51 protein-coding genes, 1 pseudogene and 1 CRISPR repeat array (2 of these 53 cut by a window edge) are annotated in these 57,671 nt (G+C 33.5%); of the genes and pseudogenes, 20 read left to right on the plus strand and 32 right to left on the minus strand.

Going from position 1 to position 57,671, the window contains the following annotated elements; all coding sequences use genetic code 11:
* From FNE73_RS10240 to FNE73_RS10250, 3 genes are all read right to left on the minus strand, one after another.
* Positions 1-492, minus strand: partial view of a hypothetical protein gene (locus FNE73_RS10240; protein WP_143884512.1) — the beginning only. The gene continues 828 nt to the left of window position 1, outside the view; only the first 492 of its 1,320 coding nucleotides appear in the window; its start codon is at positions 490-492; its stop codon lies off the left edge, out of view.
* A 459-nt stretch (positions 493-951) separates the two neighbouring features.
* On the minus strand, positions 952-1,266 hold the full coding sequence (locus FNE73_RS10245; RefSeq protein ID WP_143884513.1) for a nuclear transport factor 2 family protein: 315 nt from the start codon (positions 1,264-1,266) through the stop codon (positions 952-954).
* A gap of 126 nt (positions 1,267-1,392) precedes the next feature.
* Positions 1,393-2,187, minus strand: a complete 795-nt coding sequence (locus tag FNE73_RS10250; RefSeq protein WP_143884514.1) for an SDR family oxidoreductase — start codon at positions 2,185-2,187, stop codon at positions 1,393-1,395.
* Between the two features lie 124 nt (positions 2,188-2,311).
* On the opposite strand from FNE73_RS10250, the gene FNE73_RS10255 reads away from it, so the two are divergent.
* Positions 2,312-2,677: a winged helix-turn-helix transcriptional regulator gene (locus FNE73_RS10255; RefSeq protein ID WP_143884633.1), complete on the plus strand. Its 366-nt coding sequence runs from the start codon at positions 2,312-2,314 to the stop codon at positions 2,675-2,677.
* Positions 2,678-2,694: 17 nt separating this feature from the next.
* On the opposite strand, the gene FNE73_RS10260 is transcribed toward FNE73_RS10255, so the two are convergent.
* The 3 genes from FNE73_RS10260 to FNE73_RS10270 form a co-directional block, all read right to left on the minus strand.
* Positions 2,695-3,150, minus strand: coding sequence for a DUF5063 domain-containing protein (locus FNE73_RS10260; protein ID WP_143884515.1), 456 nt, complete (start codon positions 3,148-3,150; stop codon positions 2,695-2,697).
* Between the two features lie 236 nt (positions 3,151-3,386).
* Entirely contained in the window at positions 3,387-4,571 is a 1,185-nt protein-coding gene (locus FNE73_RS10265; protein WP_228430021.1) for a T9SS type A sorting domain-containing protein, read from the minus strand.
* 197 nt (positions 4,572-4,768) lie between these two features.
* The gene (locus FNE73_RS10270; protein WP_143884517.1) at positions 4,769-5,647 is read right to left on the minus strand and encodes an aldo/keto reductase; all 879 of its coding nucleotides are present in this window, start codon (positions 5,645-5,647) and stop codon (positions 4,769-4,771) included.
* A gap of 218 nt (positions 5,648-5,865) precedes the next feature.
* Between FNE73_RS10270 and FNE73_RS10275 the strand changes: the two genes are divergently transcribed.
* The 5 genes from FNE73_RS10275 (at position 5,866) to FNE73_RS10295 (ending at position 10,598) form a co-directional block, all read left to right on the plus strand.
* Positions 5,866-7,269 (plus strand): MFS transporter, encoded by a 1,404-nt coding sequence (locus tag FNE73_RS10275; protein WP_143884518.1) that lies wholly within the window; start codon positions 5,866-5,868, stop codon positions 7,267-7,269.
* Between the two features lie 71 nt (positions 7,270-7,340).
* Positions 7,341-7,658 carry a GNAT family N-acetyltransferase gene (locus FNE73_RS10280; protein ID WP_143884519.1) on the plus strand — a complete coding sequence of 106 codons (318 nt, stop codon included), beginning with the start codon at positions 7,341-7,343 and terminating at the stop codon, positions 7,656-7,658.
* Positions 7,659-7,883: 225 nt separating this feature from the next.
* Positions 7,884-8,783 (plus strand): pirin family protein, encoded by a 900-nt coding sequence (locus tag FNE73_RS10285; RefSeq protein WP_143884634.1) that lies wholly within the window; start codon positions 7,884-7,886, stop codon positions 8,781-8,783.
* Positions 8,784-8,816: 33 nt separating this feature from the next.
* Positions 8,817-9,353 carry an NADPH-dependent FMN reductase gene (locus FNE73_RS10290; protein ID WP_143884520.1) on the plus strand — a complete coding sequence of 179 codons (537 nt, stop codon included), beginning with the start codon at positions 8,817-8,819 and terminating at the stop codon, positions 9,351-9,353.
* 84 nt (positions 9,354-9,437) lie between these two features.
* Positions 9,438-10,598 (plus strand): hypothetical protein, encoded by a 1,161-nt coding sequence (locus FNE73_RS10295; protein ID WP_143884521.1) that lies wholly within the window; start codon positions 9,438-9,440, stop codon positions 10,596-10,598.
* 269 nt (positions 10,599-10,867) lie between these two features.
* Here the strand turns inward: FNE73_RS10295 and FNE73_RS10305 are convergent, their stop codons facing one another.
* From FNE73_RS10305 to FNE73_RS10350, 10 genes are all read right to left on the minus strand, one after another.
* A complete protein-coding gene (locus tag FNE73_RS10305) occupies positions 10,868-11,470 on the minus strand; it encodes a MarC family protein (RefSeq protein ID WP_089742939.1) in 603 nt (200 codons plus the stop codon).
* A 43-nt stretch (positions 11,471-11,513) separates the two neighbouring features.
* Positions 11,514-13,247, minus strand: coding sequence for a BatD family protein (locus tag FNE73_RS10310; RefSeq protein WP_143884523.1), 1,734 nt, complete (start codon positions 13,245-13,247; stop codon positions 11,514-11,516).
* The gene (locus tag FNE73_RS10315; RefSeq protein ID WP_143884524.1) at positions 13,247-13,981 is read right to left on the minus strand and encodes a tetratricopeptide repeat protein; all 735 of its coding nucleotides are present in this window, start codon (positions 13,979-13,981) and stop codon (positions 13,247-13,249) included. Before FNE73_RS10315 ends, FNE73_RS10310 begins: the two co-directional genes overlap by 1 nt.
* Positions 13,982-14,064: 83 nt before the next feature.
* Positions 14,065-15,072, minus strand: coding sequence for a vWA domain-containing protein (locus tag FNE73_RS10320; protein ID WP_143884525.1), 1,008 nt, complete (start codon positions 15,070-15,072; stop codon positions 14,065-14,067).
* Entirely contained in the window at positions 15,072-16,070 is a 999-nt protein-coding gene (locus tag FNE73_RS10325) for a vWA domain-containing protein (protein ID WP_143884526.1), read from the minus strand. Before FNE73_RS10325 ends, FNE73_RS10320 begins: the two co-directional genes overlap by 1 nt.
* On the minus strand, positions 16,063-16,959 hold the full coding sequence (locus FNE73_RS10330; RefSeq protein WP_143884527.1) for a BatD family protein: 897 nt from the start codon (positions 16,957-16,959) through the stop codon (positions 16,063-16,065). Before FNE73_RS10330 ends, FNE73_RS10325 begins: the two co-directional genes overlap by 8 nt.
* 57 nt (positions 16,960-17,016) lie before the next feature.
* The gene (locus tag FNE73_RS10335) at positions 17,017-17,880 is read right to left on the minus strand and encodes a DUF58 domain-containing protein (protein WP_143884528.1); all 864 of its coding nucleotides are present in this window, start codon (positions 17,878-17,880) and stop codon (positions 17,017-17,019) included.
* Between the two features lie 94 nt (positions 17,881-17,974).
* Complete coding sequence (locus FNE73_RS10340; RefSeq protein ID WP_143884529.1) at positions 17,975-18,979, minus strand: AAA family ATPase; 1,005 nt, start codon at positions 18,977-18,979, stop codon at positions 17,975-17,977.
* 313 nt (positions 18,980-19,292) lie between these two features.
* Positions 19,293-19,731: direct repeats of the CRISPR family, unit length 37 nt; unit sequence GTTGTGTTTACCCTCCAAAATTGAGAGCAGTCGCAAC.
* Positions 19,732-19,881: 150 nt separating this feature from the next.
* The gene (locus FNE73_RS10345; protein ID WP_143884530.1) at positions 19,882-23,757 is read right to left on the minus strand and encodes a hypothetical protein; all 3,876 of its coding nucleotides are present in this window, start codon (positions 23,755-23,757) and stop codon (positions 19,882-19,884) included.
* A gap of 13 nt (positions 23,758-23,770) precedes the next feature.
* Positions 23,771-24,430, minus strand: a complete 660-nt coding sequence (locus tag FNE73_RS10350; RefSeq protein WP_143884531.1) for a Cap15 family cyclic dinucleotide receptor domain-containing protein — start codon at positions 24,428-24,430, stop codon at positions 23,771-23,773.
* Positions 24,431-24,589: 159 nt separating this feature from the next.
* On the opposite strand from FNE73_RS10350, the gene FNE73_RS10355 reads away from it, so the two are divergent.
* The 8 genes from FNE73_RS10355 to FNE73_RS10390 all read left to right on the plus strand — a co-directional run bounded on the left by FNE73_RS10355 (position 24,590) and on the right by FNE73_RS10390 (position 32,490).
* A complete protein-coding gene (locus FNE73_RS10355) occupies positions 24,590-25,060 on the plus strand; it encodes a DinB family protein (protein WP_143884532.1) in 471 nt (156 codons plus the stop codon).
* A gap of 34 nt (positions 25,061-25,094) precedes the next feature.
* Complete coding sequence (locus FNE73_RS10360) at positions 25,095-25,496, plus strand: four helix bundle protein (protein WP_089742961.1); 402 nt, start codon at positions 25,095-25,097, stop codon at positions 25,494-25,496.
* A gap of 30 nt (positions 25,497-25,526) precedes the next feature.
* A complete protein-coding gene (rlmB, locus tag FNE73_RS10365; RefSeq protein ID WP_143884533.1) occupies positions 25,527-26,267 on the plus strand; it encodes a 23S rRNA (guanosine(2251)-2'-O)-methyltransferase RlmB in 741 nt (246 codons plus the stop codon).
* A gap of 72 nt (positions 26,268-26,339) precedes the next feature.
* Positions 26,340-27,386 (plus strand): DUF6263 family protein, encoded by a 1,047-nt coding sequence (locus FNE73_RS10370; protein WP_143884534.1) that lies wholly within the window; start codon positions 26,340-26,342, stop codon positions 27,384-27,386.
* A gap of 160 nt (positions 27,387-27,546) precedes the next feature.
* The gene (locus tag FNE73_RS10375) at positions 27,547-27,765 is read left to right on the plus strand and encodes a hypothetical protein (protein ID WP_143884535.1); all 219 of its coding nucleotides are present in this window, start codon (positions 27,547-27,549) and stop codon (positions 27,763-27,765) included.
* A gap of 38 nt (positions 27,766-27,803) precedes the next feature.
* A complete protein-coding gene (locus FNE73_RS10380; protein ID WP_143884536.1) occupies positions 27,804-30,344 on the plus strand; it encodes a YfhO family protein in 2,541 nt (846 codons plus the stop codon).
* Positions 30,345-30,419: 75 nt separating this feature from the next.
* The gene (locus FNE73_RS10385; protein ID WP_143884537.1) at positions 30,420-31,712 is read left to right on the plus strand and encodes a glycosyltransferase; all 1,293 of its coding nucleotides are present in this window, start codon (positions 30,420-30,422) and stop codon (positions 31,710-31,712) included.
* An 82-nt stretch (positions 31,713-31,794) separates the two neighbouring features.
* Positions 31,795-32,490 carry a hypothetical protein gene (locus tag FNE73_RS10390; protein ID WP_143884538.1) on the plus strand — a complete coding sequence of 232 codons (696 nt, stop codon included), beginning with the start codon at positions 31,795-31,797 and terminating at the stop codon, positions 32,488-32,490.
* On the opposite strand, the gene FNE73_RS10395 is transcribed toward FNE73_RS10390, so the two are convergent.
* The gene (locus FNE73_RS10395) at positions 32,491-33,126 is read right to left on the minus strand and encodes a hypothetical protein (RefSeq protein WP_143884539.1); all 636 of its coding nucleotides are present in this window, start codon (positions 33,124-33,126) and stop codon (positions 32,491-32,493) included.
* 100 nt (positions 33,127-33,226) lie between these two features.
* On the opposite strand from FNE73_RS10395, the gene FNE73_RS10400 reads away from it, so the two are divergent.
* Entirely contained in the window at positions 33,227-34,198 is a 972-nt protein-coding gene (locus tag FNE73_RS10400) for a YpdA family putative bacillithiol disulfide reductase (protein WP_143884540.1), read from the plus strand.
* Here the strand turns inward: FNE73_RS10400 and FNE73_RS10405 are convergent.
* Positions 34,195-36,225 carry a TonB-dependent receptor gene (locus tag FNE73_RS10405; protein WP_143884541.1) on the minus strand — a complete coding sequence of 677 codons (2,031 nt, stop codon included), beginning with the start codon at positions 36,223-36,225 and terminating at the stop codon, positions 34,195-34,197. The genes FNE73_RS10400 and FNE73_RS10405 overlap by 4 nt on opposite strands.
* 255 nt (positions 36,226-36,480) lie before the next feature.
* Here FNE73_RS10405 and rplS point away from each other — a divergent pair, with 255 nt between their 5' ends.
* Positions 36,481-36,834 (plus strand): 50S ribosomal protein L19, encoded by a 354-nt coding sequence (rplS, locus tag FNE73_RS10410; protein WP_089742977.1) that lies wholly within the window; start codon positions 36,481-36,483, stop codon positions 36,832-36,834.
* A 94-nt stretch (positions 36,835-36,928) separates the two neighbouring features.
* On the opposite strand, the gene FNE73_RS10415 is transcribed toward rplS, so the two are convergent.
* The gene (locus FNE73_RS10415; protein WP_143884542.1) at positions 36,929-38,128 is read right to left on the minus strand and encodes a dicarboxylate/amino acid:cation symporter; all 1,200 of its coding nucleotides are present in this window, start codon (positions 38,126-38,128) and stop codon (positions 36,929-36,931) included.
* A 144-nt stretch (positions 38,129-38,272) separates the two neighbouring features.
* Here FNE73_RS10415 and FNE73_RS10420 point away from each other — a divergent pair, with 144 nt between their 5' ends.
* Positions 38,273-38,800, plus strand: a complete 528-nt coding sequence (locus FNE73_RS10420) for a YcxB family protein (RefSeq protein WP_143884543.1) — start codon at positions 38,273-38,275, stop codon at positions 38,798-38,800.
* Here FNE73_RS10420 and FNE73_RS10425 read toward each other — a convergent pair.
* The 8 genes from FNE73_RS10425 to priA form a co-directional block, all read right to left on the minus strand.
* Positions 38,787-39,953, minus strand: a complete 1,167-nt coding sequence (locus tag FNE73_RS10425; RefSeq protein ID WP_143884544.1) for a hypothetical protein — start codon at positions 39,951-39,953, stop codon at positions 38,787-38,789. The genes FNE73_RS10420 and FNE73_RS10425 overlap by 14 nt on opposite strands.
* Positions 39,954-39,973: 20 nt before the next feature.
* Positions 39,974-40,735 (minus strand): TatD family hydrolase, encoded by a 762-nt coding sequence (locus FNE73_RS10430; RefSeq protein WP_143884545.1) that lies wholly within the window; start codon positions 40,733-40,735, stop codon positions 39,974-39,976.
* Positions 40,736-40,737: 2 nt separating this feature from the next.
* Positions 40,738-41,265 (minus strand): DUF4269 domain-containing protein, encoded by a 528-nt coding sequence (locus FNE73_RS10435; RefSeq protein WP_143884546.1) that lies wholly within the window; start codon positions 41,263-41,265, stop codon positions 40,738-40,740.
* The gene (locus tag FNE73_RS10440) at positions 41,258-42,217 is read right to left on the minus strand and encodes a GSCFA domain-containing protein (protein ID WP_143884547.1); all 960 of its coding nucleotides are present in this window, start codon (positions 42,215-42,217) and stop codon (positions 41,258-41,260) included. The genes FNE73_RS10435 and FNE73_RS10440 overlap by 8 nt, the downstream gene beginning before the upstream one ends.
* A 23-nt stretch (positions 42,218-42,240) precedes the next feature.
* A complete protein-coding gene (locus tag FNE73_RS10445) occupies positions 42,241-43,212 on the minus strand; it encodes a polyprenyl synthetase family protein (protein ID WP_143884635.1) in 972 nt (323 codons plus the stop codon).
* Positions 43,213-43,312: 100 nt separating this feature from the next.
* Positions 43,313-45,229 (minus strand): M1 family aminopeptidase, encoded by a 1,917-nt coding sequence (locus FNE73_RS10450; RefSeq protein WP_143884548.1) that lies wholly within the window; start codon positions 45,227-45,229, stop codon positions 43,313-43,315.
* Positions 45,230-45,307: 78 nt separating this feature from the next.
* Positions 45,308-46,774 carry a D-alanyl-D-alanine carboxypeptidase/D-alanyl-D-alanine endopeptidase gene (gene dacB / locus FNE73_RS10455; RefSeq protein WP_143884549.1) on the minus strand — a complete coding sequence of 489 codons (1,467 nt, stop codon included), beginning with the start codon at positions 46,772-46,774 and terminating at the stop codon, positions 45,308-45,310.
* 159 nt (positions 46,775-46,933) lie between these two features.
* Positions 46,934-49,381 (minus strand): replication restart helicase PriA, encoded by a 2,448-nt coding sequence (gene priA / locus FNE73_RS10460; RefSeq protein WP_143884550.1) that lies wholly within the window; start codon positions 49,379-49,381, stop codon positions 46,934-46,936.
* 171 nt (positions 49,382-49,552) lie between these two features.
* On the opposite strand from priA, the pseudogene lptB reads away from it, so the two are divergent.
* From lptB to FNE73_RS10475, 3 genes and pseudogenes are all read left to right on the plus strand, one after another.
* Positions 49,553-50,278 (plus strand): annotated as a pseudogene (gene lptB / locus FNE73_RS10465) (LPS export ABC transporter ATP-binding protein); the annotation flags it as partial.
* Between the two features lie 574 nt (positions 50,279-50,852).
* Positions 50,853-51,251 (plus strand): hypothetical protein, encoded by a 399-nt coding sequence (locus FNE73_RS10470; RefSeq protein WP_143884552.1) that lies wholly within the window; start codon positions 50,853-50,855, stop codon positions 51,249-51,251.
* 139 nt (positions 51,252-51,390) lie between these two features.
* Positions 51,391-52,344, plus strand: coding sequence for a helix-turn-helix transcriptional regulator (locus FNE73_RS10475; protein ID WP_143884553.1), 954 nt, complete (start codon positions 51,391-51,393; stop codon positions 52,342-52,344).
* Between the two features lie 83 nt (positions 52,345-52,427).
* Here FNE73_RS10475 and FNE73_RS10480 read toward each other — a convergent pair whose 3' ends face one another.
* The 5 genes from FNE73_RS10480 to FNE73_RS10500 form a co-directional block, all read right to left on the minus strand.
* Positions 52,428-52,916, minus strand: coding sequence for a DinB family protein (locus tag FNE73_RS10480; protein WP_143884554.1), 489 nt, complete (start codon positions 52,914-52,916; stop codon positions 52,428-52,430).
* Positions 52,917-53,133: 217 nt separating this feature from the next.
* On the minus strand, positions 53,134-55,617 hold the full coding sequence (locus FNE73_RS10485) for a beta-mannosidase (protein ID WP_143884555.1): 2,484 nt from the start codon (positions 55,615-55,617) through the stop codon (positions 53,134-53,136).
* Positions 55,617-55,994: a GxxExxY protein gene (locus FNE73_RS10490; protein WP_143884556.1), complete on the minus strand. Its 378-nt coding sequence runs from the start codon at positions 55,992-55,994 to the stop codon at positions 55,617-55,619. Before FNE73_RS10490 ends, FNE73_RS10485 begins: the two co-directional genes overlap by 1 nt.
* 721 nt (positions 55,995-56,715) lie before the next feature.
* A complete protein-coding gene (locus FNE73_RS10495) occupies positions 56,716-57,378 on the minus strand; it encodes a copper homeostasis protein CutC (RefSeq protein ID WP_143884557.1) in 663 nt (220 codons plus the stop codon).
* 176 nt (positions 57,379-57,554) lie between these two features.
* On the minus strand, positions 57,555-57,671 hold the 3' portion of the coding sequence (locus tag FNE73_RS10500) for an isoaspartyl peptidase/L-asparaginase family protein (protein WP_143884558.1). 876 nt of this gene lie beyond the right edge of the window; 117 of the gene's 993 nt are visible here — the last part of the coding sequence; the start codon falls outside the window, past its right edge; it ends in the stop codon at positions 57,555-57,557.

Consider the following 57,671-nt stretch of genomic DNA (forward strand, 5'->3'; position numbering starts at 1 on the left):
GTTGGTAACATCACCTGTATATGCAGTAGAAGAATTAACCCCTGACTGTAAATTTGTAAGTCCGACAGAACTCTCTGATCCCACTCTTAGTCTGTTGACATTGTTTGTCTTTATTAAAACAGGCTGATTATCTGTTGTTCCTAAAAAATTGGATGCCGGATTTGTCCCTGAATTTCCTAGTGTACTCCAATCATTGATTCCTTCAACAGACAGCAGTTCCCATTTTGTTCCTGACCAATAATAGTAACCCTTTTTTAATTCTGTATTTACGGTCGTATTGTAAACAAGCAGACTTTCTACATTTCCGGTAGTAATGGTGGTATTATCAGTAAGGCTTTGCAAAGCAACTCTAGTAATGAGCAAACCTTTATTAGCAGAAGAAAGTTCCAGAATAGAGGATGGATCCGGTGTTGTAGTTCCTATCCCGACCTGTCCAAAATAGAAATTTGAAATTAAAAATAAAGAGTAACCAAGAAATAATTTTTTTTTCATTTGTTAATAGATTTGATTTAACGTTGTGTCATACAATAATAAGTGTGGTTTCACATGCCACACTTCAAATATATAAAAAAAGTGTAAAAAATATTAACATCATTTTTTTTTAACAAAATTTTATTTTTTTGGTTAAAGGTTGGAAGATTATTAAATAACCTGAGTTCGGGATAAGTTTTCTTAAACGCAACGTTAAACAAAAAGATTCAATTATCAAGAATTCAGCTTTTAAGATATACAAAGGCGTAAAACTTATCAAAATAATACCATTTTTGTCTTTTTCAATAAACGAAGTGCCTTTGTTTAGCTTAAAAACTTTCAAAAAGTAAAAAATCTTTTGTTTTTCGATAAATTAAATATAATGCGATAAATCAATTATTTAAATTTATTTCTTATCCCAAACTGAGGTTAAATACTAATATTAAATTTTCTTCCAACCTTTGTCTGTTAAGTTGATTTTTATACAATTTCCAGTAATTTAATTAAGCCTTCCTGAAATTCGTAGTGATAATTCAGAACTAGCGGACTTCCAGGAAATGTACCCGAAACTTCAGCCTTCAGAGTATGATCTTTTTCAGAATATTCCAGCGGTTTCATTGTTGCCTGATACTCTTTGTTGGCTTTATCAATCCAGTTCTGTATTTCTTTTTTCCCTTTGTATGTTTTTCCTTCATCGAAAACTACTGCTGTTTCGGTAAAACAATCGGCATAAGCGGTACTGCTAAAACTGTTTTGTGCCATTACGAGATCTGTGATTACTTTTGGTAAATTCATTGTTTTTATATTTTGATGTTTAATATTATTTTTTAATGCGTGAGGGATAGAAGCGGCATCCTTTTGCGAAATAAAATGGAGCAAAAGATATAGCGGATAGCCCGACCCGAAGGGACACGCCAAATGTTAAATAGTAGGAATGGTGCCGCCGTCAATTACAAATTCAGTTCCTGTAAGATAAGCGGCTCTCGGCGAAACCAAAAAACCGACCAACTCTGCAATTTCTTCAGGCTGCGCAGGTCTGCCAATGGGAATTCCGCCTAATGCATCCATCACACTTTTTGTGGCTTCCTCTTTTGTTATGTCTGAACTTTCTGCAATACGATCCATCATTCTTTCGGACGATGCGGTCATAATCCAGCCGGGTGAAACCGTTAAAACTCTCACACCTTTTCCCGAAACTTCTTTAGACAAGCCTTTACTGTAATTGATTAAGCCTGCTTTTGCGGCTGCATAAGGCAAGGTGGAATCGTAAAGCGGCAGTTTCCCCTGAATAGAAGCAATATGAATGATAACTCCCGATTTCTGATTAAGCATTTTTGGTAAAAATCCTCTGTCTAAGCGGACTGGGGCAAGTAGATTGGTTTGAATGGAATGTTCCCAATCCTGATCGGTAAGAACCGAAAAACCACCGCTTTTTGTTTCAGAGCCGCCCAAATTATTGATTAAAATATCTAATTTGCCGTATTTTGCCAAAACCTCATCTACTACTTTTTCAGTTCCGTTTGTTGTATTCAGATCTGCCGAAATGAAATGTAATTGTTCACTACTGACTTCGGGCGCATTTCTTGCAATAATAATTACCGTAGCTCCCGCCTGAGAAAGCCGCTGTGCAATAGCTCTTCCTGTACCTTTTGTACCACCGGTAACCAAAGCAATTTTTCCTGAAAGCTCATTGTTGAAATTAAAATCTTGTTTCATTGTTGAATTATTTAGGGCAAAGTTGAGACTTATGTACCCTTCTCACAAGTACGGAAATACGATTCACATAGGGATAAATTTATCCCCTATTGCACATTTTGGAACATAGGTTTAAATTTACATGATGTATGAGAGAAAAATTTTACCCAATCTGAACTGCGGTCTTGATTTGATAGGCGAAGTATTGTATGGCAAGTGGAAAATCCGTTTGCTTTGGTTCATCAATGAAGGTCACCAACGACCAAGCGAATTGCAACGAAAAATACCCGATGCTACAAGACGGGTTTTGAATATCCAACTGAAAGAACTGGAAGAACACGAGCTAATTACCAAGAAAATTTATCCCGTTGTTCCTCCAAAAGTAGAATACAGCCTCACCGAGTTTGGTGAAACGCTGATTCCTGTCATTTCCACCTTAGGAAACTGGGGCGACAAAAATGAAGAGCGTTTGCGGTCGGTTATTTTAAAAAGGCTGAATTATGAGGAATAATAAAAAGTTATGATTAATTACTCATTTTGCTGTTTCATGTAATTTAAAAGATCAAGAATATGCTGTTGAGTATGATTATAAAAAATGAATTGAAAATACCAAAGACCATCAGCCAGACTATTGTTTTCAATTCTCCATTTGATTTGTAAGAGATCTTTTATTATATCTGTAAGATCGTCAATGGCGTCACCTATTCTCTCATCTAATGTTTCGTTTAGCTTATTGATATTTTTTTTATAAAGCCCGAAATCTGTAAAATTACTTTCGACATTCTGCCTTATTTGCAGAAGCTCTTCTTTGTTAAAGACAACAAATTCTGTATTGTCAAAAACATATTCAATATTAAAATATAAGCTGTAAATATTTATTAAAGATTTTTCTAATAATGTATTTCTGGTATCTTTACTTAATTTTAAGTTTGGTTGAAGTCCAAACTTGATTATCTCATTTATTGTCGGTATAAGCTGCTGCAATGTATATTTCGTAAATTTAATTATAGAAAATTTTGAATAACTATTTATTGATATCTCTACTGATATCCTCTCTGCACTTTACTTTTAATAATTTATATAAAAAAGTGACTCAAACTATTTAAATACTGTAAATCCGCTTCTTTAATAAATATTTTGTAGGTAAATATTTTTGATTATAGAAAGTATATACAGAGTAGTGTTTATTCAGTCTTACTTAAAAAAAACATCTCGTTTTTTCAATTTTTAATAATTCTTTTTTGATAGACCTTTCCATTATTCGTATAGACAGATAAATAATACAACCCTTTACTAAGGTCACTTATATCAAATTCCATAATGTTATCGAGCTTTGTCATCGTTACTTCTATTTTCTGTCCAAGAGTATTGTATAGACAAAAAGTATTTTCTGTTCCATTAACAATATTAAGTGTAACTTTTACTTTACCGGATGTTGGATTTGGATATATTTCAATATCTGATTTTGTAGAAGATTCAGCAACAGATAACGGCGAACAATTTAAAGCGACACCAGTTTGTTCCGAAAAAATTCCGTTGGTTACACTCCAATCATACCATTCCCCGCCTATTCCTGATTGCCAAGTGTTTAAATTAAAAGTGCCATTTCCAAGACTATTACCTTTGATTTTATAGGCTTTAATTGCTAAACCGTTTAAGTTCCAAGTTAATGGATTTCCTGTAGTACAATTTTCAGGCTCCCGTACAGAAAGACCACAGTTTGACTGTATAAAATAGGCATTATCATCATACGTCGGATAACCTCCGAAAACGCGAGCAATCCCATTATTGTCTATGCAGACAGCTGTGTATTCATCACATGCTATAGCTTTAGCATAAACACCATAATCAGTTTTTATTCTTGCTAAAAACGTCATCAGCCTTCCTTTTCTGTCCGGATTATCAAAATGAGTATCTGTTATTGTACCATTTAGTATGCTATTGTTTAAAAATGCAGCAGAATCAACCGTTACAGCATTATTGAAAGGATTGGAAAGAGCTGTTGCAGAAGATACGGTTCCGTTCTGTGCTGAAAAGTAATACTTTCCTAATATTGCCATTCCGGCACTAGTCCCACCAATTGCAATATTACGATGTTGAATTGCATGATTAATAGCATCAGAAACAGGCGTATTTCTCCAATAACTTATGTATGTCCATTGGTCACCACCCGCAAACCATATTGCTTCTGCTTGTTGAATTTTCTGTACAATATAAGGATCATAACCTGCAGATGAATTATTACAAACAATAGTCTCAACAGAATTTACTGGTATACCAAGTCCTGAGTAAAAATAGGAATTATACCCGTTTGAACCTGTTGTTCTTAATATTAAGATATCTCCGCCGTTTGCTCGCTGAAGAAACCATTTCATAGCATTATCATCTTCAGTAGCTCCGCCCATCAGGCATATTCCGCCAGATGGACTGGTGACTATATCTGTTGTGTTTCCAGTAAAAAAAGAAGTATAGCTTTGTCCAGAAATCAGATGGGGAACTATTATTATAATTACAAGTAATAAATTTTTCATTTTATTGTTATTATATAGTCGTAATGTTTTAAGTCAAACTCGAAATTAACAGCTGACTATTTCTTTAAAAATCAAATATCCGCCACAGAATTCAGCATTTTCTTTTCCCATTCAGGATCTTTTGGATCAAAAAACAAGCGTTTTCCGGTGTCTAAAGAACGAACTATTTTCATATCTTCTTCTGAAAGCTTAAAATCAAAAACATCAAAATTCTGTTCAATTCTTGACGGAGTTACAGATTTTGGGATCACACAAAAACCTTCCTGTAAATGCCATCTTAAAATCACCTGAGCTACTGATTTTTTATGATTAAAACCAATTTTTTTCAGCACAGGGTTATCCAGAAGTTCTGCATTTCCATTACCAAGCGGACTCCACGGCTGTGTAATGATATTGTTTTTTTCGTTGTAAACCTGAAGTTCTTTCTGCTGAAAAACAGGATGCAGTTCAATCTGATTCACCACCGGAAGAATATTAGAACGTGATTTAAGCTCTTCCATTTTTTCAACCGTAAAATTACAGACACCAATGGCTTTAATTTGTCCTTCTTCATATAACTCCTCCATTGCTTTCCATGCTCCTAAAAAATCTCCGAAAGGCCAGTGAATAAGATACATATCAAGATAATCAAGCTGCAGCCTTTCCAGTGTTCTGCGAAAAGCAGACTTTGCTTTTTCATAGCTAAAATCCTGTACCCAGAGTTTAGAAGTTACAAATAAATCTTCCCGGTTTGCTCCGCTTTTTTTAATAGCATTTCCTACTGCCGTTTCGTTGAGGTAAATAGAAGCAGTATCTATCATTCTGTAGCCGGTTTCTATTGCTTTTACTACTGCATTTTCACATTCCTGCTGATTTTCCATTTGCCAGACACCGAAGCCTAAAGCCGGAATATCTACTCCGTTGTTCATTTTTATGACAGGCTGGTTGGGATATGTTTTGCTTTTAATCATGATATTTTGAGATTACTTTTATCAAACAAATTTCGTAAAATAATTGATTTGGAATGATGTTTTCTGTTTTTATTTAAAATAGATAGCTGCTCAATCCAAAAAATATTTTTTATTCTGAATCTTCTGAATTTATTTTCATTATAAGATTCTTAAATTTATTGAGCCGAAACAGCTGAATATTCAATTATAAATCTAAACTGATTTTAATCTTTGTGCTAATGCCTTCAACATCTACACCGCGACAAACCGTAAAAAAAGTACTGCCATTGATTTTAGCAACCGCTATATTTATGCAGATGCTGGATTCTACGATCCTTAACACCTCTCTCCCTTCTATTGCAAAAGATCTCAATGAGTCGCCTCTTAATATGCAGAACGCGATTATCAGCTACGTACTTACTCTGGCGGTTTTCATGCCGGTAAGCGGTTTTATGGCAGACAGATTCGGCACCAGAAAAGTTTTTGTTTTTTCTCTGATTCTTTTCAGTTTGGGTTCTTTATTTTGCGCTGTTTCGCAAGACCTTACACAGCTCGTTATATCAAGGGTAATTCAGGGAGTTGGAGGGAGTCTGATGACTCCCGTAGGAAAATTAGCCCTTATCAAAACATTTGACAGAAATGAATTGCTTAAAGCGATGAATTTTGCAATCATCCCTGCATTGATTGGTCCTGTTCTCGGCCCTTTGGTCGGCGGCTATATGGTAGATTATCTTTCCTGGCACTGGATTTTTCTTATCAATATTCCTTTTGGCATTCTGGGAATTATTTTAGGCTTAAAATTTACGCCCAACTACAATTCCAAAAAAACTGACTTCGACCTGAAAGGATTTCTCATATTTGCTGCTGCATCACTTTTGCTTTCAATTTCGCTGGAACTTTTTAGTGAATCACAAAACACAACTCCGGTCTTGATTGTTTTTATATTAGGTTTTTTATTTCTTTATTATTATTACCGTCATGCTAAAAAAGGTGAAAATCCTATATTTCCTTTAAATCTGTTTCAGGTAAGAACATTCCGGGTTGGGATAGTAGGAAATCTTGCCACAAGATTAGGAATCAGTGCTGTACCGCTCCTTCTCCCTTTGATGATTCAGATTGCCTATCAGCAGTCAGCGGTAATTTCGGGCTGGATTGTTGCTCCGATGGCACTTACAGCTATGTTTGGAAAATCTTCTGTAATCAGAATTCTCAATAAATTTGGCTACAAACGTACTTTGATGGTCAATACTTCTGTAATCGGAATATTGATTTGTTGTCTAGCCATTCCGGATATTCAAACTTCCATCTATTGGTTTGTTCCCATAATTGCTATCATGGGCTTTTTCAATTCCATACAATTTACTTCTATGAATACCATTTCCATTGCAGACCTCAGAAATTTTCAGACAAGCAGCGGAAATTCACTTTTATCAGTTAATCAACAGCTTGCGGTCGGTTTCGGAATTGCGTTTGGCTTGATTGTTCTGAAAATTTATGAAAACAATACAGAACTTATCAATAATGAAGTACATCAGGCTTTCCGTTATACTTTTCTTACGGTTGGTGTGCTTACGATTTTATCTTCACTGGTTTTCAGACGACTCCATGTCTATGACGGAAAAAATATGAAATCTCAGGAATAATTTTTCAAACTTATCACACATCAATGTACAGAACTGCATTAAATGATAATTTTGATTCAAATATTTAACTCATGAAACCAGAATTTGATAACATCCCGTTGGTAAAAAACGAAGACAAAAAAAGATTTGAAATAGAAGTAAATGGTTATTTTGCTTTTATAGACTATAAAGAAAACAGCAGACAGATTGCCCTTATTCATACAGAGTCGCCAAAAGAATTAGCAGGAACCGGAGCTGCCGCTGCAGTAGTCGAAAAAACTTTAATGTATATTGAAGAAAGTGGTAAAAAGCTTCTGCCCTATTGTCCTTATGTATTTGCATTTATCAAAAAAAATCCTGAATGGAAACGTTTGGTAGACGAAAGATTTGAAGGTTATGAAAAACTATAATTCTTTTTGATTATTTTTACTCCTAGAACTTTGCTTATTTTAATAAAATTATCTGCTTTGTGATGCTTGTTTATTTAACTTAAAACAGTATATAAAAATTACAGATTCCTTGTTGATCATTTAGATATTAACAGATAATTAAGATAAAATAAACAAACTCTTGGTTTAATAGTATTCTATTCATTAAAACTTACTTATATTTAACTGCTAAATTCAATAAATATGATGTCAAATATTGGTCTTGTAGTAGAAGAAAGAGCTGCAGACATAGGCAATTTTCTTGTAGGAAGACTTTTACCTTTTCGTGAAAAACGATGCGTAGGTCCTTTTATTTTTATAGACCACATGGGACCTACATGTCTTCAGGAATACCAGAATTTTGATGTTCCGCCGCATCCTCATATTGGTCTTTCTACACTTACTTATCTTTTTGAAGGCTCAATTTTTCATCGTGACAGTCTTGGTTCAGCCACAGAAATAAAGCCGGGAGCCGTTAATTGGATGACCGCCGGAAAAGGTGTCGTACATTCTGAAAGAACTCCTGAATACCTTAGGAATTCTCCCCAGTTTATGCATGGTTTTCAAATCTGGGTGGCGCTTCCAAAAGAATTGGAACAAAGTGAACCATCATTTTTCCATATTGAAGCAGAAGAAATTCCTTCTTGGAATGAAGGTAATAATCAATACAAACTCATTGCCGGTGAAGCTTTTGGGCAAAAATCTACAGTTCCTGTGCACAGCCCGCTGTATTTTGTAGAAATAAAAAGCACATCTCGAGAGAAACTGAATATTGGTCATCATCTTTTTGGTGAAGTCGGAATGTATGTTCTGGAAGGTTCTGTAAATATTGAAGGAAATGAATACGGTACAAAACAGCTTCTGATCGCAAAAAATGCTTCACTATGTGAGTTTGAGATCAATGAAAATACCACGCTCTACCTGTTTGGAGGAGAGCCATTTCCCGAAGAAAGACATATCTTCTGGAATTTCGTACATTCGGATAAAGAAAAAATTGATGAAGCAAAAATCAATTGGCATGACCAGAATCATGAAGCATTTCCTTTGATTCCCGGTGATGATCAGGAATATGTTCCTCTTCCGAAGGCTGTTTTAAATCGAAAATAGCTCCTATTTAATTTAAAAATAATAAATATACTTATGAAAATATTTGCTTTTGCAGGAAGTGTTTCTTCCACATCCATCAACAGAGAACTTGTAAAATTTGTATTGAAAAGCTTTAAGGACGATGATGATATCAACCTCATTGACCTGAATGACTATTCTATGCCTGTATTTTCAGTTGATTTGGAAAAGAAAGGATTTCCTGAAGAAGCACATTTGTTTTTAAAACAAATTGAAGATTGCGATGCCATTATTTGTTCTTTAGCAGAACACAATCGTTCGTATACTGCTGCTTTCAAAAATATTTTCGACTGGGCATCAAGAATTAATGTAAAAGTTTTTCAAAATAAACCGATGCTTCTGATGAGTACTTCACCTGGCGGATATGGTGGAGGAAATGTGATGAATGCTGCAAAAACTTTCTTTCCGAACTTCGGAGCAGAAATTAAAGAAACATTTTCTCTTCCAAAGTTCTACGAAAATTTTGATCTGGAAAGCGGAATCATCAATCTCGATATGCTGACTGAATTGCAAAATAAGATTGAAAGCTTTAAAAAATTAGCAGAAAACTGATAACATTATTCATTTAATTTAATATATTTAATAACAATTCAACGTTTTAGATCATTAAAATATCTGAAACATAATATTTTTTGAATGAAAAAAAACCTGCTGAAAATAATTTTACTAAGTTTCGCAATAAGTGCATCCATACATTCGTGCAGTAAAGATGAAGAAACTTTACCCTCTATCGTTCCGATGGGAATTGCACTGAATCCTGATAACTTTAAAGGAGAAGTGAAAAACGGAGAAACGGTAACACTGGATGCCATGATAAACTACAAACTCACAGGTTCTGTCGTTATCAAAAACGGTGGCATTCTTGTAATTCCCGCAGGAACCAGAATTACTGCAACTGAAGGTGCATCCTCATATATTTTGGTAGAACAAGGCGGAAAAATTTATCTTAACGGTACCTCTGGTTCACCGGTGCTCTTCACTTCAGAAAATACTGACTCTGAAAATTGGGGCGGTATTGTTATCTGTGGCAAGGCTCCTGTGAATAATGGGTTTTCTGGTGTTTCAGAAATAGGAAATGCAGCATACGGCGGAACAGATTCTGATGATAATTCGGGATCTTTAAATTATGTTCGAATTGAATACGCAGGTGCAGAAATCACCAGTGGAAAGAAATTCAACGGTTTGTCATTGTTTGGTGTAGGCAACGAAACCCGAATTGAGAATATTGCAACTGTGAATAACGCAGAAGACGGCATAGAAATTTATGGCGGAACAGTGAATGTTTCCAATATTGTTTCGATAGGAAATACAAATCATTCTATCAGCTACAGAGATGGCTGGATTGGTACAGCAACCAATATTTACACCAAAAGAAAAACAGACGGTACCGGAAATCTCGGCTTAAAAGGAATTAACAACGACCTTAACGATAATGCACTTCCAAAATCTAATCCAACCATTAGAAATGCCACTTTCATAGGAGGTAATGTGGGAGATTCTATTGCTGTAAAATTATACAAAGGAGCTGGAGCAAGTTTCGACAACATCGTTTTATCTAACTGGAAAACAGGAATTATGATTGAAGGTGATGCATCAGTAACTTATTTCAACGGAAAGAAAAAAATCAGCAATATTTTATTTGATAATGTTTCTACTGAAGTTTCATTAAAATCTTCCGGAGGTACTGCAGTCGCAATTGCAGATTCTACTTACTTCAAAAAGCCAGATGCAACTGGGGCAGGCAACGGAATTTCAACTCCGACCTGGGCAATTGGCTGGTCAGGATTACAACAATAAGATGAATTTTTAAAATAAAAAAACCTCTTTCAGCAATTTGAAAGAGGTTTTTTATAGTTGTAAGTCTTATTATTTTTTCACACCTATTTTACTCCATGTGTTAAGAACAAAAAGTAATATTAAACCTAAAAAGGCAGCAAGAATTGAAAAAACAAACTTAAGGTTATCTTCAGACAATAAATCTGTTCTCCAATCAATTGCATATAGATTGATAGCAATAAAGACAATAAAAACTACCAGAAATACTTTATAAAACTTTTGCATGATCATTAAAAATTAATATAATTCTGCACGAGCTGTGCAAAATTGGCGGTGAATAATTTAATTGAAATTGCAAGAAGAATAATTCCGAAAACTTTCTGAAGAATTGCCAGTGACGCCTCTCCCATTTTCTTCTCAATCCACTTTGCTGATTTCAGCACCAAATATACGAAAATTGTATTGAGAATGATCCCAAAGATAATGTTAATATCATGAAATTCTGCCCGAAGAGATAAGGTAGTTGTTAATGTTCCTGCTCCTGCAACCAGAGGAAATGCAATCGGAACAATAGATGCCGATTTGGCTTCCGTTGTTTTATTAATTTCAATCCCTAAGATCATTTCCAGAGCAATAATAAATATTACAAAAGCACCTGCAATTGCAAATGAGTTGACATCTACTCCGATAAATTTCAGAATTTTATTCCCAACAAAAAGAAATACAATCATAATAAGCCCCGCAGTAATGGAGGCTCTTCCTGCTTCTATCTGACCAAATTTTTGCTGTAGACTTACAACAATAGGTACAGAACCTATAATATCTATCACGGCAAAAAGAACCATAAAACAGGTAAATACTTCTTTAATAGCAAAACTTTCAAAGATTTCCATCACTCAAAATTATTAATTTCGCAAAATTATGAATAAAAAATGATTATTTGCTAATTACAGAGTATAATTTAACAATATCAACAAGAAGATCATTAAGAGATTCTTCAGAAGTAAGAGGAGAAAACTTCTCCATCTGAATTTTATGAATCAGCTGTTGGTAATTTTCAGCTACATCCTGACCTTTGTGTCTTTCGAGAAAAGCAATAAAATCCTCTTTAGAGCTTTGAAAATACTGGCTTCTGACTTCTGCATCCATTTCTTCAAATGTTTCAAAAAACTTTTGTTTTTCTGCTGAAAGTTTAAGATTCTCAAGATATGCAAAATAGTCGGTAATGTCTGTTTTTAAGCTCTGTCTCATTTCGGCTTCTGTTTCAGCTACAGAACCCAATGGTTTAGGAGTTGACTTTTCTTTAACAATATTTCGCTTTTTTTGCCAATTTTTAAACAGAAAATAGGCAATGATTAATCCTAAAAGAATAACAATATTGGTAACTAAGATACTCCAGTTAAATTTGCTTTTTTCTTTTACTTTGAAAGAAGTTGTTTTCAGTACAGGGCTGTCTACCGTTTCCAGAAATGTATTCGTATATTCATTTACTTTTTCTACAGTAGATCTTGCTTCCAAAACCTCATCGTGCGAAAATGCTGTGACCGCAATTTTTTTCTCCCCTAGATCCACATATTCTTTTTCCTGAGGATTAAAGAACGAGAAAGCCTCCGTTGTAATGACAAGATCTCCGGATTTTTTTGGAATAATTACATATTTTGCAAGAATCTCACCCTTCATCCCTGCTGTACCGGGACGTATATATGATGAGATTTTTGGTGTAAACACATCATAAAAAGGAGATTCTTCTATTTTGGGAAGAGTCATATCAGCAAGATTTCCTTCACCAGATACTTTTACCGTAACATTTACAGGCTTTTTAACTTCAATTTTTTCTTTTGAATTGCAGAAAACATCTACTTTAAAGTTTCCTACAGCATTTTTGAATGAATCAGGAGAACCTTCAGGAAGTTTTTTTACATTTAATTTTACCTTATTGGAAATAATTGAATTTTTGCTAGAAAAAGTATTGACCGATGCAGATACCGGAGGAACTTCCACAAATCCGGATTCATTAGGAAACACCATGAAAACTGCCAGAATCTGTGATGCCATATTTCCAAAGCCATTCGGATCTATATCAGATCTTTTTAAACTTACGGGATGTACATTGATATTATCCTGCTGCGGAAGACGGATGTTTTTTACTTTCCTAAGGTGATCAATATTTTTTGAATACACTCTCAAAACAGCAATTGTCGGCTGATCCTGATAAACTTCCCTGTCTTCAATTTCCATATTGAGATAAACATCATTGCTGACGTTAACAACAGGTTTTTTATCTATATCCCTGATGAAAATATCAAAAGGTTCGGTTTTGTAAATCTTATTATTTACATTGACCAATACAGATCCGATTCTGATCTTACCTTTTTGCTTAGGTTCCAGTGCTATTCTGGTTATATACTGTTCTACAGAAGTATTGGTAGAGCCATCCATAAAAGCCTGGCTGTATGAACCGTTCCCGATCATATTAAATTTAGACAGATCAGGAAGCATTATTTTACTTTGCTGTACAAGATTATCTCCATTAAGCTCCAGAACGATGGTGAGGTTTACGATATCTTTGCCGTTATAATCGGTTTTATCAGCTTTCATAGAAAGCTCAACCTGTCCGTAAGATATTACAGATATGAGGGTAAAAAATGCGTAAATAATTTTTTGCTTCATCACCAATCTTTCTCGTTGCTCGCAGGCTTAGAATAAGATTTATTATTTAATATTCTTCTGGCAGTACGTTTTTCCCTGCCGTCAATACTGTCTAAAATCGCTTTTTGCAGATCTTTCGGGAGTTTTCCTTCTTGTCCGCTTCCATTCGGTTTATTATCTTTTCCCTTACTCTGTTGAGGACCATTTCCCTGATCTTTTTTCTGATCTTTAGAATCTCCTTTTTCGCCTTTATTCTGATCTTCTCCGCCTCCGCTTTTGCCTTGGCCGTTATCTTTATCGCCGTTATTTCTTTGCTGTTCCTTTATTTTAAGTTTGGCAATTTCGTAATTCTTTCTTGTTGCTTCATTGTAAGGATCCTGCTTTAATGACTGCTTATAATATTCTGCGGCTTTTGCCGGCTCGCTCATCTGCATCATCGTATTCCCAAGATTATGTAATGCTGCAGCTTTATCCGGTAAAGTCTGCGAGAGTTTTTCAGCTTTTGAATATTCTTCCTGCGCTTCCTGATATTTCTGCTTTTTATAAAGTGCATTTCCTAAATTGTAGTGCGCTGTAAAATCATTTTCGTTGGATTTTATAGCTTCCATATATTTTGAAGATGCCCCATCAAAGTCATTCCCCTTAAACTTCTGATTTCCTTCAAATACTAAAGTTCTGTAATTTTCCTGCCCAGATACAAAACCTGAGAACACAAAAACGAGTATTAACGCTGAAAATAGAATTTTAGTATTCATCTATTGCAAAATTATCTCTTTATATGTTAATAAACAGCGGTTTAATTGTTAAAATTGGGTTAAAGTAATTATTCTGCAATTTATCAAAGATTAAAATCTCTTTTGGGATTAAAAAGATAAATGAGTATAAAAAAGAATATGGAAACTCCTAAAAAATACTGATAATAATGATTCGCATTCTGGGAATTGACTACCGTATCAGTTTCAGAAGATTTTTTGCTGATTTCCTGAGCTATTCTTCGAGGTGCATCATTCATATTGTTTCCGTCAATATAGATTCCGCCTGTAGATTCCGCCATTTTTTTTAGCGCTTGTGTCTGTCTTTTAGATATAACTGTTTCACCATTTCTGTCAAATTTATATCCTTCAAGCTGACCAAGTTCATAAACAGGAACGGGTGCACCTTCATCGGTTCCTACTCCTACAGAGGTAATAGTAATCCCTTCTTTGTTTGCCAATCTTATCGCAGCATTATCATTCCCTTCGTTATCTTCTCCGTCACTGATTAAAACTACCTTTCTCGAACCTTTACTGATATTTTTAAATTTTCCGGAAGTAATTTCCATTGCCTGAAGAAAATCGGTTCCCTGAATTGTAATATTATCCGTTTTTAAATCTGAAATATAAGTTTCAACCGTACCGTAATCTGTCGTAAGCGGCATGACAGAAACAGCTTCTCCTGCAAAAATCACAATGCCTATTTTATCATTTTTCAGCTCTTTAATTGTGTTGATAATGATATTTTTGGCCTGAGTCAGACGATCTGGACTGATGTCTTCCGCATTCATTGAGTTAGAAACATCCATTACAAACATCACATTGTTCATTTTCTGAACAGATTTTATTTTCTCGGATCCGCTCAGCAAATCAACAATAGAAAAAATAAGAAAAAGAACCGCCAAAAAATAAAGCACAGGAAAAAATCTGAGAAAAGAAGTGTTTTTCTCAAATAAACCGTCATGAAATTTCGATTCTGCAAAAAGTTCCTTTTTCCTGCTTTTCCAGCGAAGATAGCGCACAAAAAGCACAGACAGAAACGGCAAAATCAACAACAGCAGTAAGTACCAGTAATTTCCTAAATACCAATTCATCAGCTTATAAATTTATAAAGCACCCAACGCAAAACGGCATCAAAGACCAGCATTCCCAAAGCAATCCAGAGAAAAACTTTGAAATACTCTTCATAATTATAATTTTTGGTCACTTTAATATCAGTTTTTTCGAGTGTATTAATATCAGAATAAATCTCCTGAAGCTTATTTTCAGAATCTGCACGATAGTATTTCCCTCCCGTTGTAGAAGCAATTTCTTTCAAGGTATCTTCATCAATAGAAACCGGCATTTCCTGATAAAAAAATCCAAATTCATCTACGTCTACGGGCATAAGAGCATATCCGTTGCTTCCGATCCCAATACAGTAAACTTTTATATCATTTTCTTTCGCAAGAACGGCGGCAAGTTGTGGCGGAAACAATCCGTTGATCTGATTATTCACTCCATCGGTCATCAAGATTACTATTTTGCTTTTTGCCTTGCTTTTCACAAGGTGATTCACAGCAACAGCCAAACCGTCTCCCACAGATGTTCCGTCAACCATTTCTCTCTGATTCAGGTTTTGAATTTCGTTGATGACTGCGTCGTGATCAAAAGTGAGCGGAACTTTCAGAAAAGCTTCCAGTTTATAATTTACAAGACCAAACCTGTCGTTCGGGCGGTTTCTGATAAAGTCAACGGCAATTTTTTTTAAGACCGAATACCGGTCCGGATCAAAATCTTTGGAAAACATGCTCAGAGAAACATCCACAGCGAGCATAATATCAATCCCTTTCGTCTCGTCCCTGTCCTGAGACACAGAAAAGGTTCTGGGTCTTGCCATGGCAATAATCAAGGCAGAAAGGATGATGTATTTTGAAATTTTTAAAAGGAAAAGAACCGGCAGAATACCATTGTTCTGCTCCATACTTTGGGTAGTCGGAACTTTGATTCCCTTTTTCTCTTTCTGGCTTAAATCTCTGAATAAAAGAGGTATAAAAACCACAAAAAAAAGCAAAAACCACGGGCTGTACAATTCCAAATCTACATTAAACATCTTTTCTTAGGTTTTCAAATTCTATATCTTTGGATGAGCGTTTTACGAAATCTCTTATTTCGGCAAAATCTTTCTCCATCATCTGCTGATCGGGAAATGTTTTGGCAAACTTCACCAAATCACCTCTTAAAAATACATCTTCCACTATTTTTTCATTTTCCTGGGAAATTGTATTATTCTGTTTCATTAAAGAAATAAGATCATCTGTAAGTAAGACATCGGCAGGAATGCTGTATTGTCTGGTAATAAACTTCCTTGAAATATCAATTAATTCCACATAAAACGAACGGTAATTTCCTTCTTCGATATACTTTTTCTTTTTTAATGAATCCAGTTCCTTTAATGTCTGATTGGTGGTTACAACAGGAGAATCTTTACTTTTTCTGCCGTACTTTACAAACATTACGATCGCAATAATCAGGGCAATTAATGCTAAAGCTGCCAAAAAGTACCATTTGTACAGCTCCCAATAATCGGTAACTTCTAGCTGAACCTCTTTGTTGCTCATAATATCATTGATCTGATCTTCTTTGTGAGCGGTATTGATGACTTCAATTTCGTAGGGAATGGTTTTCAGGACTTTTTCTCCAACTTTAAACTCAAGTTCGGGGATTTTGAAAGTTCCTTCTTCGTAAACAGCAAATTCAATTTTTCTTTCATAGGAATTAAAATTGCTCCCGATACTGTCTTTTATTTCTTCAAAATGAAAAGGCAGAAGCTCATTTTTCTGTGCAGCAGTAACAGGTCTGCTTCCCAGATTATCAATTTTTATTACCAAATGATTAACCTCACCCAAAGCCAGAGTTTTTTTCTCCAGATTAGAAGACAGAAGCTGTGCAAAAGAATTTGCGCAGATTAAAAAAGAGAGTAATAAAAGTACTTTTTTCAATTTAATTTATCATTCAAGGTTAAAGTCAGAATAAGATTAGCAAACATAGCTGCTGATCTATTTTCTCTGAAAATAATTATACAACAATTTAGAATAATCTGTTCCTGTGTTTATATTAAGAAGCTCGGCAGAAGAATTGGCAAAATCTTCTTCAAGCATTTTTATTTTTTGTTTTTGCGCTTCCGCAAAAGTATACCTCCATCTTGCACTGGATGTATTTACCCAAATCTTTTTTCCGGTTTCTGCATCGTTCAGCAGCGCATATCCTACATCGGGAATCTCGTTATCTTTTTCATCATAAATTCTCATTCCTAAAAGCTGATGTTTTTTGGATGCCACACGCAGCGTTTTAGGATCATATTCATCTTCAAAATCGGAAAGCAGAAATACCAGAGATTTTCTTTTGAAAATTCCCATCATATATTCTAAAGCTTTATCAATCTTTGAAACAGCAGGTATATAATCTGCCGTCAAAATATGGCTGATGATTGATAAAATATGTTTTCTTCCTTTTTGTGGCGGAATCACTTTATAGACTTTGTCAGCAAAAAGAATTAAACCAACCTTATCATTGTTTCCTGCCGCAGAAAAGCCGAGACTTGCTGCAATTTCTGCGGCATATTCTCTTTTTAGCTGAGTTTTTGTGCCATAATCCATGGATGCAGAAATATCTACCAGAATCATCATCGTAAGCTCCCGCTCTTCTTCCATCACTTTTACAAACGGCTCGCGGAAACGTGCTGTTTTATTCCAGTCGATTCTGCGGATTTCATCACCAAACTGATAAGGGCGAACCTCTGAAAACGTCATTCCCTGTCCTTTAAAAGCACTGTGATACTGTCCCATCAGCGAAGCTTCCGTTTTCCTTCTGGTCCGGATCTCTATCTGCTTTACTTTTTTAATGATGTCTTTTATCTGCATACTCAATTTGAAAATGTGCTAATTTGAGAATTTGAAAATAAAAAGTGAAAAGATAATTTTCAAATTTCCGGATTTTCAAATTTTCAAATTCTGATTACGGTGCTTCTATTTTTGCTAAAATTCTGCTAACAATTTCTTCGGCTGAAATTTCTTCAGCTTCCGCTTCAAAAGTCAGTCCGATTCTGTGTCTTAAAACATCCTGCGCCAAAGCTTTTACATCTTCAGGAATGACAAATGCTCTTCCCTTAAGGAATGCATACGCTCTGGAAGCAATTGCCAGATTGATTGATGCTCTTGGAGAAGCTCCGAAACTGATGTAATTTTTCAAATCAGAAAGTCCGTATTTTTCAGGGAAACGGGTAGCAAAAACCATATCCAGAATGTATTTTTCAATTTTTTCGTCCAGATAAATCTGATTAACCAAAGATTTTGCTTCCACAATATTCTCAAGAGAAATTACAGGTCTTATTTCCGGCTGATGCGAGGTAGACACCATTCTCATAACCTTTCTTTCGTCCTCAAATTCCGGATAATCTATTTTACATTTCAGCATAAAGCGGTCACTTTGTGCCTCAGGCAAAAGATAAGTTCCTTCCTGATCAATTGGGTTTTGGGTAGCTAAAACCAAAAACGGTTTCGGCAATGGCATTGTTTCGTCCCCGATGGTTACCTGCTTTTCCTGCATTACTTCCAAAAGAGCCGACTGCACTTTCGCAGGAGCACGGTTGATCTCATCTGCTAAAACAAAGTTGGCAAAAACAGGACCTTTTTTTATGGAAAAATCGTTGTCCTTGATATTGAAGATCATCGTTCCCACAACATCGGCAGGAAGCAGATCCGGTGTAAACTGTATTCTTGAAAAATCCCCATGAACGGCCTCTGCCAAAGTCTTTATCGCTAAAGTTTTTGCCAGACCCGGAACACCCTCCAAAAGAACGTGACCATTTCCCAAAAGACCGATCAGAAGACGGTCTATCATATATTGCTGCCCTACGATTGCTTTATTGATTTCCTGTCTCAGAAGATTAAAAAAGTAATTTTGCTCTTTCACTTTTTCCGTAAGCTGGCGGATGTCTTCTGCTTGATATGAATCTGACATAGTTTAATTTAAAATAATGGGTAAATTTCTGATAAATACTTGCATTAATCAACATAATGAATGCCATTTTTGAGTTAAAGTTTGTTAAAAGTCTCGAATATACAGGAATTACAAAGCAACTGTTTAATTTTCACATTCCTACATCTTCTTTTATGTACCAAAGAATAACCCTGTCAAGGTTTTGAACCTTGACAGGGTTTGTTGTGTTTACCCTCCAAATAACATTCATCAATTCTTTTTAAAAATATAAAAACTCATTGATAAAATTGAGAACAGTCGCAACCAGAAATGATCTTCACCTAGATTCTTTTTTGTTGTGTTTACCCTCCAAAATTGAGAGCAGTCGCAACTATTGGGGAACAGGTAACAATGGAAATAAGGTTGTGTTTACCCTCCAAAATTGAGAGCAGTCGCAACTTTATTATCTTGTTCATGCTTTTCTCTAAGGTTGTGTTTACCCTCCAAAATTGAGAGCAGTCGCAACCCTATAACTTTTTTCAATAGTTATTTTATAGTTGTGTTTACCCTCCAAAATTGAGAGCAGTCGCAACTCACACGGTCAATATTTCAAGGCAAGATCCGTTGTGTTTACCCTCCAAAATTGAGAGCAGTCGCAACGATGGCAAAGCTGAAGACGGTAAGCCGCTTGTTGTGTTTACCCTCCAAAATTGAGAGCAGTCGCAACAAACAACTACTACGGTTTCCAATCTCAATAGTTGTGTTTACCCTCCAAAATTGAGAGCAGTCGCAACCTCAATATTTTTGGGTTGCAAAATACTCGGTTTTATTAGAGTGTAAAGCCTGTTTTTAGGATTCTAAAAACACGGCAAATTTCTTTATCTTGTTTGTAAAATTAGCTTTTTTTGTTTTTACCGGTGATGTCAAAGAGCGTTATTATTTTATTATAAAATCTTGTTTACAATATTAATGTATTCTTCAATTGATTTTTGTTTTCTTACTTTGCTTTCTTCTTTAGCCCAATATTTATCTACAATAAAACTGTTTAATTGTTTTTCTTTATCCTTTTCCAAATCTTGTGTATTGTAAAAAGTTTTATTTGATTTATAAACAAACTCTTCTTTATGCTTCTCTGTCAATTTTTCTATACGTGTAGCTTTGGCTTCGTGAAAGTTTTTTTTCATAAAAGTATCTTTGTCGTGTATTCCCAACATAAAACTTTCTAATACTTTTTCGGGCATTTTGCCTTTCTCGTCTAAAGATTCGTTGAGTTTAGATTTCACTTCATTTTTCACAAAAACTTTTTCAAAATCTATTAATGACTGATAATAACTTTTATCTAAAGATGGCAGGTTGAAATGTAACGCGATGTTCCTCACTTGTTTTTTTACATCTATACTTTTATTGAAATACTTTCCTTGGTTGTTATGGTCGTAAAGTTCTACAATTTCGGTAAGGTCTATTCTGTTATTTTTGGTGATTACTGTTTTATGTTTCCAAATAAAGTATTCTTCTAGTGCCATTATGCATTTTGTAAACCGAACAGAGGAATTGATAATGTGATTATTCACTTTGTTTATATCTTCCAATTTTAGGATATTTGAATTTTTAAAATCATGAGATAGGTTGATGATTTCTTTATCAAATATTTTATTGAATTTATCATCATATCTGGTTTTACCAGCAATATTTTCTAGATATTTTTTTAGATTGCTTAAAATATTATTATTGTCATTTCCGTTGGCTTTTAGTTCAAAGAAACGATCTACCTTATTAAAAGGAATAATAAGATTATATGCAGAATTATTTTCATTTTGTTTGCTAACTGTAAACAATATATCTCTATTCAATACTTTATCTACTCTTTCTTTTAGTTCGTTGTTTTCTTTATTAAGGTATTTAAAAGCGATTTCATATAACAGACAGTCTTCTAATCTATTCGCATTTAGTTTTGCAAAGAGATGTTTGTGCGCTTTTGGTTCTTTGTAGTTTATTTTGTTTTTATAATAATATTCTTCTACCAAAAACTGTTTATTTCCGTTTACATATTGGTATTGTATTTTATTATTCTCTATAACGATATTGGTTGTATTCTTTGAGATAAACTCTCTAAAAATACTGTGATTAAGATAGATATTACCCGATTCTAAATGATTTTCAATGTAGTTTTTTAATACTTCATTTTGATTGTTGCTTTTTACTTTTGGCACTAAAGAAAATTGTTTAAACAATTCTTTTGTTATTTTATAGAAATCATTCAAATCTTTACTTTCATTGAATAATTCTTGAAATTCTGCGTTTTGAAAAAATTTTTTACTTTCAAAAAGGGTTCGCAATTTCTGTTTATAAATATCATCGTCTTTACCATTAAATAAAAACATCCACTTAGAAAAATTATTTACTTCATCTTTACTTATGTTGTTTGCTTTGTGATGTCCTTCTTTTTCAGTAGTTTCAAAATAGGCATCTTTAAAATACATAATGTTACAGGCTTTGCGAATAAATTGCAGTTTGAACTGTCTGCCTTTATTTTTCTTCTCAAAAAAATCGAGCGTTCCGTTTTCATCGGCTTGGTCTTTCAGCTTATTGTATCTTTCTTCCATAAACTCTGCTTTTTTAAGAATTAGCTCAAATGCAGAAAATTCAGGCAGATTGTTTTGTTTTGCTTCATTGTATAGATGCAGAAGTCTTTTGGGGAAAACTTTTAAAAGTTCAGTTTTTTGGCCATCGGTTATTGTTTCATTATTTAGTAAAATTTCCTTGTATTCATTATATTTAGTATGTTTAAATGCAATGAAATCATTTAAAAATTTAGCTCCTTCAGTATTTCCTTTTAAAGCATCTTCTAGAAAATAAACAATAATGTTTTTTTGCAAGGCAATAACTCTTTCTTGTCCTGCTATTTTTATAAAAACGGCATTGTTTTCTACCAAAAACGGCATTTCCCAGTCTGGATATTGGTTTAGATGTTCTTTATAGGTTTTAAAGTAAACAATTTTACCTCCGTCGTATTTTAGTTTATCTTTTTCTTTTTTGGATAATGTGTTAATATGTGAGTTCTGTTCCAACATATCATAAAACTGATACATTTTAAACTGGGCATCTTCTCCAAAATAATTGGTTTCTGCCAAATATCGAATGGCAAAAAGTAAAAAGCGGTCTTGGTTTCTGCAATTAGAAGTGTAAATAGATTTTTCTTTTATCCTTTTTTTGAGTTTATCGGTTTTTTCATTAAGATTAAAATCTTTGAAAAAATATTTATTCGTTCTGTTTCTTCCATTCCAACTATCAAAAGCAGTAGTTTTGATAAAGTTATATGTTGTATAATTTAAAATTTGGTTTTTAAATTTTCCTGTATTTCCACCAAAAGTATCTTTATTTATTTGATATTGTTTGTTATTTGGCTCTGCTTGATTCAATAAAACTCTAAAATAAATATGCTGAAACTCTATATTTTTTTCTATAAAATGGTCAAAGAGTTTATTTTCTTTTTGTTCAGATTTTCTAAATAATTTGTTGAGAGCATATTGTAAAAAAGCAGTTTTAAGGTTTTGATAATTTGTTCTGTTTTGTACATCCTTTTCACTTAATACATCATAGTAGCTAAAAACATAAGGAAAGTATTTTTGAATTTCTTGTATCTCAATTTTTAGCTTTAGAGGGTTTACCATTTCAGAAGGATAATCTCTTTCAATGAGATTTTTATCTGTTATTTTGTCTTTGTTTTCATCAAATTCTAAAAAAGGTTTCCACGCTACAGGATATTTATTTAAATACTGAATAATATCTCTAAAGTTTACTAAATTTTGATCTTCGTGTTGTATATCTTGGCTACTGAATTTTTTTGAAAAAACAGTAAAAACATTAATTTTTGCTTGATCTTCGGCAGTACCATTTTTTTTGAAACCACTGATTTTTGGGATTAATTTGTTGGCTTCATTTTTATAAAGAAATAATGATAATAAAAACAAGCATCCGTTAAAAGAAAGATAGTTGCCTTTTTCAATTTGCAAAATTTGATGCGAATTTTGTTCACTTGGGTTTAGCTCCCAATCTATATCTTCTTCTACATTGTTAAAAAGTAAAAAATCAATAAAGCCATCTAATTTTTCAAAATTCAAATCAATATAGCCTTTAATGTTTTTCTGTTTTTCGTTCAACGTTCTTTCTACTAATTTTCCATTGACCTTAGTTTTAGTATATAAAGTTTGATAAAAAACTTCTTTTGAAAACGGAAGTATAATAGAATTTAGATTATCTATTAGAAACTCGATAGTTGGTATTTCATTTTTTTGTTCGTTATTCTTTTGTATTTCCTTTTTTTGATAAGCTAATACTAAAGCCAGTGTAAAACTTTCTTTTAAAAACGGAACTATTGCCGCTTTTATTGGATTATCATTTTTATTAAATCGGATGACATCAAACTGATGGATAAAATGACAATTTATGTTTCTAACAGCATCTATTAAATAGAAAAGAAAATCATTTTTTATGTCTTCTTCTCTTTCAGTTTTTGTATTGCAAAAAAAACGATTGGGGTCTATTCTAAAATTAAAATTTTCTTTATGCAAATTTTTAAATCTTGTTGGTTTATCATCTGAATTAAATTTAAAAATTTCTTTAGTATCAATGTTTTTAAAAGCATGACCTAAACAAAAATAATGCAACTGTTGATTGCTTGCTGCATCTGTACGACTTTGCTTTTTTTGTTGATAATTGTTCATTGCTTTTTCTGCAACAGAACCAATAATCCCTTTATTATTGAAAATAGAAATAAAATTCTCCTCAATCTTTTTTTGATTTGTGAATAGTGTACTCATATTTATGTTTTTTTTAAGCTTTTATTAAATTTAACTTACCATAACTTTCTCTTTCTTGCCCATCGTTAAAATAATTACCTTTTAATATCTTATTTTTAGGATCAAATGTAAGTATCGCAATACCATCATGGTTATTGTGTTTATATCTCTCGTTCTCCTTATGAAATTTATTCCCTTTATTTCTATAGTGATAGGTAATTACAAATTCCCCATTATCTTTTGCTAATATATCGTGAGTAATACTTTCAGATTCTGATGTTTCGGATTTATTATACTGACTGGGATAAAAGTTTGCTTTTACATGAAATCCATTTATATTTTGATGAATTTCCATTTCTATCCATTTTGTAATATTGGGTTTAGTAATGTCATCTTCAATATGGTAATTACTTACCAACTCGCCTGTATATTTTCCTCGTAAGTCTGGTAAACCTAAAAATTTTAAATACCAATTCCACATTATATATTCGTTAATTAGAGAAAATACTAAAGCCAAAATGGAAGACAGTCCCGCAATATCCATTATTAAGTTTACAGCAGAAATATTTGTAAAATCCGTTTTATTAAACAAAATTAAGACACCATATTTAATAATAAGATAAATGACAATTACCAGACAAGTCATTAAGAAGAGTTTACGAAATGGGTAATACTTAAAGTTTGTTTTCTTCATAATTATTTTCTTTTTAGTTTTTTACAAACATAAAAAATAAGAAAACTTTCCCAATTCAAAAATAACTCTGTTAACATTTCTAAAAATTTTCCTTTCCTACTACAAATAATTGTCATTTTCAGTTTATTAAACTAATTTTGGGGATTAAAATTCTGCAAAATGAATTATCATTTTCAAGCGCACAGACAAGTCAGAAAAAACCTCTTAGATATTCTTCAAAATACTTCCCACGAAGATCTTTTGCTGATTCCCGATGGTTTTAACAATAATATTTACTGGAATATTGCCCATACAGTTGCCACACAGCAATTGCTGCATTATTATCTGAGCGGAAATCCTTTCAGAATAGACAAATACTGGATAGAAACTTACAAAAAAGGAACTTTACCTAACCTGAACGTTCAAAAATCCGAAGTGGAAGATCTTGAATTTTTACTGACCGAAACTTCAAAAACTTTAATGAAAGATTTTGACAGCGATTTTTTTTCAGATTACACTCCTTACACGACTAGTTTCGGCATGGATCTGAAAAGCATTCAGGATGCTATTATTTTTAATAACCTCCACGAAAGTCTGCACTTCGGCTATGCAATGGCGCAGAAAAGAGCCGTTTTGGGAGAAAAAATCTAACAATTCAAGGTTCAAAAATTTAAAATTCAAAGTTATGGCGACTATTAAAAAATTCGAAGATTTAGAAATTTGGAAATTATCCCGAGAACTTTGTAATGAAATTTACATCATAATAGAAACAACACCTCTTAAAAATAATTACAGACTTTGTAACCAAATTGACGGTTCTTCAGGTTCAGTAATGGATAATATTGCAGAAGGTTTTGAAAGAAATGGAAATAAAGAATTTGTGCAGTTTCTTTCTATTGCAAAAGCATCTTGTGGAGAAACGAGGTCACAATTATATCGCGTTTTCGATAGAAAATTTATTACCTCTAAAGAATTTGAAATTTTAAAAGAGAAATCTGAAACTTTAAATAAAAAAATTGGTGCTTTTATTAACTACTTAAAAAATTCAGAACTAAAAGGTTCAAAATACAACGAAACTAAACTTTGAATTTTGAACATTAAACTTTAAACCAAATAAATGAAAGACGATTTTATATTTGGGCTTCGTCCCGTACTGGAAGCTATTGAAGCTGGAAAAACTATTGACAAAATATTTATACAAAACGCATTGCAGGGAGAAATTTATGCAGAACTGAAAGCTATTTTAGCTAAAAATAAAATCCGTCCCAATTACGTTCCTGTAGAAAAACTTAATCGCTTTACAAGAAAAAACCATCAGGGTGTGGTGGCTTTTATATCCGATGTGCCGTTTCACAAAATTGAAGATATTGTTCCCGAATTATTCGAGCAGGGAAAAACTCCTTTCATTCTGATTTTAGACCGATTAACAGATGTAAGAAACTTTGGAGCAATCTGCAGAACTGCTGAATGTGTGGGTATTGATGCCGTAATTATTCCTGAAAAAGGCGGTGCACCCGTTAATTCTGATGCCATAAAAACGTCCGCCGGTGCAATGTACAACATCAAAATCTGTAAAGAACCCAATTTGGCACATGTGGTAGATTTCCTGCAGCAAAGTGGGATTTCCGTATTTTCGGCAACAGAAAAAGCCCAAAAGCTTATCTATGATGTAGATTTTACCGAACCGTGCGCTATTGTCATGGGAAATGAAGAAACAGGAATCTCTAAGGAAGTTCTGCATCATTCAGATGAAAAAATAAAGCTGCCGATTGAAGGAAAAACCCAGTCTCTAAATGTTTCTGTAGCATGTGGAGCTATTTTGTATGAAGCGATGAGACAGAAACTCACGAAAATTTAATTTTAATCAACATCTACAACCGGTCAGGAAATTTAACTGTAAAAAATACGTCCGGTTTATCAAGAAAAATTTATGAAGAAAATATTTGCATTAGCCATAATTACATTAGCCGTTGTTTCATGTAAAAAAGAAACGGCAACCATCACCAAAGTAGATCCCAAAACCGGTAAAACGATAACGGTAGAAGTTCCTGCCGATTCTGTAAAAGAAGTAAAAGCCGATGCTGCAATCAAAGATTCGGCAGGTATTTTCAAGCAGACTTTTAAACTGGAAAAAGGAAAAACATATCCTTTAACAACTTACCAGAGAGACACCAAAACCATGACCGACCCGGACGGAAAAAGCATGAGCGGAACCAGCGAATCTACAGATGAAATGAGCTTTACGGTAAATGATATTAAAGGAAATGTATACGACATGACCATTAATCTGATTGCAAAAAGAAACTCTCAGTCCGCACAAGGAAAAACAATCGTAGTAGATACCCATCAGCAGATTCCGAAAGATGACAATCTTAAAATGATCTGGAATGTAAATAAAGCGCTCACAGGGAATAAACTGAACATGAAAATGGATACCAGCGGAAAGGTAATTTCCATCACAGGATTTGATGCAGTTTATACCAAAATTTCTGATGCACTTAAAAATATTGTGAAAGATGCCAATCAGAGAGCAAGTGTTGTGGCAAGTCTTAAAGAAACTTTCAACGAAAAAGTGCTGAAAGATCAGTTTGAAAAAAATCTGTCTATACTTCCCAAAAAAGGAGTTAAAATTGGTGATAAATGGAATACGTCAGAAAGTGCTGATGAAGCAGGAAAAGTAAAAGTTACTTCAAACTATACTCTGAAAAGCGTAGGCAACGGAATTGCCGAAATTTCTATTACCGGAGGTATTCCTAAAAAAACAGAAAAGCAAAGTCAGAACGGCATCAACCACAGCATGAGCAGCGAGCTTGAGCAAAACGGAACGATAAAGTTTGACCAAAATACAGGATGGATCCACAACCAGAACATCAGTGTAAAAACCACTCAGGTAGAAACCATTTCAGACGGTAAAGAATCTAAATCTATGAAAAGTGTTTCCAACTCTTCTGTAATGGTAAATCCTTCTTCTAAATAAATACAACAGCCTGAGGTTCAATTTTATGTTTAATTGAACCTCAGCTTTAAAACCGAACATTAAAGTAATAAGGTTATGAAATCGCCCAAAAGAATTTATATTAAATTATAATACAACAAGGCGATAACTTATGATCTGAAAAAACAATAAATATCTATCTATGAAATTTATTTTTGAGTTAATTCTCGCAACAATAATTATTTTCTTTGTCTGGAATATTTTAAAAAGAATGTTTTTTAAATCTTTTTACAAATACACAGGTTTCAGACCACAAAATAATCAGCAGGAAGAAAAGAAAAGCTCAAAACCGAATATTGAACAGAAAGTGAAATGGGATGCAGAAACCGTTGACTATGAAGAGGTAAAAGAGAAAAAATAATTTTAAAAGATTGAAAATTAATCTACCTAATGACCAAAATGGCAAAAAATAAAAACTTAATCTACGTTGCAGCTTCACTGGTTGTATTCTTATTATTGGCATTTTTATATTCTACTCCTGTATTTACGGGAAAACAGCTTTTTCAGCATGATATTGTACAATATCGCGGAGGTGCTAAAGAACTCATCGACTACAGAAATAACTTCGATAAAGAAACCTATTGGAGCAACTCAATGTTTGGAGGAATGCCTACTTACCAGATGGGGAGCCGGTTTGAGGGAGATATTATCAAAAAAATCGACAGCTATCTCAACATTTTGCCAAGACCGGTTAATTATCTATTTCTTTTGTTTTCAGGTTTTTTTCTTCTGGGAATGGTTGCTGTACGAAACTGGAAATATGCCCTTTTGGGAGCCACATTTTTCGGTCTTTCCACTTATTTTTACATTATTATTGCAGCCGGACACAATGGGAAAGTAAATACTATAGAATATTTTGCTCCGCTTTTGGCTGGAATTTTACTCGTTTATATCAGAAAAAAATACATTCTCGGATTCATTGTCACTACCCTTTTCTTCGGATTGCAGGTGGCGGCAAACCATCCGCAAATGACGTATTACCTTTTTCTAGGATTAGGATTTCTATTTATTTCCGAATTGGTAAGAGCCATTCAGAAGAAAGTTCCAATGAAACATTTTCTGATTTCGTCAGGAATTGTTGCGGCATCACTGGCAATCGGAGTCGGGATGAATTCTCAGAGAATTATGGCAAACTCCGAATACATCAAAGAAACAGTAAGAGGAAAACATATTCTTAATACCGATACCAACACAGCAGGAAATACCGGAATGGATAAAGAAAGTATTCTGATGTGGAGCTACGGAAAACTGGAGACACTGAATCTTTTTATCCCAAGACTGATGGGAGGCGGAAGCCAGGAACCGGAAGGAAAAGAAATGATGGAAAATGTACAGCATCTTGTACAGGAAAACGTAAGTTCTCAGGCAGAATATGAAAGAATTGCCAAAGGTTTCGGAAGCCTTACTTATTGGGGAGATCAGCCGGGAACTTCAGGACCTGCTTATCAGGGAGCCGTTGTCTGCTTTCTGGCTCTTTTAGGATTCTTTTTTGCTCCGAAAAAATACCGTTACTGGATTTTAGGTGCTACTATTTTAACGATTTTATTAGCATGGGGAAGCAACTTTATGTTCCTTTCTGATTTCTTTATTGAATATGTTCCGTTTTACAGCAAATTCAGGGCACCTTCTTCTATTCTGGTTGTCGTAGAATTATTATTTCCTTTAATTGCAATTGTAGGATTATACAGATTTTTCAAGAGTGAAAATCTTGATGGAAATTATAAAAAGAAAATACTTACCTATGCTGGAGGAGGCACTTTGGCTCTAACACTTATATTGATCCTTTTTGGAAAATCGCTTTTAGGATTTGCTACCGATAACGAAAAAACCTACTTACCTCCTTTCTTATTAGATTATTTGGTTGATGCAAGATTTGGAATGTTCCGAACTGATGCCATCAAAGCCTTATTATATGTAGGAATTACTGCAGCAGTTTTATTCTTTGCTTTAAAAGAAAAATTAAATCAGAATATTGCACTTATCATTATCGGAGCAGTAAGTTTGTTTGATCTTTGGACGGTGAACAAACGTTATCTGAATGATGATAATTACGTTGACAAAATTTTTGCTGAAAACCCTTTTCAGACTGAAGGTTCAGAGTATCTTGCTGAAAAAGTTGGGGATAACGCCAATCTGCAGTCGATCTTAGCAAGCATTCCAACCAACAAAGCGCTGGAAACTATTGCCGAAAAAGATAAAAAACACTACAGAATTTACAATCAGGTTTTAGGTGTAACCAGCGAAACCAATACTTCATATTTTAAATCTTCAGTAGGCGGTTATCATGCAGTGAGACTGAGAAGGTTTGATGATGTAATGAACAGATATATTTCTAATGTTGACAGCATCAAAACACCAAAAATCCTCAATCTTCTCAACACAAAATACATGATTTTTGGTGATCCTTCACAACCACAGGTCGTTCCTAATCCAAATGCCAACGGAAATGCATGGTTTGTAAGTGATCTGAAATTTGCAGGCACACCAGATGAAGAAATAAAATTAATCGGAGAGATTGACACTAAAAAAACGGCAGTAGTCAATGCTGATGATAAAGCCTATTTTAATGGTAAAAATGTACAGCAAGACTCTACGGCTTCGATCAATCTCACAAAATACGAACCGAACGAATTAGAATTCAAATCGCAGTCTAAAACCGGGCAATTGGCTGTTTTCTCAGAGGTATATTATCCTCATGGCTGGAAAGTTTTTATAGATGAAAAGGAAGTTTCTTACATTAAATCAGATTATTTTTTACGTGCGGTGTACGTTCCTGCCGGAACTCACAATATCAAAATGATTTTTGAGCCGGAAGTTATCGAAAAAGGAAAATGGATTTCTCTGATTTGTTTCGCACTATTTATCGGCTTAAGTGCTTTCGGAATTTTCTGGTTGAATAAAAATAAGAAAAAAGAGACACAATTTAAAGAAGAAGCTTAAATTCTGTACTGCCATTCTTCATTCAGTTTCATTTCATTCAGAATGACAAAAGACGCAGGATTTATATTAAAATTCATGGAAGATAAAAAAATTCTTATCATTACTTATTATTGGCCTCCTGCGGGAGGACCCGGCGTTCAGCGATGGCTCAAGTTTGCAAAATACCTTCCTGATTTTGGCTGGAAACCTATTATTTATACCCCTGAAAATCCAAGTTATCCTTTATTGGATGAAAGTCTGGTAAAAGATATTCCTAAAGATTTAGAAATTGTAAAAACAAAAATATGGGAACCTTATCAGCTTGCCGAAAAACTGAATAAAAGCAATAAAAAATTCAAAGCCGGACAATTTGATGTAGGAGCAAATCAAAGCTGGAAATCTAAACTTTCAATCTGGGTGAGAGGAAATTTTTTTATTCCTGATGCAAGAGTTTTCTGGGTAAAACCTTCTACAGAATTTCTTGAAAAATATCTGAAAGAGAATCAGATAGACACAGTTGTTACTTCAGGACCACCCCACTCTATGCATCTGATTGGTTTAAATCTAAAAAAGAAATTTCCTGAATTAAAATGGGTTGCTGATTTTCGTGATCCATGGACTGAAATTTCTTACTACAAACATTTAAAACTGACCAACAGATCTGATAAAAAGCATCGTTTTCTGGAAAGTGAAGTTTTTAAAAATGCAGATATTACTTTGGCAACAAGTTATACTGATGCAGAAAACTTCCGGAAAAACGGAGCCAATGCGGTCTGCATCACCAACGGATTTGATGAAGCAGATTCAAAACCTGAAACTCTGAACCTTCTAGAAACTCATGCTAAATTCACAATCAGCTATATCGGTGTTTTGGAACAATTGAGAAATCCTGAAAATCTTTGGAAAGCATTAGAAAATTTAGTACAAAAAAACTCAGATTTTGCTGAAAATTTCAGCTTAAAATTTGTTGGAAGAATTGATGACAAGATTTTAAATATGATTGAAAACTCCACACTAAAAAATCATATTCTGAATCTGGGCTACGTTTCACATGATAAAGCAGTGGTAGAAATGACAAAATCATCACTTCTCCTCATTACCAATTTTCCGGGTGAAACTTCTAAAGGAATCATTCCGGGTAAAATTTTTGAATATTTAGCGACAGGAAAACAGATTATTTCTTTCGGACCAAAAGAAGCTGATGTTTCTAAAATTTTAACTGAAACAAAAGCGGGAAGACATTTCACTTTTCATGATTCTGAAGAAATTGAAGATTTTATTTTAAGAAGATTTGAATTGTGGAAAAACGGAGATCTTTCGCAAAGCACTCAAAATATTGAACAGTTTTCAAGAAGGAATTTAACGAAACAGTTAGTAGAAATATTATAGTAGGTAATTTCTTATGAAAACTGTAACCTCTTTTTTTTCTTTACTATTTTTCATACTGTTTTTGAGTTGTAATAAAAATGAAATGGAGGGAAAAATCCCATTATTAGTTGCCTCACAAGAATTTAATGATTTAAATAAATTAAAAAAAGAATTTATAGTTTATAGTGACAGCACCTATATTTTCAAAGAAGAATATAGTGAAACAAATCATAATAGAGCAGAAAGATGGGAAGGTAAATTAGAAATAAACAACAACATCATTAAGTTCATTCCTTTCCCGCTTGGTTATAATGGTAGTGAAACAGCAGTTTTAAAGAATGGTTTTGTTAAATTTGCTGATGGAAAATACCCTGACAGAATGAAAATTGTTCAAACATCTTTATCGGTCAAGAACAATATAGACCTGGAAAATTTTAAGGATTATTCAGTTTTTACTTTTTACAATAATCATCATAATTTAACTTGGAAAAAAGAAGTTTCAAATTATGATATAAACACAAATGAACTTATCAAAATAGATTCTGTTTTAAAAAAAGAATTCGAAACCAATAAGAAATTAAAGAAATACAATAACTATTTGAAGCAGATTGTAGCCGTTAAAAACTCTAAAAATGAAATATTGATACTGACTCATTTTTTCTGTAAAAACAAATCCTTAACTGAAACTTATCAGTATCATGAAATAAGTATGATGAATGGAGGAAACTGCAATGTTTATATTGAGCTAAACTTAACAACAGGAAAACTCATTTCTATTAACATCGCTGGAATAGCTTGATTATATCGTCCATTCATCATTAATCACAGCAACCAGATAATACTTGCCTTCAATTTCCTCGAAAACAAAACGCAGTGAGTTCCAATCCATACCGCTGTATTTTTCCGAACCTGCAACGTAATTCTCTGTGAAATCGGCATCAGGATAAATTTCTTTAAGATTATTCAGAGAATTTCCGCTTCCCTGAAATGTATTGAGTGAGTATTTTGCTTTTGTAAAGTCTTTTTTAAAGACCCATTTTTTAAAATAATGATCAATTGCCGCTCGATAAATTTCTCCCGTTCCATCACGGCTTCCCCAGGTAAATATAGTTTTTGAAGGAAAGTATTTCTGAAAATCTGCTTTGGAAAAATGCTTGTCTTCATTTCTGTTCACAAAAGCGTACATAGAAAATCTTACTCCTTTTTCCGGATGAATAAAATCTGAAAAGGTTCCATAATTACCCAGCTTGATTGCCTGAAGCAAATCATCATTCATTTTCTTTAATATCACTTCTTTAGAAAATAATTTCTGATCAGTTTCTGTTTTTTCTTCAGCCTTTCTGACTGTATCAGACAAAACCGTAGGATTTTCGCTTACTTTTTTTTCACATGAAATAAAAAAAATCATCATAAATATGACAAAAAAATGTTTCATAACTAAAAAATTTATCCGATAAAATCAAAACTAATGCCGAGTTGCTCTAAAGATTTTGCAGATTGACCACCGGGAATTTTTGATTTTGTAAATTTGTGTAATGGAAATTGTAGACATTCTCATCATCGGAGCCGGACCCATCGGGCTAAATTGTGCTTTGGAAGCTGAAAAGAAAAATCTCACCTATGTAATTATAGAAAAAGGAACAATCGTAAACTCATTATACAATTATCCTCTTTATATGAAGTTTTTTTCTACTGCCGATAAGCTCGAAATAGCAGAAATTCCTTTTATTTCAGCAGCTCCAAAACCCGGAAGACAGGAAGCACTGGAATATTATCAAGGAATTGCAAGACAGAAAGATCTTAACATCAGGCTTTACGAAAAAGTGGTACAAGTCTCAAAAAAAGAAGAAACTTTTAATATTGAAACTTCAAAATCTAAGTATTTTGCCAAAAACGTGATTATTGCGACCGGATTTTATGATATTCCGAATTTAATGAATATTCCGGGAGAACAACTTCCAAAGGTAAAGCATTACTACACTGAGCCTTATCCTTATGCGAGACAAAAAGTTGTAGTTGTAGGATCAAGTAATTCTTCTGTAGATGCTGCTTTGGAAACTTATAGAAAAGGTGCAGACGTAACCATGATCATTCGCAACTCGACAATTTCTGACAATGTAAAGTATTGGGTAAAACCAGACATTGAAAACAGAATTGCAGAAGGATCTATTAAGGCTTTCTTTAATGCTGAATTAATTGAAATTAAAGAAAATTCTGTTATTTTTAAAGATGAAACCGGAGCTATCAACGAAATTGAAAATGACTTCGTTCTCGCCATGACCGGGTATCTTCCCGATTTTGATTTTCTGAGAAACTCAGGAATTGAGCTGAATGGCGAATGTCTAAACCCTACATACAATTCTGAAACGATGGAAACCAATATCCCTGATCTGTATTTAGCAGGCGTTGTCTGTGGTGGAAAAGACACCCATTTGTGGTTTATAGAAAACTCCAGAATTCATGCAGAAATGATCGTAAACAATATTCTTACAAAACAGTCCTTTTAAAAATCAACTTTCGCTCCCAAAACAAAATTTCTTTTGGCTGCAGGATTGTAATAACGGTTTCCAAAAGCATTAATATCAAAACCTAAAACAAAATCTTCATTATATAAATTTTGAATCTGAAGATATAAATTAACTTTAGTTTTCCCAAAATTCAACGGAAATCTGAACTGAATATTCGCAATCAAATTAGATTCTGACCAGACAGAGTTGGCATCATTTAAAGGTATTTTTGAAGTATAAAAATGAGAATAATCAATATTCAGTTTTTTAAAAAAAGTAAAATTAAATAAACTGTTGATGGCAGTTGCGGGAACTCCGGTCAAATCATTTCCCGAAAAATCATTTTCATTATGCTGATAATTTTTAAACTTAAAATCATAAAAGCTTCCTGAAAATCTGAATTTAAAATGGCTGAAAAAATCATTTTTAAGACTGAAATTCTTAGATTCCAATAAAAATTCAACACCTTTCTGCACCGTCTCGCCCGAATTAACGAAGTATTCCTGTCCGGATTCATTTTGCCTTCTCACAATGGCATCATTCAGCCTGAAATCAAAATAACTTCCTTCTGCAAACAGAAAATTTCCTAATTGTTTTCTGATCCCGATTTCTTTATTCCAACCAAATTCAGGACTCAGATTTTGATTGAACTCCTGATTAGAAGACCTTATTTCTTCATTCGTTGGTGCAGAATTACCCTTCCCTATTTTACCGCGAACTGAAAATCCTTTTGTAAATGCGTAGGTTACTCCGAAATTTGGGAGCCATTGATTTCTAAATTTTACATTGCCCGATTCAGCTTCCGGAAATGATCTTTGCCATTGATAAGAATTGGAATTGAGGCTTAAAGAAATGTCGGTAAACAATTTATCCTGCACATTCAGCCTTTGAGAGATAAAATAAAATCCGGAAGCATTTTTAATCTGATCAAAATTTTGTGGATTCCCTTCAATTCCTTTGTTATTGTCGTAATTTTTAACAAATATATCGTTTATTCCGCCTTCAAAACCCAATCGGTAGCTTAAAGAAAGTGCGTCCCAGTTTTTCTCATAATTAAAATGTGTCCGTAATGCCAGATTTTTTTCAAATCGGTTTTCAAGATTGGTAATAAACGGATTCTCAAAATCTACATACGAACCCTGAACGAGGATGAAATGCGAAAAGTTCTGATTAAGACTAAATTCATTTGAAAGTCCAGCCAAAATCATTTTGTTTCTAATTCCTGCATTTTGTTCTTCTGCACCGAGAAGAACTGCCGTTTTAGGTCTTGCCTGCTTTCTGTTGGCTTCCATCTGCTGCAAAGTTAATCCGCCCGGAGTCTGATAATTGAGATCTGAGAACATAACCATTGCTTTTAAAATACCTTTTTCAGAATATTGAAAATTATCTTTTATAAAAATCTGCTTTCTTCTGACTGAAGACTGATCTCTGTAAGAATCTGTCTGATAATAATTTTGAAAAATTTCAAAAAAGTGTTTCCCTGCCTGTCTGGAAAAAACAGCACTTTGGTTAAATGTTCCATAGCTTCCAATCGCAGAATTTACGGAAAGACTTTCCAATTTTTTAGTATTTAGAATTATTGTTCCGCCTGTCACGGCTCCGTAATCACCACTTTCCGGACCTTTAAATATCTCCATTCTCTCGATCAACTCAGGTGAAATAACATTGAAATAAGTATTCCCGGAAGCATCTGATAAGATAAAATCGTCAAGATAAACTTTTACATTCCTTACTCCGAAAGGAGATCGTAAAGTACTTCCCCGAAGAGAAATACGGTAACTTCCCGGCGAACGCTCTTCCATTCTTGCACCGGGAATCTGATTGACAGACTCTAGCAAACGTTCTGGTGTATTCTGATTGAGAAGATTTTTAGTAATTACTGAAACAGATTTTGTTGAATTGACTAGTTTACCCGGCTTCTTATAAGCATCTATCGTAACTTCAGAAATTACCGCAGCAGAATCTGTCTCCTGACAAAATAAAAACGGGCTGCAAAATGCAGTCAGGAGCAAGTAAAGTTTTTTCATAAAAATAGTCTTAGCAAAAAGTATTCTCTTATGTAAAAAAGACAAAATTTATTCAACATATTATTGATTGGAAGGAACACAAACCTTTAAAAATTTTTTTTCTTTCTGCTATAGTCATTTCTACAAAAAATTAATAAAAATATTGTATAAAGTATTGGTTAACAGAAAAAATTGTTTTATTTTTGCAGTCTGTTATTCAACCTCTGACGAAGAACGTGTAAGTTGCTTAGCTTTAACATTTTATTTTAATTAATAATGGATTTATTAAAGTACGTACAAGACAAGTACATCGCTAAAAAAGAATTCCCTGAATTCAAAGCAGGAGACACAATCACTGTGTATTACGAAATTAAAGAAGGACAAAAAACAAGAACTCAGTTCTTTAAAGGAACAGTTATCCAATTGAGAGGTACTGGTTCTACAAAAACTTTCACCATCAGAAAAATGTCTGGTGATGTAGGTGTAGAAAGAGTTTTCCCTATCAACATGCCAGCTTTGCAAAAAATTGAAGTTGACAGAAGAGGTAAAGTTAGAAGATCAAGAATCTACTACTTCAGAGACCTTAGAGGTAAAAAAGCGAGAATTAAAGACGTTCCTTACAAGAAATAATTCAGACAACAACACATACGAAGAGAGGCTTTCTACATTAGAAAGCCTCTTTTTTATAAATGATTTTTTCACATTTTCATAAAATAAATCATATTTAAACTTTTACAAATCTGCTTACAAAAAGAGAAGCTACCAATTGTCCTACTGCATTGAGAACAGTTGCGAGAGGATCTACCAATGTTCCTATTATCATCACAGCAGGAATTGCTTCCTGTGGTAACTGATAAACCGAAATCATCAACATTTCCCCAATGTATCCTCCATTTGGAATACCACCTGCAACAACACTCACAAAAACAGTGATTCCCAAAGCCAAAAGCAAATTCACAGGGTCAAAAAAGTCTCTGCCAATAATCAAAAAAGCAATATAAATTTTAATAATAGAAGACATTGACGACCCATTTTTATGCAATGTTGTTCCGATAGGAATGACAATATTGGAAATCTGATCCGGAATTTTCATATAAGAAGCTGACTGCAAATTCGCAGGCATTGTTGCAAAACTGCTGCATGTGCTCAAAGCAGTGAGAGAAGGGTAAGCTGCATGAGCCCAAAAGCTTTTAAATCCGTTCTTACCTTTTGCCATGAATGCATACAAAGAAAAAAAGACGAAAAAATAAACAATTCCTGCAATATAATACAATCCCAGAGGTTTAGCATAAAATCCGAAAAGCTGTGGTCCCAAAGTGGCAACCTGATATGCAAAATATGCTCCCAAGCCGACGGGCGCTACTTTCATGATTAACAACAACAACTCTTTCATTACTTCATATCCTGAAGCGATAAATGCTATGAAATGATGTCCTTTTTCACCTGCTTTTCTTGCTGAAAAACCTGTCATAAAAGCGAAAATCAACAAAGCCAGCATATTTTGCCGTGAAAAAAGCTGAGTAAATTCTCCTACAGTAAAAAATCCGACAATCCTATTTCCCCAAGTGTCATTACTTACAGCCTCCTCTACAATTTCATGGCTTACTGAAACTCCCGAAACAGGAAAAAGATATACTACGCAAATTGTAAATACTGCTGCTGTTAAAATAAAAAACAGGAAAGTAAAGGTCATTGTAAACATTATTTTTCCAAATTTTGACTGCTGCTCAAGAGAAGCAATAGAATTGGAAACTGCAAAAAATACCAGCGGAACAACGCTTACAAAAAGCAGATTCAGAAAAATATCACCTAAAGGCTTTATATAATCAACAATATCCGGCATTAACATCCCAATGATGCTTCCCACCGTAATTCCTAAGAGTAAAAGTAAAATTCCGGAATAGTTTTTCAGGATCTGGCTCATAACCGAATTTTAATCAAAGATAGAGTAATTTAGATATATCATAGTACAAATATGTAACCCGAAAACAAATATTCATTGTTACCAACTATTGTTTATGGCTCAAAATAGATTTTTTCTTTTAGCTTTGCATCAGAATTAATCATCATGAGTGAAGAAAGACTAATTGTTTTACGACCTAAAAGAGAAGATTTTGAGAAAATCTATTTCGGAGGCAATCAAGGGAGTTTGTTTTTTTCTCCTACAACTAGAGGAAAAACAATTACAACAATTGTTGTGGCAGCAATCTTAATGATTGTTTTTGTTTTCCGTAACGATTTCACCAAAGAAAAAGCAGGAATATTATATTTTGTGAGCTTTCTTTTCCTTCTTTGTGCCGTTTTTCTTTCTGTAAGCATCAATAAAGTTTCCCGATGGAGAAAACAGGTAAATGCATATCTTTTAAAAATAGAAAATTGTAAAACGTATGAAATAAGATTTGATGAAAATTTTTTCACCGTAAACATCAACGGTGAGAAAGAAACCAGTGAATGGAAAGACTTTCAATATTTCGACAGCAATCAGGAGTGTATTGTGATTGAAGGGAAATACAGCTATATGTTCCCGAAAAAATCTATGCCCGACAAAGATTACCAACTGCTAAAAAGAACTCTGAAAGAATCTATTCAGTCCTGATATTTTTATTTGATCTAAATTTATCTTCCTGTAACAGAAAACAATAACCTACAATAGAAAATGGTAATGCTGCTGCAAGATAGGTAACATTTAAAAACTCAACTGCTGTGTTTCTCAGAATTTGCTCTATAATATGTGATGCCATAACAGCAAATATAATGATTGAAGACCACAAAAAAATATGCCTTATTTCTTTAAGCACAAATGATAAAAAAACTGTAATAAAAAGAAAGAATAATACTACAGCGGAATTCAGCTGTCCCTGCATTGTTAAAGGATTGTAAGCCACTACTTCATCAATACTTTCTGCCGGAAGAATTACGGTAGACATCAGAAAAGCAACTGTCAAAAAGAAAGTAGCCGAAAATTTGATTTTTTCATTCCAAGTGGAAACAAAAAACGGGTGGCATAAAAATAAAACTAACGGTAAAATCACAACACTTCTGGTTAAACATAACACCCCTACAATTAATCCCAAAATAATTGGTTTTTGAAAATAATTCGTTCTATAGTTCTGATGCCAATATAAAATAAAAAACGAAATGATTATAAATGAGGAAATAAAATCGCTTTTGCAAACGGCTTCATAAATGTATGATAAAGAAAGAAAAAGCAAAAAAATCCCCATCATACGTATTTTACCTGAATGGAATTCCCTTTTTACAATCCAGCCAAATAAAATCATCGCAGCAGCCTGCATATAGCCAACATTTCCCAAAAGATAAAACAAAAGCATCAGTAAGAGTTGGCCAGGAAGGTAAGATGGTATATTTCCCATGAAATTTTTGGTTGCATAGATATATTTCCCATGAAGCCAATAATCAAGCGAATATTCTACAGTCTGCCATCTGTCTATTTTTAAAGAATAAGGATCTGTAATCAGGTGGGAAAGTAAAAGATAAAAAATACCGCTAAAAACAATTAAAAGATTGATGGTTTTAGTATTAATCTTTGATTTATTAAAATTACGGTCACTATAAAACAAGATTATATGCAAAGCCACAAAAACAGCTGTTAATAAAAATGGATGAATGAAATTTTGACGGATACCATATTTTATCAGAAACAAGAAATTGATGATAAAATAAATTGTAAAGACAATGATTTTCACCACTTTTGTATTATCCGAAAACTGTAAAATTCTTGTTTTCATTTACTTATAAAAAACAAATATTACTGTAAAATTCTTTTGGCATTCTGGGTTGTAATCATGCTGATTTCATAAAAATCTTTGTTGTAGATATTTACCAGTTTTCCCACAATCAGATCAAGATATGAACTTTCGTTTCTCTTACCTCTGTGCGGAACCGGAGCCAGATAAGGTGAATCGGTTTCCAAAACAATTTTTTCTAAAGGAATCTCATGTAAAAACTGATCAATCTTCCCATTTTTAAAAGTAACAACTCCACCAATTCCCAATAAAAAATTTAAATCTAGTGCATGTTTTGCCTGATCTGCATTTCCAGAGAAACAATGGAAAATTCCTCTAAGTTTAGGATGCTTTTTTCTTTCTAAAACTTCAAATGTCTCATCAAAACTTTCTCTGGTATGAATGACAATCGGCAAGTCTTTTTCAATTGCCCAGTCAATCTGCTGTTCAAAAGCTTTTATCTGAATGTCTAAAGTACTTTTATCCCAATATAAATCAATTCCAATTTCTCCAATAGCAGGAAAGTTTCTCTGATCCAGATAATTTTTTACAATTTCAAGTTCTTTTTCCCACGATTCCGGTTTTACATAACAAGGATGTAATCCCATCATTGAAAAAATGTTTTCAGGATATTCGCTTTCAAGCTGAAGCATTTTATCATGTGATTCGGAATCAATTGCCGGAAGATAAAACCCTGTAACTCCCTTTTCTAAAGCTCTCTGAATTGTCTCTTTTCTGTCATTATCAAATTCTTCAGAGTATAAATGTGTATGTGTGTCAATCATTTTTATAATTTTAACAGGTCTTCGTAAGGATGTTCCAAATTCAGTAACATTCCGAAAGCGGGTTCCGTTTTTATTCCCTGTTTTTTTAATTCTATTATTTTCTGCTTAAAATTCTCACCTTTCTCCTGCAATATTTTATATTCTGCAATCATGTGGCGGTAAGCATTTTGTTCTTTTACAGGTTTGTTTTGTCCAAAAATTTCTATAGCAAATTCATCAAGTGTAAAATTTACTGTAATGCACTTTTCACCATTTAAAATCGGATAATCAATCTTAACATCATTTTCGTTCAGAATTATTTTATTCAAAGAAAGATCCTCTAAAAAATTTTCTTCAAATTCTACATCAACTTCACAAATAATATCCAGATCACTTCCATCAACATCGATTTCTATTGGGATTGTTCCTGCTAAAATGGGCGAATAAGATTTCAATTTCCTGAAAATATGATATTTAATTAAAACTTCATAAGCTCTTTTTTGCCTTTCGTTTCCGGTTATCAGATAATCAATATTCGTGAAATCAATCATTTGGAAATACTTTGTGCTTTACTTTTTTTCTTTGAGTTTCAATTCTAAGATGTAATTTTTCTCTGAATTCTATATATTTCGGATCTTTTTCGTCATCACTCCGATGTTCAAGAGCTTTTACAATCTTAAAATTTTCTTTGATAAAATCTTTTGTTTCTGTTGAAAAATAAGCCGAGCCAAATTTATCAAATATATAATTGACTGCCTGAGAATTAGGATGGATCATATCATCCTTATAAAATCTGTAATCCCGCAAATCATCCATCAAAATCTCATAAACAGGGAGATAATGGCAATTGTCAAACTCATTAGCCACTTCATGGACTGCCGCAATCAATTTCGATTTGCTCAATTGGTTTTCAATCATTCCGTCTTTGGTATGACGCACGGGGGAAACGGTAAACAGAATCTGAAGCTGATCTTTACAGATATCTTTCAGATTAATAATTGTATCATAAATAGAATCAGATATTTCCTGTTGGGTCAAAAGTCTTTTATTGAAAAATTTTGAAGGGATTTTATGACAATTGGCAACCAGTTTTTCTTTAGGCTCAAATTCGTAAATATAGGAAGTTCCGTAGGTAATAATTACCCATTCAGCCTGCTGCAGAAAAAGATTTCCCTGTTCTATTCCTGAATTTATCTTTTGTAAAGTCTGATGAATATATCTTGTATCAAAACTGGTGTGATGATCCAGAGAAATATATTTTTCGTCATAAATGATCAGTTCATCCTCCCTGTAAAACTCCGAATCATGAAGCCTTTTAACGGCATTATTAATAGAAAACGGATTGAAAATCGTTCCGAAAGGATTATTCATACTTTGAAGCTGACCTTTCGCCAATAAATCTGACATTTCAGAAGCAAAACAAGATCCTATTGAAAATATTCTATCCTCAACTTCTATTTTTCTTTCAGATTCGTAAATATCAACTTCTGTACGGAATTTCATTCATTAAACTTGAGAATTATAAATTAACTCTCCCTTCTCAAAAGATAATTTGCAAGCTCTATAAATGGCTTTTTCTTTTCTTCGGGAGCATCAATTTTAGAAAGATAACTTTGTCCTATCTCATTATGTTTTTCAATCAGGCGCAACGCTTTCTCGTCAACTTTGGTTCTTCTGAAAATCTTTTCCACCCCATAAACCTTATCAATATTATCCGTTTTCTTAGAATACCAGTAATCCAGCTCTTTACGTTCTTCATAGGTTCCGTGCTCTCTTGCCAGCAGATACAGTACGGTTTTTTTATTTTCGTAAATATCGCCTGCATGTTTTTTACCAAACTGAGCCTGATCTCCGAATACATCAAGATAATCGTCCATAATCTGAAATGCAATTCCGATGTGCTTTCCGAAGTTGAAAATCGCTTTGGCGTCTTTGAACTGAGCTTTGGCAATCATAGCACCAATTTCAAAGGATGATGCACTCAGTACTCCTGTTTTGTATGTAATCATTCGTATATAATCATCAAAAGTTACATTTTCCTGAGTTTCAAAATTGATGTCGTATTGCTGTCCTTCGCACAAAAGCAATCCGGTATGGGTAAAAATCCGGATACAGGCTTTGAAGATTTCTGGCTCAAGATCTTCAAAAAACTTGTATGCTTTAAGCATCAACCCATCTCCCGAAAGAATCCCGGTATTGATACCGTGAAGAGTATGAATGGTTGGTTTGTTTCTTCTGAGTGGAGCTTCATCCATAATATCATCATGAATGAGCGTAAAATTATGGAAAAACTCTATCGCCAGCGCTGGCTTTATCGCCATTTTCTGATCACCATTGAATAAATCACAAGCCATTAAAACCATAATCGGACGAAGTCTCTTGCCGCCGTGAGAAATGATGTAGTTCATCGGTTCATACAATTCAGTCGGCTTATCCTTAAAGGTATATTTATTAATAGCGTCAGCAACAATCTGCTGGTATCGGTCTAAAAATTCCATAAAATCTAATAGTTTCAACAAAAATACAATTTTCTGAGGGGTTATAAAACAAAAAACTTTGCCTGTACAGACAAAGTTTAGTTATTAAATTAAGATATTTTTACTCTTTAATGAATTTCAGATGAACATCTGATAATGTTATAAAATATATTCCTTTTTCCAATGAAGATACATCTACCTTATTTTGAGTTTTCCCTATCATAGCCAATCTTCCGTCTTCTGTATAAATTGTAAATTCTGTTTCTTTTTTCAGACCTGAAACAAATAACTCATTTTTAGCAGGATTAGGATAGATATTGAAATTATTACTAATTAATTCGGAAGTATTAAGGCTGCTGTCCTGCGTTACAGTAGAATTTCTATCAAGAATCTGGTATTCATAATTAAACTGAACACTTGCTACCGGAAAACTGATATTTTCTGTAAAATATTGATTGTTTGAAGTGTTATTTAAAGCAAAATAAGCAATCTGTCCTCCTGTTCCTGTCACTTTTATCGGTAAAGGCATTTCGAAAAAACTTACTGAAGAATGACTTTGAGTTTGTGAAGCCTTAAACGTCAGCTGATTTCCCACCTGTTTCCAACGTATATCATAAGTAGGATAACCCTGACCGTAAACCCAATCATTAAAAAATTCTGTAAAATTCTTACCTGTGGATTGGAGTAAAGAGGCGTTAAGATCTGCTGTTCTTGCATAGCTGTACGCCAGATTGGGTCTTGCATGATAATCTTTTATTGCCTGATAAAAAACAGTATCTCCCAAAATCCATTTCATCATCCTTACAATGTACCCTCCTTTAGAATAAGAAAGCCTGCTGCTGAAAATCGCATTAATATTTGCCAGATTTGCATCAGCAACATAAACACTTCCTCCCGCAGAGCTTGTGATATAATTTTTTTCGCTGAGCAGATAATTCAGAAATTGTGCATTGGTCATCAAAAGTTTTTCATTCGCCAGATGTTCTCCAAATGTTGCAAAACCTTCATTGAGCCAGATATCGTTCCATGCACCACAGGTAACCTTGTCACCAAACCACTGATGCGCAAGCTCATGAGCAATCAGCGATCTGCTCCAACCTCCCATGGAAGACATCGTCTGATGCTCCATTCCGCCTCCTGCCTGAAATTCCATATGACCATACTTCTCATTTCTGAAAGGATAAGTTCCGAAATAAGTTTCAAAAGTATTCATCAGTGTTTTCGTCCACTCAATATTATTCATGCTTGTAGTGTTGGAAAAAGTAGACGGAAAAACATAATTTACGAACGGAAACGGAGGATTGCCAATGGTATCATTCATCTTAATAAAATTAGTGATTGACAAGGCAATTAAATAAGCAGTTGTGGGATACTGGGTTCGCCAGAATGTAAGCTTCTGCCCGTTTCCTAAAATAGATTCCGAAACAAGTCTGCCATTAGCCGCAACACTGTATTGTGGAGGACTAGTCACCTTTATGTCAAATTTTTCGATCTTATCGTTAAGACTTTGTTTTGTAGGAAACCAATCCTGCGCACCGTAAGGTTGATTGAGTGTTGACAGAACCGAATTACCACCCTGAGTTCCGTTAAAAAATGCATTATTGGGCGAGAACGGACTGCCGGAATAATGAATCGTAAGAGAATCTAACACATTAGCAGGAAGAGATGATGTAAAATCTATTTTTAATTCTCTGGTTGAAAGCTGTTGAAAATTCAGATTCTGACCATGAAAAACCACCTGAGAAACCGGCATATTATTGTTGAGGTCAAAATAAATATTGCTGATTGGCTGACTGGGTTTAAAATGAGAAGTTACCGTTCCGAAAATCTGCAGTATTGCAGGATCAATAGAAACATCCATTCTTTGATACTGAAGATCGTAGTTTAGAGTATTGTTGTTGATGTTTCCTGCCCCCATCTTTGCAGTGTAAGCTGCCATTTCTTTCTCTACAAGCCCTTTTTTTTCAATATTCATATTTTGAGCTTTTAGCAAACCTGCTGTGAACAGGCTTAAAAGCAAAAGATATATATTTTTCATTTATAAATTATTAAGGCTTAAAGATAAAAAAAACCTTTCAATCAAAGATTAAAAGGTTTCTATGTAAAGTTGATATTTTTATAGATCTAATGCAGGTTTCAAAATTGCTTCCATTTTGCTTTTTACCTGAGTCACCGAACCGGCGTAATTATTAACCATTAACGAAAAACAAAGTGTCTTTCCTGAATTGGTTTTTAAATACCCTGCTAAAGTTTTTACTTTATTTAAAGTTCCTGTTTTTGCAAAAACCTGTCCGTTGCCTTCTGTCAAAAACATACTTTTCAATGTTCCTGACTGACCTCCGATCGGTAATGAATTAAAATAAGTTTTGTAAAACTTACTTCCCATAAGAGAAGAAAGATATTTTACCTGCGAAATCGGGGTCACCTTGTTACTCCTTGAAAGACCGCTTCCATCCATATAATTCAAACCTTCCAGATCGAAAGCAATATCTTTAAGATGATTGTTTACAACAATTCTGCCTGTTTCAGAAGTCTGGTCTCCCATTTTCTGGAAACCTACTGTCTTCAGTAAAGCTTCTGCTAAGGAATTGTCACTTCTCTGATTGGTATAATACACAATATCGGCTAAAGTCGGAGACTGATAAACACTTATTTTTTTTCTGATTTCCGGCGCAGCATCAGTCATTTTCGGACTTACTTTTCCTATAACTCCAACACCGCTTTTTACAAGATTAGCCTTGAAAGAATTGGCAAGATAAGCCGGTGCATCAGGAAGTTTGGTAGTTAAAGTTCCGTCACCATCATATTTCTCTGCATACACCATCTGATTGGCATAAGGTGAAACATAGAAAAACTTTTTATCTGCAGCAGTCGTTAAAGATTTCTTTACAATCAGCTTTTCGTTTGCAGGATTTATTTCTTTGGTAGTCCCTACAGGAAGATAGTAATTATTGTTTTCCAACCACACAACATTTTCCGGAAGTCTCGATAAGTTACCTTTGAAAAGCGCTGTCTGAATGACAATATCACCATTTACCTTTTTGATTCCCTCATTTTTTATACCTGAAACGAAATCTGCTACAATATCTTTATAAGACCATGCTCCCGCTTTGTTGGTTCCCAAAGAAGGATCTCCGCTTCCTACAATATAAAGATTACCGTTTAGTACTCCGTTCTCGTCAATTTCTCCGGAATACTCAAGCTGAGTCATCCAGCGATAATTCTCACCCAACAAACTCAAAGCCGTCTCTGTCGTTAAAAGTTTTGTTGTTGAAGCCGGAACCAAAGGAGTAGTTTCATTATAAGAAGAAATTACTTTTTTAGTTACAGGATCATAAACTACAAATCCCCACGTTGCATTTTTCAGCACCGGATCTGCCATCATTGTATTGACATTGATATCAACAATATCCTTGGGCGATAAAATAGCTTTTTCTAAAGCATCTACAGGAGAAGGCAGATTTAAACTTCTTGAGTTGTCATTATTATGAGAGTAAAGAACTGTAGAAACAGTGGTTTGAGCCCACAAAAAACCGGCTGCTAACACCGTTACACCTGAAATATATTTTCTGAAATTTACCATCTAATTTTCTTTTTTGATATAATTTGGATTCTATAAAAAATGATTGGTTAAATGATTAATTACAATCCAAGCATATAATCAACGGTCAAATGTAGAGATTATTGCTGTACGTTGAGCCAGAGCGGAATGATAAAACGCTATAAAATTTGTTAAAATTTGTTAAAAATCCACTAAAATCTCTTTTTTAATACTTTGATATGCAGTAATTTCATCAAATTCGATTAAACTTAACAAAACCAGCTTTTTATAAGCTTCATAATTTTTGCCACGCGGTAACTTAAGTAAAATCTGAAACTGATAAAGGTTATTAAGACGTGCAATCTGCGATCTTTCTGGTCCTAAAACACATTCTTCCGGAAGGTATTTTCTTAGAACAGATCCTAAAAACTGCGATGCACGATTGACCTTATCATCCTTCCTGTGCTTCAGTTCGATCATAATTAGTTTAGTGAAAGGCGGATAATGAAATTTTTGACGTTCTGTAAGAAAATATCTATAAATTTTAGGAATATTATTCATTTTAATCAACTGAAAAACAGAATGATCAGGATTGAAAGTCTGAATTAAAATCCTTCCTGCTCCCGAAACTCTTCCGGCTCTTCCCGAAACCTGAGTAATCAGCTGATAGGCTCTTTCTTCAGCTCTGAAATCCTGTACATACAGCATAGAATCTGCTTTAGGGATAGCTACCAATTCGATATGATCAAAATCAAGACCTTTGGAAATCATCTGAGTTCCTACAACAATATCCGTCTCTCTTTCTTCAATTTTTTCGTACAGTTTTTCGTAGGCAAACTTTTTCCGCATAGAATCTACATCCATCCTGTCAACTTCACTATCAGGAAAAATTTTTGAAACCTCCTCATGAATCTGCTCCACTCCCACTCCTCTTTCGTTGAGATTTTCAGAATAACATTTTGGGCAGACTTTAGGCTTTGAAGCTCTTTGTCCGCAGTAATGACACTTCATTTCATTAGCAGACTTATGATACGTCATCACGACATCACAATTGGAGCAATAATTTACATAGCCGCAAGATTCGCATTCTAAAACACTTGCATAACCACGACGGTTATGAAGAATAATAGTCTGATTTTTGTCTTCGAGCGTTTTCCTGATTTCATCAATCAGCTTTAAAGAAAAATTACCGGAAACTTTTTTAGAATCCTGAGCTTCTTTGAAGTTGATAAGTTCAAATTCAGGCAATTTCACATTTCCGAATCTTTCACTCAAAAAAACATACTGCATTTTTCCTTTTCTGGCAGAATAATAGCTTTCAACAGAGGGTGTTGCCGAACCCAAAATTACTTTAGCATCATAAAATTTAGCCAAAACCAATGCTGCATCTTTCGCATTAAAATAAGGAGAAACTTCACGAGGTTTGTATCCGGAATCATGTTCTTCATCCACAATAATCAATCCCAAATTCTGAAATGGCAGGAATAAGGAACTTCTTGTAGCAATTAAAACTTTTATATCATCATTTTTGATTCTTCGCCAGATTTCTACTTTTTCAAAATCGGTGAGTTTCTGATGATAAAAACCCAATTGTCTTCCGTATTTTTTTTCTAAACGTTGCGTAATTTGTTTGGTAAGTGAAATTTCCGGTAAAAGAAAAAGCACATTTTTGTCCTGAGAAATGCAATCCTCAATTTTTTCCAGATAAATATGAGTTTTCCCCGAGGAAGTTACCCCATGAAGCAATACATTCTTATCTTCCGAAAAAGCCTCATCAATTTCAACAACCGCTGTTTTCTGGATTTCTGTAAGCTCTTCTACGTCTTCAATTTCTCCGTCGTAGCTTTCAATCCTGTCTTTCTGCAGATAATATTCTTCAACAAGATTTTTATCTGCTAAAGATTTAAAGTGTGAACTGACGAAATACCCGTCTTCAAATAATTCTGATTTTCTGATTAGCAGATCAGGATGCTCAGTTTGTTTTTCAAGAATATGAAGAAAAAGATCTTTCTGTTTTTTAGCCTTATTTAGCTGTAAAAGAATTTCGGTAAGATTTCTGGTTTTCAGAACCTCATTATTTATTTTCACATAAGCAACTTCTTTTGCTTTATACTTTTCAGCCACTTTTTCATCAATTTCGATATATTGTAAATCAATAAGTGAATTGATGGTTTTAATAATATCCTTTTTGGGAATAAAAGCCTCAATATCAGACAAATTAATGAGTTGTCTCACTTCCAGCGCCTGAATAAGATACATTTCATTGACATCCAGATTTTCAAATTCGATCGTTGCGTTGGGCTTTAATTTAAGATAGGTTTCGCTTTCCAGTTTTAAGGAAGAAGGAAAAGCAAATCTGTAAATTTCTCCCAGATTACACAAATAATAATCAGAAAGCCATTTCCAGAATCTGATCTGTTGTGGCGTTAAAATTGGCTGCTCATCTAAAATGCTGATGACTTCTTTCGGCACAAAACTTTCCGGAGCCGAATCGTGAAGCTCAAACACAATTCCGGTATAGATTTTTTTTCCGCCGAAGGAAATCAAAACTCTCATTCCCTGCTGAATAGCTGGTACTAAATTATCGGGAACTTTATAAGTGAAAGTTCCTTTAAGATTGAGCGGTAAAATAATCTGAGCGTACTGCAAGGGAATGTTTAAGGTGTAAAATTAGATTTTTCTTTTTAAAAATAAAAGGACAAGTATATTTTTCATCCGCTGAAAGACATTGATTTTAAAATCTGTTCATTTTAATTTTCGGACAGTAATTAACAATACTGAAAATATATTCATAATTCAAAAAACTTTATCTTTGCGACTATGATTTTACGAGGAGAAAACTTAATCAAGGAATACGGCCCTAAAAAAGTTGTAAAAGGTGTTTCTGTACAGGTTCAGCAGGGAGAAATTGTAGGTTTGCTTGGTCCGAACGGAGCCGGAAAAACTACGTCTTTCTATATGATTGTAGGATTGGTAAAGCCTACTTCCGGAAAAATCTTCCTCGATAAACAGGAAATCACAAATGATGCCATGTACCGCCGTGCTCAGAAAGGAATCGGTTACCTTGCTCAGGAAGCCTCGGTTTTCAGAAAACTTTCCGTTGAAGATAATATTCTTGGGGTTTTACAGCTTACCAAGCTTTCAAAACGAGAACAGCAGATCAAATGTGATGAGCTGATTGAGGAATTTTCTTTGCAGCACGTTCGTAAAAACAGAGGAGATCTTCTTTCCGGAGGAGAAAGAAGAAGAACCGAAATTGCAAGATGTTTGGCAACAGATCCCAGTTTTATCCTTCTGGATGAGCCATTTGCAGGAGTTGACCCGATTGCTGTAGAAGATATTCAGAAAATCGTAAGAAGCTTAACCGACAAAAATATCGGAATTCTGATTACCGACCACAATGTACAGCAGACACTGGCGATTACCAACAAAACCTATATCATGTTTGAAGGTAAAATTCTGAAAGAAGGTCTTCCTGAAGATCTTGCCAATGATCCGCAGGTGAGAGAAGCGTATCTGGGAGAAAATTTCGTTTACCAGAGTATTTTCGATAAACCTAAGAAGAAAACGTATGTTTATAATATATGGGCAGGAAATTTTGATTCAAAATCACAACTTCAAAGCTTTGTGGATGAAAACTTCAGTCAGTTTAATGATTTGAGGCTAATGTATGGTTTTGAAGACATTAGTTTTGCCTCTCTTGCCAATTCTGAGATTGAACACATCTTCAGCGAAATCGTTGATAAAACTGCCAATAATTCTTTTGTTTTTCAGAAGAAAGAAATTAATTTCCAGTATTCTCCGGAGCAGGCTGAAGCAGAATCAAAAGCGGCAGGTAAAGAAGAATTGCATTATCTTACCAGCTACAGTTTTGAGGGCTAATTATTCATTTTACACATATTTTAATGAATTATATATAATAAAAAATTAAAATCCCTTATTATATCATTAAAATAAGAATAATTGTTATTAAGCTAATAAACATATTTTAATAATCTTCTGCAAATAATGACAATATTGGCTTATTTTTTGTTATTTAAAAAATCTATCGCAACCAAACATGTTATTAAATAATTTGTATAATTGGTTTAATTTTAATCTTTAACACAACTTATCTACAATGATGAATTCAAAAAAAGTATCTTTATTTATTACTGTTTCCACTATTATTTTTTCAGCACTTACTTCTTGTTCTAGTCGTTTAGTAGGAACTTGGAATGTAGCAAAGTATGAAACGATAACACCAGGCAAACAAAATATTTTACTGAATAATATTGGAACAATTACTTTTAATGGAAATAACTCTGGTGAGAAAAATCTTAATTTTCAGATTATGGGTATTGAAAGAAAAGATCAGCTAAAATTTGATTGGACTGCTACTGAAAAATATGTGACTATAAAAAATGGTGGTGAAGAATTTTCAAAAATCTGGATTATCTTAGAAAATAAAAAGAATTTTCAGAAATGGAGATCAACAGACGGAACCAATCAAATTCAGGTTATAGAACTCAACAAATAGTAATAAAACTTAAACTAATACTTTACAAAAACTGACGTAGGTCAGTTTTTTTTATGCTAAAAATCAGACTCTGCTTAGAAAGCATCAAATTAAACTAAATTTGCACTGTATCTAAACCGATAAGAGCATTTTAATTAAAATGAACGATCATTATCTGAAAAAACTCGACCGTGTTACTGCAATTCTCACTCAGTTACAATCAAAACCCATTGTAAGAGCACAGGATTTGGCTGAAAAATTTGATGTAAGCATCAGAACCATTTACCGTGATGTAAAAACTCTGGAAAATGCAGGAATTCCCATCATTGGAGAAGCAGGAAGCGGATATTCTCTGATGGACGGATACAAACTTCCTCCGGTAATGTTTACTAAAGAAGAAGTTCTGAGTTTTATTACCGCTGAAAAACTGATGCAGCGCTTCTCCCATGAAAGTCTCGGAAGTCATTACAAAACAGCAATGGAAAAGGTACGATCAGTGCTGAAATATTCTGACCGAAATTTATTGGCAAACATCGAAAAGCAAATTGATATTTTTGACAATTATCCAAAAACTGAGGATAAGATTAAAAATATTATTCCGACTATTTTGGAAAGTATTGCAGAAAAAGTTCAGCTAAAGATTGACTATAAAACAGTAAACGATGAAATTTCTACCAGAACGATTGAAGTGGTGGGTGTATTTTTTGAATTCAATTATTGGTACATTATTGCGTATTGCACTTTGAGAAACGATTTCAGGCAATTTAGGATTGACCGGATTTTAAAATTAACAAAAACACAAACTCCTTTTCTACAGGAATACGGACAGATTAACGACTACCGTAAAAATCCCAATGGAAATAAAACATTCGTACGAATTCTGGTTGATAAAAAAATTATGGGACATTTAGGAAATTCTAAAATCTATTATGGTCTAATTAAAGAAACAGAGACAGAAAATGGTTTTGAACTGACCTTTGAAACAGAATGGATTGATGAAGGATTTCCGCGGTGGCTGATTACTTTCGCTGATTATGCCGAAGTTATAGAACCGGAAACTTTAAAAATTAAGATGAAAGAACTGATTCAGAAAATTTCTAAGAATTTCCAATAAAAATCTCTCACAGATTTTAAATGTGTTTCAACATCAAAATCTGTGAGAGATAATCTAAATTACCGTAAAACAGGTGGGAAAATTTAAAATCTTTCCCAGAAGAAAGGTGGCTCTATTCCTAAAGCTCTTAAATAAACATAACCTTGTCCGCGGTGATGTATTTCATTATCAACAAAATATAGAATATTCTGATACACAGGAAATTCGTACTGCCCAAAAAGATTGAATGTTTCCTGAAATCTCTCCTCAGAAATCTGATTAAAATAATGATTAATCACTTCAGTTTCTTCATCCCATTTTGCAAGGATTTCTTCTTTGGTTTTAGGTTTAAATTCTTCTTCAGAAAATTCTTCAATCTGATGATTTACAATTCCTTTCAAAGCAGGACCTGCAATACTGATAAGTTCCACTACCAATTTTGCGAACGGTCTCATTCCACCTACCGAAAATTCAAACAATTCTTTTTCAGGGAATATCTCAATAACTCTTCTTGTAAGATTTCTGTGACCTTGCCAGTGTTCCAGTAATTGTGCCGAAGAGATAAACTGTTGGATTTTTGTTGTTGTTGTCATAATTTTGTTTTATTTGTTAATGTTAAAACAAAGGTAAGAGCAGTTGATGACAACAGTTTGTCAGTAGTATTTTAGTTGTATAAAAAAATTTAAAATTTTTTAAATAAAAATAAAATTTATACGTTATGCTAATAATGATGAGGAAGTTCAGACATAAAAATATGTAGAGGTAGATAAATAATTTTGAAATTGGCCGGTCTGTATGGGATCGGTCTTTTTATTCATAAATCGTATCCCATAAACTCATCACTTCAATATTTTTTGATGGTTCAGATAATTTGATTCTTCTGGAAGTTTTTGGCAACAGATCAAAGAAATTATCGCTGAAATGAGTTTCTCCTATTAAGTAAACATCTTTTGCCAGAACGTCAGTTGAAATTTCGATTTCTGTGGATGATATTTTCCTGATTTTAATATTGGGTTTTGTGAGTTTTAAATCTTTCGGCTTTGAGAAGAAATAATTGCTTTCGGCTATGATTTTTTCATCTTTTCCTCTGAGAATTAAATTTAAATATAATTCGTTTTTATCTGAATCACCTGTCAATTTAGCAAGCGATGAGGAATCAAACTTCACTACCTGACCTAATTTTTGTTTCTGATTGGAAACCGCAGTAAGAAAATTTTCACCCTTAAAATTGTTCACTTCAAATTCCAATTGTACATCTTCAAAGTTTTCCAAACCATCATTAATTCCATAAAAATTCAGAATTCCGTTTTTTTCTTCCGTCAGAATTACCTGATTTTCAAAACTTCTCTTCACCTGATAATGCAGTGCCTTCCAGTTTCCCAAATAATCTATGGACGACCACGAAACAACTGGCCAACAATCATTCAGCTGCCAATATAAAGTTCCCATATTGTAAGGTTTTGCACGGCGGTGTGCTTCAATGGCAATCTGCATTCCACGAGCCTGAAGTAATTGGGAAATATAATTGTATTTTACAAAATCAGTCGGAACTTTATAATCCCTTTCCATATATTTCTGAATAATTTCCCAACCTCTGGAATGTTTTTCATGAGCTTTTATGGTTGAATTTTCTAAACTTAAATCTGGTTTCCGAGAAAACATAGATTTTGTGGTCTCTAAAGTTGGCATTCCCTGAAATCCGTATTCAGAAGCAAACCTTGGAACTTTTTTGTTGTAAATTTCAAAAGGTTCTTCTCCCCACCAAACTCCCCAATAATGAGAATCGCCTTCAGTAAGGCTTTCTTTGTGTCCCCATCCGATTGAAGGCGAACTTTCCCAATAGATTTGTTTATCTGCGGTTGCATATTTTTTTATTGCATTAGGGATAACTTCATGAAAAATGGTTTTATAATCTTTCCAAACCTGCAAAGAATCTTCTTTTGAATATTTGAATTGCTTCTGATATCCCCAATTGACAATTGCTTTATCAATTTCGTTATTTCCGCACCATAAAGCCAGAGAAGGATGATTTTGTAATCTTTCGATCTGATCTTTGACTTCCACTTCTACATTTTTCTGAAAATTTTCATCAGCCGGATAAAAACTTCCCGCAAACATAAAATCCTGCCACACAAGAATTCCATTTTGGTCGCAGGCTTTATAAAATTCATCATCTTCGTAAATTCCGCCACCCCAAACACGAATCATATTCATATTGGCTTCTTTACAGTCTTTGATCAGTTTATGGTACTTTTCCTTTGTCATTCTGGGCAAAAAGTTGTCACCGGGAATCCAATTCACTCCTTTTGCATATAATGGATTTCCATTAACTTTAAAATAAAATGATTTTCCTTTTTCGTCTTTTTCCTGAATTAACTCCACCGTTCGCAGACCTATTCTTTCTTCTTTTTTACTGATTATATTCGACCCGTCTTTTAAAGAAAATTTAAGCAGATAAATATGTGCTTTTCCCCATCCGTTGGGTTGCCAGAAATGTGGATTTTCAATGGTAAACGGAATTGAAATTTTATTCAAACCTTTTTTTAAATAAATATTATGACTTTTATCTTCAATTAAAAAATTGTATTTCCCTTCTATCTCTGCAAATATTTCTGCATGAATATTCAAATCTGCTTTTTTCTTTGTTAAATTTTTTTGCTCGATTTTTATATTTTCAAATTTGGCGTTATTCCAGAAATTCAACTTTACATCTTTCCAGATTCCTGCAGTAACCAATCTCGGTCCCCAATCCCAGCCAAACTGATACTGCGCTTTCCGTACAAAACTCCTCGGAGATTCTGGTGTGGTGAAAGGAACTTTTTGTGCTAAATCTTTTCCAACGTTTACCGCAGATTTGAATTTAATTTGTAATAAATTATCTCCAATTTTTAAATTCTGCTTCACAGGAATTATCCATTTTCTGAACATATTATCCGTTGATTGCAGCAATTTTCCATTTAAATAAATATCCGAAAAAGTATCTAAACCATTAAAAACCAAATCAATATTCTGATTCTCTAATTCTTTAGATAAAATTTTAAATGTAGTCTGATAATCCCAATTTTCACTTTCAATCCACTGAACTTTTTTCTCGTTTTCATCTTTGAAAGGATCAGGAATGATCTTGTTATTCATCAAATCTAAATGAACCGTCCCCGGAACTGTTGCAGTAAGCCATTTTTGATCTTTTGCATTTTTAAACTGCCATTTTTCAGAAGATAAATTCCGCTCAGAAGATTGAGCTAATATTATATTTTGAATAAGACAAAAAAGAAAAAATAGAGTTTTTTTCATTATAATTTATTTACAATTCTATGTATTCCGTCTTTGATTAAAGGTGAATTAAAATTAATTAGAAGCCCAAGTCTGATATTGGTCAGCTTTAAATAAGTCAAAACCTGAGAGTAAAATATAGGATGAATATCTAAAACTGATTTTATTTCAATAATCACTTTATTCTCTACAATCAAATCTATTCTGTAAGCATTATCAATAGATACTTCTTTATATTTCAAGGGCAGTGAAATTTGATTTTCAACTTTTAAACCTAGTTTTTTCAATTCGTATGCTAAAGCAATCTCATAAGCATTTTCTAATAAACCAACTCCGATTGTTTTGTGTACTTCTAATGCTGCACCAATAATTTTATAAGATAATTCGTTTTCTGTCATTTGTGTTTGTGTTTGTGCTTAATATTTACCTAAGATTAAGCTAAGCGTGTTTAATTAATGCTATTTTTAATAAACGCAAAGTTTAACTCATTATGATTATTTTCAGAAGCAAAGAATAGCAAACAAGTTGCTTAAGCTTGAATATACATGCGCTTAAATCAATTTATTGATTATTCTTTGCTCCTTAAGTTTTGAATATTTTTATTAAGCTTTGCGTTTAAATGCTACTTTGTAACGCAAAGATCATTTTTTTTATTTAACATTTTAAGATGCAAAGAATAGCAAACAAGTTGCTTAAGCGTGAAAACACATGCGGCTTAAATCAATTTATTGATTATTCTTTGCTCCTTAAGTTTTGAATGTTTTTATTAAACTTTGCGTTTAAATGCTACTTTGTAACGCAAAGATCATTTTTTTTATTTAACATTTTAAGATGCAAAGAATAGCAAACAAGTTGCTTAAAGTGTAAATATACATGCGCTTAAATCAATTTATTGATTATTCTTTGCTCCTTAAGTTTTGAATGTTTTTATTAAATTTTGCGTTTAAATGCTACTTTTTAACGCAAAGATCATTTTTTTATTTAACATTTTAAGATGCAAAGAATAGCAAACAAGTTGCTTAAGCGTGAAAACACATGCGCCTTAAATCAATTTATTGATGATTCTTTGCTCCTCAGTTTTGAATGTTTTTATTAAACTTTGCGTTTAAAATCAATTCTTTAAAAATTAAATTTGAGATTTTTAATCTCTTCTGCACTCGCAAAACTTTCATAAGGCAGAACCGCCGAAGAATGAAAATAATTTCCTTTCGTTATATTTTTTAAATCTGCAATATTTACGGAACGAACACCACCTCCGATTAATATTCTAATGTCATCCGAATAATCTTCAACCATTTTTTTTAAATTTTCTATTCCTTCTAAAGCAGAATTTTTTCCGCCTGAAGTAAGAATTTCTTTAAAACCCAATTCAATGATTTTTTCTGTTGACTCAAAAATATTTCTGGTTCTGTCTATTGCTCTGTGAAAAACACAGGGTTTGCCGTTCGCAAGATCAACAAGAATTTTATTTTTCTCCATATCAACTTCATGATTTTCATCTAAAATTCCGAATACAAAACCATCGGCATTGGCTTTTGAAAAAGCCAGAATATCATTTTGCATCTGCAGAAATTCCTGATTACTGTACAAAAAATTTCCACCAACAGGACGAATCATCACATGAATTGGTGTAAGGTATTTCTCTTTTAAATATTTGAATTCTTCAATATTCGGAGTAATTCCTCCTAAACTGATGTCTGCACAAAATTCAATTCTGTCGGCAACAGAATTCAGGGCAATTTCAGCAGAAGTAATATCGAACGTGGCAATTTCTAAGAACATCTATTATGGTTATTTATTTATAAAATTAAACATTAAGCTAAATTAGATTATACGAATTTTTAAGACTCAGATAAATCTGATTTTAGCAGCTAGCTTAAGTAATTATCTTTAGATAATCCTTAATCAAACTTACAAACTAAAGAACTTAATGGTTTGAAATTTGATTATATTCTACTCTATTTCAAAGCAAATTCAGGCTTTTCAAGACGGTTTCCTTTCTGGTCGTAAACCGCAAAACTGAACCCATCCTGAATACAATATGAACCATATTCTCCTTTTTTATTGATGGCAAT

Origin of the sequence: Chryseobacterium binzhouense, from assembly GCF_007474545.1 — a bacterium.
GTDB lineage: Bacteria > Bacteroidota > Bacteroidia > Flavobacteriales > Weeksellaceae > Chryseobacterium > Chryseobacterium binzhouense.

What these genes read in the sequence shown, in the direction of transcription:
- FNE73_RS10245 (WP_143884513.1), bottom strand. Translation starts at nt 1,266, where the DNA reads ATGAATTTACCAAAAGTAATCACAGATCTCGTAATGGCACAAAACAGT.
- FNE73_RS10250 (WP_143884514.1), bottom strand. Translation starts at nt 2,187, where the DNA reads ATGAAACAAGATTTTAATTTCAACAATGAGCTTTCAGGAAAAATTGCT.
- FNE73_RS10255 (WP_143884633.1), top strand. Translation starts at nt 2,312, where the DNA reads ATGTATGAGAGAAAAATTTTACCCAATCTGAACTGCGGTCTTGATTTG.
- FNE73_RS10265 (WP_228430021.1), bottom strand. Translation starts at nt 4,571, where the DNA reads ATGGGCGGAGCTACTGAAGATGATAATGCTATGAAATGGTTTCTTCAG.
- FNE73_RS10270 (WP_143884517.1), bottom strand. Translation starts at nt 5,647, where the DNA reads ATGATTAAAAGCAAAACATATCCCAACCAGCCTGTCATAAAAATGAAC.
- FNE73_RS10275 (WP_143884518.1), top strand. Translation starts at nt 5,866, where the DNA reads ATGCCTTCAACATCTACACCGCGACAAACCGTAAAAAAAGTACTGCCA.
- FNE73_RS10280 (WP_143884519.1), top strand. Translation starts at nt 7,341, where the DNA reads ATGAAACCAGAATTTGATAACATCCCGTTGGTAAAAAACGAAGACAAA.
- FNE73_RS10285 (WP_143884634.1), top strand. Translation starts at nt 7,884, where the DNA reads ATGTCAAATATTGGTCTTGTAGTAGAAGAAAGAGCTGCAGACATAGGC.
- FNE73_RS10290 (WP_143884520.1), top strand. Translation starts at nt 8,817, where the DNA reads ATGAAAATATTTGCTTTTGCAGGAAGTGTTTCTTCCACATCCATCAAC.
- FNE73_RS10295 (WP_143884521.1), top strand. Translation starts at nt 9,438, where the DNA reads ATGAAAAAAAACCTGCTGAAAATAATTTTACTAAGTTTCGCAATAAGT.
- FNE73_RS10305 (WP_089742939.1), bottom strand. Translation starts at nt 11,470, where the DNA reads ATGGAAATCTTTGAAAGTTTTGCTATTAAAGAAGTATTTACCTGTTTT.
- FNE73_RS10310 (WP_143884523.1), bottom strand. Translation starts at nt 13,247, where the DNA reads ATGAAGCAAAAAATTATTTACGCATTTTTTACCCTCATATCTGTAATA.
- FNE73_RS10315 (WP_143884524.1), bottom strand. Translation starts at nt 13,981, where the DNA reads ATGAATACTAAAATTCTATTTTCAGCGTTAATACTCGTTTTTGTGTTC.
- FNE73_RS10320 (WP_143884525.1), bottom strand. Translation starts at nt 15,072, where the DNA reads ATGAATTGGTATTTAGGAAATTACTGGTACTTACTGCTGTTGTTGATT.
- FNE73_RS10325 (WP_143884526.1), bottom strand. Translation starts at nt 16,070, where the DNA reads ATGTTTAATGTAGATTTGGAATTGTACAGCCCGTGGTTTTTGCTTTTT.
- FNE73_RS10335 (WP_143884528.1), bottom strand. Translation starts at nt 17,880, where the DNA reads ATGCAGATAAAAGACATCATTAAAAAAGTAAAGCAGATAGAGATCCGG.
- FNE73_RS10340 (WP_143884529.1), bottom strand. Translation starts at nt 18,979, where the DNA reads ATGTCAGATTCATATCAAGCAGAAGACATCCGCCAGCTTACGGAAAAA.
- FNE73_RS10345 (WP_143884530.1), bottom strand. Translation starts at nt 23,757, where the DNA reads ATGAGTACACTATTCACAAATCAAAAAAAGATTGAGGAGAATTTTATT.
- FNE73_RS10350 (WP_143884531.1), bottom strand. Translation starts at nt 24,430, where the DNA reads ATGAAGAAAACAAACTTTAAGTATTACCCATTTCGTAAACTCTTCTTA.
- FNE73_RS10355 (WP_143884532.1), top strand. Translation starts at nt 24,590, where the DNA reads ATGAATTATCATTTTCAAGCGCACAGACAAGTCAGAAAAAACCTCTTA.
- FNE73_RS10360 (WP_089742961.1), top strand. Translation starts at nt 25,095, where the DNA reads ATGGCGACTATTAAAAAATTCGAAGATTTAGAAATTTGGAAATTATCC.
- rlmB (WP_143884533.1), top strand. Translation starts at nt 25,527, where the DNA reads ATGAAAGACGATTTTATATTTGGGCTTCGTCCCGTACTGGAAGCTATT.
- FNE73_RS10370 (WP_143884534.1), top strand. Translation starts at nt 26,340, where the DNA reads ATGAAGAAAATATTTGCATTAGCCATAATTACATTAGCCGTTGTTTCA.
- FNE73_RS10375 (WP_143884535.1), top strand. Translation starts at nt 27,547, where the DNA reads ATGAAATTTATTTTTGAGTTAATTCTCGCAACAATAATTATTTTCTTT.
- FNE73_RS10380 (WP_143884536.1), top strand. Translation starts at nt 27,804, where the DNA reads ATGGCAAAAAATAAAAACTTAATCTACGTTGCAGCTTCACTGGTTGTA.
- FNE73_RS10385 (WP_143884537.1), top strand. Translation starts at nt 30,420, where the DNA reads ATGGAAGATAAAAAAATTCTTATCATTACTTATTATTGGCCTCCTGCG.
- FNE73_RS10390 (WP_143884538.1), top strand. Translation starts at nt 31,795, where the DNA reads ATGGAGGGAAAAATCCCATTATTAGTTGCCTCACAAGAATTTAATGAT.
- FNE73_RS10395 (WP_143884539.1), bottom strand. Translation starts at nt 33,126, where the DNA reads ATGAAACATTTTTTTGTCATATTTATGATGATTTTTTTTATTTCATGT.
- FNE73_RS10400 (WP_143884540.1), top strand. Translation starts at nt 33,227, where the DNA reads ATGGAAATTGTAGACATTCTCATCATCGGAGCCGGACCCATCGGGCTA.
- FNE73_RS10405 (WP_143884541.1), bottom strand. Translation starts at nt 36,225, where the DNA reads ATGAAAAAACTTTACTTGCTCCTGACTGCATTTTGCAGCCCGTTTTTA.
- rplS (WP_089742977.1), top strand. Translation starts at nt 36,481, where the DNA reads ATGGATTTATTAAAGTACGTACAAGACAAGTACATCGCTAAAAAAGAA.
- FNE73_RS10415 (WP_143884542.1), bottom strand. Translation starts at nt 38,128, where the DNA reads ATGAGCCAGATCCTGAAAAACTATTCCGGAATTTTACTTTTACTCTTA.
- FNE73_RS10420 (WP_143884543.1), top strand. Translation starts at nt 38,273, where the DNA reads ATGAGTGAAGAAAGACTAATTGTTTTACGACCTAAAAGAGAAGATTTT.
- FNE73_RS10425 (WP_143884544.1), bottom strand. Translation starts at nt 39,953, where the DNA reads ATGAAAACAAGAATTTTACAGTTTTCGGATAATACAAAAGTGGTGAAA.
- FNE73_RS10430 (WP_143884545.1), bottom strand. Translation starts at nt 40,735, where the DNA reads ATGATTGACACACATACACATTTATACTCTGAAGAATTTGATAATGAC.
- FNE73_RS10435 (WP_143884546.1), bottom strand. Translation starts at nt 41,265, where the DNA reads ATGATTGATTTCACGAATATTGATTATCTGATAACCGGAAACGAAAGG.
- FNE73_RS10440 (WP_143884547.1), bottom strand. Translation starts at nt 42,217, where the DNA reads ATGAAATTCCGTACAGAAGTTGATATTTACGAATCTGAAAGAAAAATA.
- FNE73_RS10445 (WP_143884635.1), bottom strand. Translation starts at nt 43,212, where the DNA reads ATGGAATTTTTAGACCGATACCAGCAGATTGTTGCTGACGCTATTAAT.
- FNE73_RS10450 (WP_143884548.1), bottom strand. Translation starts at nt 45,229, where the DNA reads ATGAAAAATATATATCTTTTGCTTTTAAGCCTGTTCACAGCAGGTTTG.
- dacB (WP_143884549.1), bottom strand. Translation starts at nt 46,774, where the DNA reads ATGGTAAATTTCAGAAAATATATTTCAGGTGTAACGGTGTTAGCAGCC.
- FNE73_RS10470 (WP_143884552.1), top strand. Translation starts at nt 50,853, where the DNA reads ATGATGAATTCAAAAAAAGTATCTTTATTTATTACTGTTTCCACTATT.
- FNE73_RS10475 (WP_143884553.1), top strand. Translation starts at nt 51,391, where the DNA reads ATGAACGATCATTATCTGAAAAAACTCGACCGTGTTACTGCAATTCTC.
- FNE73_RS10480 (WP_143884554.1), bottom strand. Translation starts at nt 52,916, where the DNA reads ATGACAACAACAACAAAAATCCAACAGTTTATCTCTTCGGCACAATTA.
- FNE73_RS10485 (WP_143884555.1), bottom strand. Translation starts at nt 55,617, where the DNA reads ATGAAAAAAACTCTATTTTTTCTTTTTTGTCTTATTCAAAATATAATA.
- FNE73_RS10490 (WP_143884556.1), bottom strand. Translation starts at nt 55,994, where the DNA reads ATGACAGAAAACGAATTATCTTATAAAATTATTGGTGCAGCATTAGAA.
- FNE73_RS10495 (WP_143884557.1), bottom strand. Translation starts at nt 57,378, where the DNA reads ATGTTCTTAGAAATTGCCACGTTCGATATTACTTCTGCTGAAATTGCC.